The following is a 57,671-nucleotide window of genomic DNA, read 5'->3' as shown; positions in this document are numbered from 1 at the left end:
GATATCGTTGAGAAGTATGGAAAAGCCAGTTCTGGGAGTGAGGATAATAGCGTGAAGGGCAGTAAATTGATGACACTTTCCTACAATTTGGTAGGAAGAAAAGGAGTTGTTGATATGCACCTTAGGAATGCTTGAGGAGGAATGGAGCTTTCTACAGTATCAGTTACTTTCTTCCAAAATGCTGGGGAATCAATCACGAAGACAGTTGATGATTATCGGTCGCTCATTCCCAAAAGTGATCGAGAAGGGATGGAAGTCAAGCAAGCCATAGAAGAACTGGGAATGCCGAAGAGTATTTATGCTCATAAAACGCTTAAAAAGCAAGTTGATTTTTTTAGTATGAGCTATCCAACTAAGGAAAAGATGTCAGTTTCTTTGTATTTTGACGAAGTGAATGGAACTTACCGCCTCACCAGTATGATGACAAGTACGGTCTGATACCCTAGACTGGAGAGCACGGATTTTTTCTTAAATAGACAAGGAAAGAAGTATGGGAAAAAGAGATTTAGAAAAATTACGAAGGGAACATAAGGGAAAATTTAGTAGAACTAGGGAACCCTTAAAACGAGAGTCTAAGGAAGGAGCTAGTTTGCTAGCTGAAACAAACCTCAAGGAAGGCACAAGACAAGAATCAAAGTCAACTTTTAAGAGAACCGCAAAGTTTAAACACAAATCACCATTTTTCAAGCTAGTGAGTGCTCTAGCCCTGCTAGGCCTTGTTATCGGCCTACTTGTCTTAATCGGGAATTGGAACAATTCTTACAGAAAGAATCCGTTAGTAAGAACAGAAGCAAAATATTCTTCTTCAAATGCCGAAGTTTTAGATTGGGAACCAAGGGATTTTATAAAGTATAAGATTGAAGAGGACGAGGATAAAAATATGACAGTGTCCGATTTTGTTCGCCAACATGGTTTAGCTAAAAGCAGCGATGAAACGGTGATTGGCAAGAAGGATAGATTATTATCACTGATCTATGATTTGAAGGGAGGAGGCTTTGCCGTCATTCAATTCTGGGATTTTGGTTCAGGTCTACATCTTACCAGCATAGCTTATAATATTTATCAAAATGAGGATTTGACGGGGGAACGGCTTTCCTTCCTTAAGGGAATGACGTCAGATGAAGAAAATGGCATCACTGATCTAGAAGTGATAGAACATTTGGGACTTCCCAACAACTACTACAAAGCAGTGGTGAAAGGATATTACAGTATGTCTATGGGCTATAGGGCAGAGGATAAAACCTTCTTCCATTTAAACTTTGTAAAGGGCAAGGACGGACAATTTCATCTGAATAAAGTTCAAGAGTCTAAATAGCTACTAGCTGCTAATAAAGTCACAACTGCATAGCCGAATTGTGTTATAATAGAGAAATAAAAGGGATAGGAGAGGGACTATCCTCTCCCAACAAAGAATAGAAAGAACAAAGAGGTGACGCCATGTCTGCTACTAAAATGAACGCTCAAGAAATTATCAAATTTATCGCTGATGCCAAGAAAAAAACTCCTGTCAAGGTAACCTTTGATGGAGAATTGCATGGACCGATTCCTTGGTCTGTTGTGAAGTTAGGCAATGTTCTTTTTGGAGACTGGGAAGAAATTAAGCCACTTCTAGTGAACTTAGAGGAAAATAAGACCTATGTCGTAGAGCAGGATGCCCGCAACTCAGCGGTGCCGCTTTTGGATAAGCGTGACATCAATGCCCGCATTGAGCCGGGTGCTATTATTCGCGACCAAGTCGAAATTGGCGACAACGCTGTCATCATGATGGGGGCAGTCATCAATATCGGTGCGGAGATTGGCGCTGGTACTATGATTGATATGGGAGCTATTCTGGGCGGCCGAGCTATTGTCGGCAAAAACAGTCATGTCGGTGCTGGTGCGGTTCTGGCGGGAGTTATTGAGCCTGCTAGTGCTGAGCCAGTTCGGGTTGGAGACAATGTGCTGATCGGTGCCAACGCGGTTGTAATTGAAGGTGTACAAATTGGCAGTGGTTCCGTTGTTGCGGCTGGTGCGATTGTGACCCAAGATGTTCCAGAGAACGTAGTGGTTGCTGGCGTTCCGGCACGAGTTATCAAGAAAATTGATGAAAAGACTCAGCAGAAGACGGCTCTGGAAGACGCTCTGCGTACTCTTTAATATTGGTTAAAAGATAGCCACCCTTGAACTTCATCGGGGCGGTTTGACTCTTTGTTTGTACTGACAAGATTTTAAAGGAAAGAAAAATGCTTGATTATCTGAACATTCGCCGTGATTTACACCAGATACCAGAAATCGGTCTGGAAGAATACAAGACTCATGCCTACCTGATGCAGGTCATTGATGGACTGACAGCAGGTCTAGACTTTGTGGAAATCCGAACTTGGCGGACTGGTATTTTGGTCTTTATCAAGGGAAGTTCACCCGATAAGACGATTGGCTGGCGGACAGATATTGATGGTTTGCCGATTGTGGAGGATACAGGTCTGGACTTTGCCAGCACTCATGAGGGTCGCATGCATGCCTGTGGACACGATATGCACATGACGGTGGCTCTAGGCCTGCTGGAGCAAGCTGTGAGGGCTCAGCCTACCCACAATTTACTCTTTCTCTTTCAGCCTGCTGAGGAAAATGAAGCTGGCGGTATGCTCATGTACGAAGACGGTGCCTTTGGCGACTGGTTGCCGGATGAATTTTACGGCCTCCATGTGCGGCCAGATCTCAAAGTTGGCGATATTGCTACTAATAGAGGAACGCTTTTTGCTGGCACCTGCGAAGTCAAGCTGACCTTTAAGGGGAAGGGAGGCCATGCGGCTTTTCCTCATGAGGCCAATGATGCTTTGGTGGCAGCTAGCTACTTTATCACCCAGGTGCAGACCATTGTCAGCCGCAATGTCGATCCGATCGAGGGAGCGGTTGTGACCTTTGGCTCGCTCCATGCTGGCACGACCAACAATGTCATCGCAGAAACGGCCTTTCTGCACGGCACCATTCGGACTCTGACTCAGGAAATGAACCTCTTGACTCAGAAGCGCTTACGGGAAATAGCAGAGGGCATAGCCCAAAGTTTCGATCTGGAATTGGATTTGGAGCTTAAACAAGGTGGCTACCTACCTGTAGAAAATCATCCTGGCCTGGCAGACGAATTGATGGGCTTTTTCCAGAAGGAAGAAGGGGTTCAGCTGATTGATATTGCGCCGGCTATGACAGGCGAGGACTTTGGTTATCTGCTCAGCAAGGTCAAGGGCGTCATGTTCTGGCTGGGAGTGGACAGTCCCTATGCCCTCCATCATCCCAAGATGATACCGGACGAGGCAGCACTGCCCTTTGCTATTGAAAAGATTGGGAAATTCCTAGATTATAAAATCAACGAAAGATAAAAAAGGTGGGGTGAGCTGCATGAAAAAAGAACTACGACAAACTGTACTAAAGCAAATGAAGAAACTGTCGGGAAAAGAAAAAGAGCAGGCGGATAGCTGGCTGACCCAGCACTTGCTCAGTTCAGGAGCTTATCAAGAAGCTCAGGTTATCGCTACCTATCTTTCCATGCCGCATGAAGTCTCAACTGCATCCTTTATCAAGCAGGCTCAGTTGGATGGTAAGCGGGTTTTGGTGCCTAAGACCTATGGCCAGGGTCGGATGATATTTGTGGACTATGATGAAAGCCGCCTGCAAAAGAGCTCTTTTGGTCTTATGGAGCCAACGAGCGAAGAGGCTGTAGATAAGACAGAAATTGATCTGATTCATGTGCCGGGTGTGGTCTTCAGTTCTCAAGGCTTTCGGATCGGTTACGGAGGCGGCTACTATGACCGCTATCTGGCTGATTTTGCAGGAGCATCCATCAGCACTATTTATGCTGTCCAACAGGCAGAATTTTTACCAGCTCAACATGATGTTGCGGTAAAGGAGTTACTTATTTATGAAGCAAATCTTTGATAGAGACTATCCTGTGACAAGCATCCTGCTTATCCTAACGAGCCTTGTTTTTGCCTTGATGTTTCTTTCCTACGGTTTTCAATACAGCAGTTCCGAAGCCTTGTATCACTTTGGAGCCGTGCACGGTTATACGATTCAAGCGCTGCCGGAGCAGTTTTGGCGGGTTTTTGCTGCTATTTTTATCCATATTGGCTTGGAGCATTTTGTGGTCAATATGCTGACCCTCTACTTCCTTGGTCGGCAGATTGAAGCTATCTTTGGCTCATGGAAATTTTTGATCCTCTACCTGATGTCAGGCATGATGGGGAATTTATTTGTGGTCTATTTTTCACCCAATAGCCTGGCAGCCGGGGCGTCTACTGCTCTTTTCGGCCTTTTTGCTTCCGTTGTTGTGCTTCGTTATGCTACGCGAAACTACTATCTGCAGCAGCTGGGTCAGTCCTATATGAGCCTACTGGCTGTCAATCTGGTCATGAGTTTTTTACCGGGAATTAGTCTTGCAGGCCACTTGGGTGGTCTAGTCGGTGGAGCTTTAGGAGCTGTGATCTTACCAGTTTCAGGAGAGCGCTACGCTTTTAGCAAGTCTCAACGCTTTTTAGCACTGGCAGCCTACCTTGGATTAGCAGCTATTTTGATTTTTCTGACTTTTCAACGACCAATTTTTTGAGAAATGAACTCAATACCGCTTTTTAAAGTGGTATTCCAAAATGTTGCCAACCTCTGTCAGCAATTTTTCTATTGCTGATAGAGGTTGATTACCATATAGTGAAAACTCTTAGAGATGTCGATGTGATATTATTTTTAAGAGTTTTTTTACTTTATCCAGCAAAAGAAAAAGATTGAAGAAATTGTCCAAAATGGACTTTTTCTTCAATCTAACACCTAGTAAATCTAGGTGTTTTTTCTGTATAGTGTTAAAAGCTGATGCATCAGCTAATCTATTGCTTGTGCACTTCTATTATTTCTTCGTTTTCTTATCTAATTTTTTGCCTAAATCGATAATGTATTGCTTCAAATCATCCTTAACCTGAGGGTGTTTGAGGGCGTAATCGATAGAAGTTTTCATGAAGCCAAACTTGTCGCCGACATCATAGCGGTCGCCTTTGAATTCACGGGCAAAGACGCGCTGAGTTTTGTTGAGGGTATCGATGGCATCAGTCAGTTGAATTTCATTGCCCGCACCAGGAGTTTGTTTCTCCAAGATTTCAAAAATTTCTGGTGTTAGCAGGTAGCGTCCGATAATCGCCAAATCACTTGGCGCATCCTCTGGTGCTGGTTTTTCAACAAATTTTTCAACGCTGTAGAGGCCATTGACGCCTTCGCCTTGAGGTGCAATAACGCCATAAGCAGAGACTTCTTCGTGAGGAACCTGCATAACTGCAATGGTAGATGCGTGGGTTGCTGCGTAGTCATCCATGAGTTGTTTGGTGAGTGGCACTGCCTTGTCATTGGTAATGTCCATCAAATCATCACCTAGCATGACCACAAAAGGTTCATTTCCGACGAAGGCCTTGGCTTGAAGTACGGCGTCCCCGAGTCCACGTGGGTGACTCTGACGGATGAAATGCAAGCCAATACCAGTGGTCTCATCCACCAACTTGAGCAAGTCGTTCTTGCCCTTTTCCTTGAGGTTGTATTCTAGTTCAAAGTTGGAGTCAAAGTGGTCCTCGATGGAGCGTTTTGACTTCCCTGTGACAACCAAAATGTCTTTGATTCCAGATTTAAGAGCTTCTTCGACGATAAACTGAATAGTTGGTTTGTCAACGATTGGCAGCATTTCCTTGGCCAGTGCCTTAGTGGCTGGCAAGAAGCGGGTTCCGAGACCGGCTGCAGGGATGATTGCTTTTCTGACTTTTGACATAAAATTCTCCTTTAAAAAAATATTGTAAATTAAGACCACTCATTTTCAGCTTTGAATTCATTATTCATCATATCATGAATGGCATCTTTGATATCATGGCCGTCGTAGATGACCTTGTAAATGGCTTGGGTAATTGGCATATAGACACCGAGCTCCTGAGCCAGTTCGTAGGCTGCCTTGGTGGTAGAGATTCCTTCGATAACCATACCCATATTGGCTTCAATATCAGCCAGTTTTTCGCCGCGACCCAGTGCATCGCCGGCCCGCCAGTTGCGAGAGTGGACAGAAGTTCCTGTGACAATCAAGTCGCCGACACCAGAAAGACCGCTGTAAGTCAGAGGGCTGGCTCCAAGTTTGACACCCAGTCGGGTAATTTCAGCCAGTCCGCGTGTGATGATGGCAGCTTTGGCATTGTCACCATAACCCAGTCCATGGAGAGCTCCAGCTCCGACTGCGATGATGTTTTTCAGAGCACCTGCTGTCTCCACTCCAACGACATCAGTATTGGTGTAGAGGCGGAAATAGTGGTTGCTGAAGAGTTCCTGCACATACTTAGCGGTTTCGAGGTCCTTAGATGCTGCGGTAATCAGGGTAATGTCGCGAACGATAGTTTCTTCAGCATGGCTAGGTCCTGAAACAACGACAATCTCGCTACGCAAGTCTGCAGGGATTTCTTCTTCCAGAATAGTCGAAATCCGTTTGTGGCTGTTAGGCTCTAATCCCTTGGATGCGTGCATGATTTTTACCTTGTGATCCAAGGTTTGCGCAACTTGTTTGGCTACCAGACGAGTCACCTTGGTCGGTACGACAAAAAGCACAGCATCGACGTTTTCTAGAGCATAGTTCAAGTCATGATAAGCCTTAATTTCCTCGCTTAGAACCACATCTTTGAAATAGCGTTTGTTTGTATGTTGGTGATTGATTTCGTCAATCTGCTCTGCAATATTGCCCCAAATTCGGACTTCATGGCCATTATCATTGAGGACTTGCGACAGAGCCGTTCCCCACGAACCAGGACCAATCACAGCAATTCGTTGTTTATCCATCTTTTCTCCTTGTACGAGACCCACAAAAGGACTCACTTGCTTTTAGAGTTATTTATTATATTGTACCATATAATAACTGAAATTTCTTACTTGACATTGTTTTTATCTATGATATAGTAAGGAAGCTAAACAAAGTTAAAAATCTACGAGGAGGAATTATGTTCAGAAAAGCTTTATCAGCCTATAAATTATTTATCTTTCTATCTCTTCTTATGACATCGCTGATGCTAGCTAGCTCGCTGTTGCAGCCCCTGTATCTCAAAGATGTCTTGAATGCTCTTTTGTCAGGAAACCGGGAAGAAATCTATCGTTTGGGGGCTTGGTTGCTGGGTTTTGGTCTGGTTGGCCTGCTTGCTGGCGGGGCAAATGTGACCCTGGCAGCCTATATTGCGCAAGGTGTGTCGTCGGATTTACGGGAAAAAACCTTTCGGAAAATCCAGACCTTCTCTTATGCCAATATTGAACAGTTCAATGCGGGGAATCTCGTCGTCCGCATGACCAATGACATCAACCAAGTACAAAATTTGGTCATGATGATGTTTCAGATTTTATTCCGCCTACCTATTTTATTTTTAGGTTCCTTTATTTTGGCGGTGGTGACCATTCCTTCCTTGTGGTGGGTCATTGTCTTGATGGTCTTTTTGGTCTTCTTTTTGACAGGAGTGATGATGGGCTTGATGGGTCCACGCTTTGCCAAATTCCAAGTTCTCTTAGAAAAGATCAATTCGATTGCCAAAGAAAATCTGCGTGGCGTCCGTGTCGTCAAATCTTTCGTGCAGGAGAGAGAGCAGTATCAGAAGTTTACGCAAGTTTCAGATGAACTTCTAGAGCAAAATCTCTTTATTGGCTATGCCTTTTCGATCGTTCAACCAATGATGATGATCGTCGGCTATGGGGCTGTCTATCTGACCATGTGGCTCTTGTCTAGCATGATACAGATGGATCCAGGCTTGGTTAGCTCGATTGTTTCTTTCATTTCTTACTTGAATCAAATAATGTTTACTATTATCATGGTTGGCTTTTTGGGCAATACCGTTACACGTGCTATGGTATCGATTCGGCGGATCAAGGAGGTCTTGGATACAGAGCCAGCGATGACCTTCAAGAATGAAGCTGAAGAAGATTTGGAAGGTAGTCTGGTCTTTGACCATGTGACCTTTACCTACCCGACAGATACAGAGCCTATGCTCAAGGATATTAGCTTTGAAGTCAAATCGGGAGAGATGATTGGTGTTGTCGGAGCGACGGGAGCAGGGAAATCAACTCTGGCCCAGCTCATTCCACGTCTTTTTGATCCTCAGGAAGGCTCCATCAAAATTGGTGGCAAAGACCTGCGAGATATTAGTGAAGCTTCGCTGAGAAAAAATGTCTCCATCGTTCTGCAAAAAGCTATTTTATTTAAGGGGACGATTGCGGACAATCTGCGTCAAGGAAAGCAAAATGCTAGCTTGCCAGAATTAGAACAGGCGGCGCGCATTGCTCAGGCAAGCGAGTTTATCAATCGCATGGAAGACACCTACAACAGCCAAGTCGAAGAACGGGGAAATAATTTCTCTGGCGGACAAAAGCAAAGAATGTCCATCGCGCGTGGTGTTGTCAGCAATCCTAATATTCTTATCCTAGATGACTCGACTTCAGCTCTGGATGCCAAGTCCGAAAAACTGGTTCAGGAGGCGCTGAACAAGGATTTGAAGGGAACCACAACTATTATTATTGCCCAGAAGATTAGCTCCGTTGTTCATGCGGACAAGATTTTGGTGCTAGATCAAGGACGCTTGATTGGGCAGGGTAGACACGCAGACTTGGTTGCTACAAATGATGTCTACCGAGAAATTTATGAGACACAAAAAGGAAAGGAGGACTAATATGAAGACAGCAAAATTTTTCTGGCAATATTTCAAGCAGTATAAACTGGCCTTTTTGGTCGTCATGATTATGATTGTCATCTCGACGGTTTTACAGGTTCTCTTTCCGATTTTTACAGGTCTCGCCATCAGTGAGCTGGTGGAGTTGGGGAGTGCTTTTGCGAGTGGCAAGCTTGCTTCAGGTGATGTTTCAGCCTTTGCTGCTTTTCAAGGAATCATGTGGAATTTAGCGTTGGCTTTCATCTTCCTTTCGCTATCGAGCTTGATTTACATGCTGCTGATGAGTCGGATCATTTCCTATTCAACCAATGAAATGCGCAAGGGGCTCTTTGGAAAATTAGCTCGCTTGACCGTTTCCTTCTTTGACCGCCATCAAGATGGAGATATCTTGTCGCGTTTTACCAGCGATTTGGATAATATCTTGCAGGCTTTCAACGAGAGCCTAGTCCAAGTGATGAGCAATATTGCTCTCTACATCGGTCTGATTATCATCATGTTTATGCGGCATGCGACCTTGGCTTGGGTGACGATTGCCAGTACGCCAGTAGCCATCATTGTCTTGGTGTCTATCGTCAAGCTGGCTCGCAAGTACACAGACTTGCAGCAAAAAGAAGTTGGTCAGCTCAATGCTTATATGGATGAGACGATTTCCGGCCAGAAGGCAGTTATTGTGCAGGGAATGCAGGAAGAAGTCATCAAAGGCTTTGTCCAGCAAAATGATAAGGTTCGGTCAGCTACTTTCAAAGGACGTGCCTTTTCTGGCTTGCTCTTTCCTGTCATGAACGGAATGAGCCTGATCAATACGGCTATCGTGATTTTTGTGGGCTCGGCCATTATGCTCAATGATCCTAATGTGAAGACCTCAGTAGCCATTGGTCTGATTTCAACCTTTACACAGTTTTCTCAGCAGTACTATCAGCCTATCATTCAGGTTGCGGCAAGCTGGGGAAGTCTGCAGCTGGCTTTCACTGGTGCGGATCGGATTCAGGAAATGTTTGATGCGCCTGAGGAAGTGCGTCCTCAGAATGCACCAGCCTTTACCGAGCTGAGAGAAGGCGTCGAGATAAAGCATATAGATTTCTCTTATGTCGAAGGTAAGCCGATTTTGAAGGATGTTTCTATCTCAGCGCCAAAAGGTAAGATGATTGCCGTTGTAGGACCGACAGGATCAGGGAAGACGACCATCATGAACCTGATCAATCGTTTTTACGATGTGGATAAGGGCAGTATCGAATTTGACGGGCGCGATATCCGAGACTATGACTTGGATAGTTTGCGCAGTCATGTAGGTATCGTTTTGCAAGATTCTGTCTTGTTCAGCGGAACCATTCGAGACAATATCCGATTTGGAGTGCCGGATGCCAGTCAGGAGATGGTTGAAATTGCTGCGCGTGCTACCCATATTCACGAGTATATTGAAAGCTTGCCTGATAAATACGACACAATCGTAGATGATGATCAAAACATCTTTTCAACAGGTCAAAAGCAATTGATTTCGATTGCTCGAACCCTTTTGACCGATCCTCAAGTGCTGATCTTGGATGAGGCCACCTCCAACGTTGATACGGTAACCGAGAGCAAGATCCAGAGCGCGATGGAGGCCATTGTGGCAGGACGGACCAGCTTTGTCATCGCTCACCGCTTAAAGACCATATTGAATGCGGACCAGATTATTGTCTTAAAAGATGGGGAAGTCATTGAAAGAGGCGATCATCATGAATTGCTGCATCTAGGTGGCTTCTATTCTGAGCTCTACCACAATCAATTTGTATTTGAATAAATGTTTACAGAAACGGAGGTATCCATGAGGATATCTTCGTTTGTTGAAAGGAAGTAATCAGTTTTGTCCTGATCTATCTCTTTCATCGAACTAATCTGCTTCTGTTCATCGTAGGAGTCATCTTAGCTGTTTTGGGAATTCTTGTCATGCTGGTCTTTGGCTATGGCATCTACAAGGGTAGACTAAATTTGCAAAAGGTTATTGATGATTTTGAAGAGAAACTGAAGTTAGCTCAATAAGGTTTCCATTTAACTTTCCCCCAAAAACTTTGTCATTCGGCAAAGTTTTTTCTTGACTATTTCTGACCAAGTGATACAATATTAACTATAGATTAGCACTCGATGTCATAGAGTGCTAAAATTCAATCTTTGGAGGAATAAAGATGTTAAAACCATTAGGTGACCGTGTGGTCTTAAAAGTAGAAGAAAAAGAACAGAAAGTTGGAGGCTTTGTCATTGCTGGTGCAGGACAAGACGCGACAAAAGAAGCAAAAGTCATCGCAGTTGGCCAAGGAATCCGTACGCTCAACGGAGAGCTGGTCGCGCCAAGTGTCAAGCTAGGTGATAAGGTTTTAGTTGAAAGCCATGCTGGCGTTGAAGTCAAAGATCAGGATGAGAAATTCTTGGTTGTTGGAGAAGCAAGCATTCTTGCAATTGTGGAGTAAAAATCTAAGAAAGAGGTTTAAAAATGGCAAAAGATATTAAATTTTCATCAGATGCACGTAGTGCAATGGTTCGTGGTGTGGATATTCTAGCAGATACTGTCAAGGTGACTTTGGGCCCTAAAGGTCGCAATGTCGTTTTGGAAAAATCTTTTGGTTCACCCCTTATCACCAATGACGGTGTGACCATTGCCAAGGAAATCGAGCTGGAAGACCATTTTGAAAATATGGGCGCTAAGCTGGTGTCAGAAGTTGCTTCGAAGACCAACGATATCGCTGGTGACGGAACAACGACTGCTACTGTATTGACGCAAGCTATCGTCCGCGAAGGGATTAAAAATGTTACAGCTGGTGCTAACCCAATCGGTATCCGCCGCGGGATTGAAGCAGCAGTTGCGACTGCTGTCAGCGCGCTGAAAGAAACTGCGATTCCAGTTTCTAACAAAGAAGCAATTGCTCAGGTTGCTGCCGTGTCTTCTCGTAGCGAAAAAGTCGGCGAGTACATTTCTGAAGCTATGGAAAAAGTTGGCAACGATGGCGTTATCACTATCGAAGAGTCCAAGGGTATGGAAACAGAGCTGGATGTCGTAGAAGGAATGCAGTTTGACCGTGGCTACCTGTCTCAATACATGGTGACAGATAGTGAAAAAATGGTGGCTGATCTGGACAACCCTTATATCTTGATTACAGACAAGAAAATTTCTAACATTCAAGAGATTCTGCCATTGTTGGAAAGTATTTTGAAAACCAACCGTCCGCTTTTGATCATTGCAGATGATGTGGATGGTGAAGCTCTGCCAACATTGGTTCTTAACAAGATTCGTGGTACCTTTAATGTAGTGGCTGTTAAAGCGCCAGGTTTCGGTGACCGTCGAAAGGCTATGTTGGAAGACATTGCAATCTTGACTGGTGGTACAGTGATTACAGAAGACCTTGGTCTGGAGCTCAAAGATGCGACCATTGAAGCGCTTGGACAAGCTTCTAAAGTAACTGTTGACAAGGATAGCACTGTGATTGTGGAAGGCTCTGGTAATCCAGAAGCTATTGCCAATCGTGTGGCCGTTATCAAATCTCAAATCGAAAGTACAACTTCTGAGTTTGATAAAGAAAAGCTACAAGAACGTCTGGCTAAATTGTCCGGTGGTGTGGCGGTGATTAAGGTCGGTGCGGCAACCGAAACCGAACTTAAAGAAATGAAACTCCGCATCGAAGATGCCCTTAACGCGACTCGTGCCGCAGTAGAAGAAGGAATCGTGTCAGGTGGTGGTACAGCCTTTGTTAGCGTATTGGATGCAGTAGCTGCTCTCGAATTAACAGGTGATGAAGCAACAGGTCGTAACATCGTCCTCCGTGCCTTGGAAGAGCCTGTCCGTCAAATCGCTTTGAATGCAGGATTTGAAGGCTCTATCATCATTGACCGCCTGAAAAACTCTGAAGCAGGTACAGGCTTTAATGCTGCGACTGGCGAATGGGTGAACATGATTGAAGCTGGAATCATTGACCCAGTTAAGGTAACGCGCTCAGCCCTGCAAAATGCCGCTTCAGTTGCTAGCTTGATTTTGACAACAGAAGCTGTTGTGGCTAATAAGCCAGAACCTGCGCCAGCAGCACCAGCTATGGACCCAAGTATGATGGGCGGCATGATGTAAGGCACATCAAAGAAAGTACAACTTTTTTGAAATCAATAAAGTAAAAAAGACTTCAAACTATTGATCAAAAACAATGGTTTGAAGCCTTTTTATTGTGCTATTAATGAGACAAAAACTTGTAAAATAATGAAAAAGCCTTAGATTCCAAGGCTTTTTAGTCATACTTTCTATGCCCCCTGCATGAATTTGTAAGAACTTTTCATATTGAAAATAAACAAAAATGTTGAAATATAGCTGATTTTAGGGAAATACTTTTAGGTATTTTCAATGTCAGGATTTAAAAATGGGGCAAAAGTGGGGCAAAAACAAATTAACGAAAAAAATATCGAGTTCGTGCATCAAGTAAATGATAAATTGCAAGAATAAGTGCAACATTTACTCGAACTCATCCTCTAGAGCTTCACTAGCAGTTCTGTAAGCTAAACATTTTCGTGGTCGGTGATTGATATCATATAAAGCCTTGGTTCCCAAAGCTTTTTAATGTTATAAACTCATTAAAATAACCCCCAGTTAGATTTGGAATATTTTTTATTCTGTGTCACATAAAAATAAATAAAATGAATGGCTATAGCTAGAGCTAAAATGGTTGTTATACTCACTACTATTATAGGATTAGAAGCAAAGATTAAAGAGAGAATCAAGGCAGCCAGATAGAGTGTCGCTTGGACACAGTAGTAACTTTTCGAATAGCGAAGATAGTGTTTGTTACAGGGCCCATTTACTAGGACAGCAACTTGGAAGAGGCCAAATCCGATATAAGAGAAGATGGTTGCAAAGAGACGATTAGCTTCAGGATTCTGAAGAAAACTCATCGATACAGTCATCATAATAAGTCCAATGAAAATAGGATAGTGACTGTAAATTAGAAATAGTCCCTTTTGATTAGATTTTTCATCAATAGCATGGTCAAATTCACCAAAATAAAATAGGAACAGAGAAAGCATAATAATGAAATAAAGAACCGAATAAATCGAGAAATTCTCGATTGTAAAGAAGTTAGCTAGCTCCATAATCATCTCTCCAAACGTAATAATGACAAGAAGGGAGATGCGCTCGATTAAATGGGGGAGATTTACCTGGTAATGCTTATCTTTACTAAGCAAGATAATTGGCATAATAAATGTTAGCAGAATACTAGCAAAGAAGATATAGACTCTAACGTAATAGGAAGAGGAAGAAGAGCTGCTAGATAGACTCCTAAACTTCCTAGACCTGTTATCCATAGAAAACCTTTGATACTTTTCCGTTCAACATTATCGGTTGATTTTCTAAAAAATTCAACCAAATATTGTAAAAATAAGGTAAAGGTTAATGTACCAACAGCCCAACAAAGATAATGAAAATATTGTTGCCAATCAGGTCCAATCATATTGGCTATAAAGAGTAAAAGTCCCATTTTGATAAACATGATTACCATGTTAAATAAAGAGTTCTTTCCATAGCGATTGGTATAAACGGTTTGAATCATCCATGAATCAGTGAGAACCAAAACAGCCATGAAAAAATCAAGGAAAGAATTCCAAGTCAAAATACCGTTATGAAGATGCTCAATTAAAGTAGTTGCTTTTGAAATTGCAAAAACAAAAACTAGGTCATAAAAAAGTTCTGAAAATTCTACACGTTTATGTTTAATAAGAGTTGTCATCTTAAGTCCTTTCTATTCTAGAAGTACAATTTATTATAACAGAAAATGGTAATGAGAGAAAAGGAGATGCTTAAATAACTTCATGTGACGCGAATTGTCAAAACCTTGGAGCACATTTACCTCATGTACCAACTCACAGGCAGAGTGTTTGATGATTGATAATGAAGAATAAGATTTTACAATAGAAAAGCGAGGATATCCTCGCTTTTTTTATTTAATCTAATAGCTCCTTATTTTCAATTAAGAGCTCTAGTGGAGATTTATCTCTTGCTTCAATAAAACCAGGTTCATATTGGGTATGAAGTGTTCTTTTCTGAGAAGTTGGATCAATATACAACTCTTTTCCATCTTCTGTGTATAGTTGGTTGCCTCTTGTTAGGTAAAGTAAATCCTCTAAGTACTGTCCATCAGTATGTAGGAAATGCTCGATGTATTTGACAGCTTTTAAGATTTCACTTACTTTATCAGAGTATTCATTAGATTCAAGAACACTCTTTTCTAACTCAATCTCTTTACTCGTTCCAAAGAGTTGGGTTGGAGTTGCATTAAAATATTCTGCTATCTTATCCAAATTTGCAAAGGTAGGATAGCTTTTTTGTTTTTCGTAATCAGAGATGGACTGTTTACCGATTCCTAATTACCTCAGTCTCTTCAGTCTGTTAATTTTTTTTCGAAAATTTCTCTCATTAGTTAAATTAAATGGTTCTTTTCAATTAAGTTTTAACTTCTATCTGGTAAGTAAAAGGAAAAATAATACCCGTGGTGCTAGTTAAACTCAAAATACAAGAAAAGCCTAAAAGGACTATACTGTAAGTGACAAAACAAAACAGGAGGATAGTCCAAATGAGCCACTTACATTAGTCCTGTGAAATACAGAACTAAATCCTTCACTTAAATTACTTGTCTAACTTTTTGGGGTCAGTACAAACAGTGCTTTTTTTGTTGAAATCGCAAAGAATCTAAGCTTTCTTTTTGCAGATAACATTCGCTCTTTTATTTTCGGTATGATTGAGTCGATGCCCCGTTCTCGACCGGTTATTATTGCAACTTATCGAATGCTAGAGCACTATGCCATCACTTTTTGGAAGAATACTTGGAGCAATTCTACGCAGAATGGAATGCGAAAAAGTGATAATTAAAGAGACAAAAAAGCTGAGAATATGATTTCCCAGCTTTTTTGAATGCGATAGAAATAGCAACTAGACTATTTACGAAAGACCTCAATAATGTAGGTGAAGCCAGTAACTAAAAATGAAAAGGCAATGACATAAACGACAAAGACACCTGTAGCCACTGGATTGAACAGAATCACTAGACCTAGTAAAAATTCAAGCAAGGCTACCCACATGATATTGCTACCAATAATAGGGAAAATCAATCCTAGACGATTGCCTTTAAAGAAAGCAATAATGGCTTCTACAATTAACCAAATTCCTACAATGGTCGGAATGACGACCGGCAGGGTCACAAAGCCATAAGCAACGAGGTAAAGAGCTAAGAGAAGACTAACAAATCCTTGGAAAAGATAAACAGGTGAGCGAAGCTCTTTTGGTGCAGAGAAATAGCCTAAAATAGCTGCTATAGAAGAAACCAGTAAACCAAATGAAATCCACCAGCTGTAAGCAACAAGATTAGCTACTGGGTTTGTAAATAGGAAAAGTCCTAAAAGGACAAAAACAACTCCTGCAAGGAATAGCAGTAAACGATTAGAAAATTTCATTTCAATACCCCCTATATAGTATAGTTTTCTAATAAAACTATTGTACTTATTTTTATAGAAAATGTCAATAAAATAAATAAACAATTTGGAAGTTTCAGTCTGACTTACAAAAAGAAAATCGCCCTCATACAGCAAATTATTTTCATCCAAAGAACAACAGATGACAGAAGAGAAATATTTACATACAGAAAAGGACTATCTGGATTTACTTTTAGCAGTAAAGAGAAAATTTGATTACCAACGTTCAATTGTTCCTTATATTGTCTATTTTCTATTAAAAACAGGCATGAGGTTTGGAGAGTTAATAGCGTTAACTTGGAATGAAGTTGACTTTGACAGAGGACTGCTAAAAACATATAGGAGGTTTAATACCCTTTCTCATAAATTTGTCCCTCCAAAAAATAAAACGTCTATTCGGATGGTACCGATAGACGAAGAATGTATTAAGATATTACAAGTCCTAAAAATTGAACAGGAGAAGGCTAATAAAGAGCTAGGAATCAAGAATAGGTATAAAATGATTTTTCAGCATTATGGATATATTCACTTGGTACCAGATATTGCAAGTGTCAATAAAGCTTTGAGTGTTCTTTTAAATGAATTAGATATTTATCCAATTATCACGACAAAAGGAGCACGTCATACCTATGGAAGCTACCTCTGGCACAAAGGATTTGACCTTGGAGTTATTGCAAAAATTCTAGGGCATAGAGATATTTCAATGTTAGTAGAAGTATATGGACACACTTTAGAAGAGAAAATTTTTGAAGAATTTAATCAAATTAGAGATGTTTGGAAAGATTGCTCATAAAAAAATGTGGGGCAGAAAGTGGGGCAAAATGATTTCAGAGCAAGCAAAAAAGCCTACAGAGTAGGCTTTCTTAGTCATACTTTCTATGCCCCCTGCAGGGCTCGAACCTGCGACCCATAGATTAAGAGTCTACTGCTCTACCAACTGAGCTAAGGAGGCAAGAGAAAAAGCTGTATTGGTGCCGGACCTTCACGATTTGTATTGAACCCGCGCAATTAAGCAGGTGGGCAACTCGCTCTAACTGAAGCTGCTTCCGCGTGACACGGCTTGCACGCTGTTAGAAGTCTTTTGTTTCCCTAATAATACAAAAAATAGTCGGTCAACACTTAAGTGTGAAGTCGTACACCACAGCGTTTCTATAATTATAATACCATAAATTTTGAAAAATTCAAGAGAAAAATGTGATTTTTTGCAAACGATGCCATCATTTTTTTAAGTCATCGATCTTATTCTTGGTCAATCCCAGGGCTCGCTCGTATTTGCCATTTTCATTGGGAGTGAAATAATTGGCGTCTTTTATCTTGTCAGGTAGATAGTCTTGCTTGACCCAATTTCCAGGATAGGAGTGAGGGTAGAGATAGTCCTGTGCGTTGCCCAATTCTTTGCTTCCTGCGTAGTGGCCGTCTCGTAAGTGGCGTGGGATGGGCAGATTTCCATTCTTTCTGAGGTCGGCTAAAGCCTTGTCCATAGCCACATAGGCTGAGTTGGACTTGGGCGACAGAGCCAGATCAATAACAATATTGGCAATGAGGATACGGGCTTCAGGAAAGCCGATCCGCTGGGCTGCTTCCAGGGCTGTAACGGTATGGACTTGGGCGTCAGGATTTGCTAGGCCAATATCTTCGTAAGCGATAACGGTCAAGCGTCGAGCTAGGCTAGGCAAGTCTCCTGCCTCAACGAGGCGAGCTGCGTAGTGGAGGCTGGCATTGACATCGGAGCCACGGATGGACTTCTGCAGGGCAGAGAGGACATCGTAATGGCCGTCCCCGTCCTTATCCATGGTGATATAGCTCTTTTGCAGGCTGTTTTCCATGACATCGAGCGTGATGTGACGGATGCCCTTGCTATCTTCTGGGGTAGAGAGTACGGCTAGGTCCAGCGAGTTATAGGCGGAGCGCAGGTCTCCGTTGGTAGAGATAGCGATGAAGTCCAGAGCTTCCTTGTCTAGCTCCACTGGAAAATCAAATCCTCGTTCCTTATCTGTCAAGGCTAACTGAATAGCTGTCCGAATGTCGTCGTTGCTGAGGGGCTCAAGTTCAAATATCTGAACCCGGCTGCGAATAGCGGGTGTCACTGAGAAGAAAGGATTTTCCGTCGTCGCCCCAATCATAATGACCAGCCCGCTTTCTAATAGTGGCAGCAGAAAGTCTTGCTTGGTCTTGTCCAGACGGTGAATCTCGTCTAGCAGGAGCACCAGTCCGCCGGAAAATTTCGCTTCTTCAGCGATCTCTTGCAGGCGTTTCTTGCTATCTACGGTGGCGTTAAAGGTCCGAAAGGCAAACTTGGTTGTGCCGGCAATAGCCGAGGCGATGGAGGTTTTGCCGATGCCGGGTGGTCCATATAGAATCATCGAGGACAGGCGGTTGGCTTCAACCATGCGGCGGATGATTTTCCCGGGTCCGACCAGATGTTGCTGGCCGATGATCTGATCAATGCTGGTTGGCCGCATGCGCAGGGCGAGGTTTTCTGGCATAAGATTTCCTTTCTGCAAGTGTTTTTCTTGGCTTTTTGTGTTACTATTATAGATAGTAATATTTTATCACAATGAAAAGAGGAAATCATGGCTAAGTACGGTTTTTTAGAGATATTGGACGAGGAAATGGGGAAGAGCTTTCCTTTTGACTATGAGATAAACTGGGACAAGAAGAATCACGCAGTGGAAGTGGCCTTCCTCCTTGAGGTGCAAAATCCCGGCGGTATTGAGACGGTTGATGCTGAGGGTAATGCCTCGGCAGAGGATATTTACTTTGAGGAAGCTGTGCTTTTCTATAATCCGGTCAAGTCTCGTTTTGAGGCCGAGGACTATCTGGCTGCCCTGCCCTATGAGCCGAAGAAGGGGCTGTCAAGGGAGTTTCTGGCTTATTTCGTGGATTTCCTAACCCAAACGGCTGAGTCTGGCCTTGATGCACTCATGGACTTTTTAGCAGATCCAGAGGCAGCAGAGTTTGAGATGGCTTGGAATGCTGAGGCATTTGAAAATGGCAGAGCTGACTTGACTGAGACAGACTTTTATCCCTATCCGAGGTACTAGGAGGCGCTGATGGCGGATGCAGAAGGACTAGATTTGCTGCACACACAGATGGAATTTTCTGGCTGCAAGATTGCCTTGCTCAGTGATGACAAGCTGCTGACTATCTTGCGAGACAATATTTCATCCATCCCTTGGCCCAATATGTGGGAGCTGCCAGGCGGTGGCCGCGAGGACGAGGAGACACCTTTTGAATGCGTCCAAAGAGAAGTTTTCGAAGAGCTTGGTTTGAAGCTTGAAGAAGCGGATATTCTCTGGGCTAGGGAATATCAAGGAATGCTTGATCCAGATAAAACCTCTATTTTTATAGTGGGAACCATCACTCAGGAAGATTTTGCCAGTATCGCCTTTGGCGATGAGGGGCAGGCTTATCAGATGATGGATGTGAGCCAGTTTTTAGCAGATGAAAAGGTTATTCCGCAGCTGCAGGACAGGTTGAGCGATTATTTGGAGGTGCGAGTATGATTTATATTGAACGGGCAGGCGCTGAGGATTTAGAGACTATTATTGCCATTCAGCGAGCGAGTTTTAAGGCCGTTTATGAGAAATATCAGGATCAATATGATCCTTATCTGGAGGAGCGAGAGCGAATTCGCTGGAAGCTGGTTGAGCGGCCCAATAGTTTTTATTATTTTGTCAAAGACGACGAGAAGATTCTGGGCTTTATTCGCTTGAATACAAATGACGAACAGACAGCAGGCTGGATTGGGACAGTGGCGATTTTGCCAGAGTACCAGAATAAAGGATATGGCTCTGAGGGGCTTGGTCTGATTGAGGAGAAATTCTCCACCGTTATGAAATGGGATTTGTGTACGGTTTTCCAGGATAAAGGCATGGTAGCTTTTTATGAGAAAAACGGCTATCATCAGACTCATACGGAGCCTGAAAAAGAGGGCATGGATATGGTTTACATGACGAAGACAATAAAATAAACAAAGAAAGGATTGTTCAGTTAAATTTCTAAACTGAACCCGCCCTAAACACTGTGCTAAAAAGATAAGATTCTCTTAGACGCAAGCGTCGTCAGAGAATTTCCTATTTTGGCTTTTTGTTTTACGGGCTTGGTATTTTAATAATGGAAACTTGGCAGGAATTAACGATTGAAGTGAAGCGTGAGGCGGAGGAAGCAGCCTCTAATATTCTGATTGAGCTGGGCAGTCAGGGTGTGGCTATTGATGACAGCGCAGATTATCTAGGGCAGGTTGACCAGTATGGCGAGCTTTTTCCAGAAGTGGAGCAGAGCGAGCGGGTCAAGATTACCGGCTACTACCCAGATTCTGTGGATATAGAGGCCATTGCGGCCCAGGCCAATGAGCACCTGGCTGAGCTGGATGGATTTGGCTTGGAGACGGGAGATATTCAGCTGACTCGGCAGGAATTGGCCGAGGAAGACTGGGCGGACAATTGGAAGAAGTACTTTGAGCCGGCTCGGGTCACCCACGACTTGACCATTGTGCCATCATGGACGGAGTATGAGGCGACAGCTGGTGAGAAGATTATTAAACTGGATCCTGGCATGGCCTTTGGTACGGGTACTCACCCGACGACCAAGATGAGCCTCTTTGCTCTGGAGCAGGTTTTGCGGGGCGGAGAAACGGTGCTGGATGTAGGCACGGGCAGCGGAGTTCTCTCTATTGCTAGCTCACTCTTGGGCGCTAAGGATATCTACGCCTATGATTTAGACAAGGTGGCAGTGCGCGTGGCGCAGGAAAATATTGAGCTCAATCCTGGTATGGAGAACATTCATGTGGCGCCAGGGGATCTTCTCCGAGGTGTAGAAATCGAGGCGGACGTCATTGTTGCCAACATTTTGGCCGATATTCTCATCCATCTGACAGAGGATGCCTATCGTCTGGTCAAGGATGAGGGCTATCTGATTATGAGTGGGATTATTTCTGAGAAGTGGGAAATGGTGCGCGAGTCAGCAGAAGCAGCAGGATTTTTCTTAGAAACACATATGATTAAGGGCGAATGGAATGCCTGTGTCTTTAAGAAAACGCAGGACATTTCAGGCGTGATAGGTGGTTAGATGCAGCAGTATTTTATAAAAGGAAATCCTCAGTCTCCTCTGGTAGTCAAGGATAAGGACACGGCCAAACACATGTTTTCAGTCATGCGGCTCAAGGAGGGCGATCAAGTCACACTGGTCTTTGATGATGGCGTGAAACGACTGGCTCATGTGTTGGAACCCAGCCAGCAGAGTTTGGAAATTTTGGAGGAGCTAGCAGACAATACCGAGTTGCCGGTTCAAGTGACCATTGCTTCAGGATTTCCCAAGGGTGATAAGTTGGAATTTATCACTCAAAAGGCAACAGAGCTAGGAGCCAATGCTATCTGGGCCTTTCCAGCTGACTGGTCGGTGGCCAAGTGGGATAGCAAAAAGCTGGCCAAAAAGAGCGAAAAACTAGAGAAAATTGCTCAGGGAGCAGCAGAGCAGAGCAAGCGCAATATGATTCCTGAGGTTCGGCTCTTTGATACAAAGGCAGACTTTCTGGCGGTCTTGGCAGACTTTGACCGCATCGTCGTGGCCTATGAAGAATCGGCCAAAGAAGGAGAAACTGCAGCTCTAGTGCAGGCCGTGAAAGGTTTGGATAAGGGAGACAAACTGCTCTTCATCTTCGGACCAGAAGGTGGTCTATCGCCAGATGAAATAGTAGCCTTTGGCCAAGCAGGTGCTGTCTCCGCTGGTCTAGGTCCACGTATCCTGCGGGCTGAAACTGCTCCGCTTTATGCCTTGACGGCAGTCAGCGTCATGCTTGAATTAGAAAAATGAAATCAGCGGACTTCTGCTGATTTTTTCTTGTCTGTCGCTACTATATCTATTTTTGTGGCAAACTGTTCTTGACATAAAAAATTTTTATGGACAGCTTTAAAAAATACTATTGGACGGCGGAGAGGTGGAATGGTAAGATATTCTATATCAAGTTAAGGAGGGATCATCTATGTGCAGAACAATTGTTGGAGTGTCGGCTAATCTTTGTCCAGTGGATCAGGCGGGCAAAAACATTCATTCATCTGTATCTTGCAAATTTGCCGAAAGCATCAAGCTAGTCGGCGGTCTGCCTATGGTGATTCCTGTCGGGGATAAGAGTCTGGTCAAGGACTATATAGAAACCATTGATAAGCTGATTCTATCAGGTGGTCAAAATGTTCATCCGCAGTTTTATGGGGAAGAAAAGGCCATCGATAGCGATGATTACAATCTGGCTCGCGATGAGTTTGAGTTGGCACTCTTAAAGGAGGCTATTCGTCAGGGTAAGCCCGTCTTGGCTATCTGCCGTGGTCTGCAGCTGGTCAATGTCGCTTTTGGTGGCACGCTTAATCAGCAAATTGACAATCATTGGCAGGGGCAACCATTTGGAACTTCGCACTCCATTCGCACAGAGAAAGGCAGTGTTGTGGAGCGGTTATTTGGTCAAGCCAGCCAGATCAATTCTGTCCATCGCCAAAGCATCAAGGACTTGGCGCCTAATTTCCGAGCAACTGCCTTTGACCCAAGGGATAATACTATCGAAGCGATTGAGGCTGTGGATGGCAGTCGTATCATCGGCCTTCAGTGGCATCCAGAGTTTTTGATCAACGAAGAAAAGGGCAATTTAGAGCTATTTCAATATCTTTTGCAAGAATTATAAAATCTAAAATTATTTTTAGCTAATTTTAAGATAGGCTTTATATAATATAACCATCAAATGAAGACCTCCTAACTTTATTTGATGAAATCCTAAAACTTTTCTTTTTCATAATAATCTCCCTATAAGAACCGCCCAATCGGCGGTTTTTTTGCTGGAAGGGCTGAGAAATCTGGATTTTCATCAATTTGATGCCTTTTATGTTATAATGAATCACAGCAGGCCGAGCGAATCGGTCGGTAGATGGAGGAGCAGAAATGTCAAGAGCAGAGCGAGTTATTTTAACAAATATGTGTATGGTTTACGATGGGGACCGCATTTTAGTGCAAAATAAAGTAAATGATGATTGGACGGGCCTCTGCTTTCCAGGTGGTCATGTTGAGCATCGTGAGTCCTTTGTCAAATCAGTGATACGGGAAATCAAGGAAGAAACGGGTCTGACCATCTATGAGCCTCGCTTGTGTGGTGTCAAGCAGTTTTACACTGAAAAAGATGAGCGCTATATCGTTTTTCTTTACAAGACCAATCGTTTTGAGGGAGAACTGCTCTCATCCGAAGAAGGCGAGGTATTCTGGATTGACCGCAAAGACCTTGACCGCTACTCGCTGGCCGTGAGCTTTAAGGAAATGTATCAGGTTTTTACGTCAGATTTGACGGAGCAGTTTACCTATCTAGAGGATGGAGAGGCCGTCAAAGATTTATACTAGGGAGAACCGCCCAAACGGCGGTTTTTTTGCTTGTTTTTTGCGAATTTAGTATAATAGGGACAGCAAAAATAGAAAAGAGAAATGTATGAAAATTCGTGGATTTGAGCTAGTTTCCAGCTTTCCAAATGAAGATTTGTTACCTAAGAGAGAGACGGCTCACGCAGCGGGCTATGATTTGAAAGTGGCAGAGCGTACCATCATTGCGCCGGGGGAGATTAAGCTGGTTCCGACGGGTATCAAGGCCTATATGCAGCCGGGTGAGGTGCTTTATCTTTACGACCGCTCGTCCAATCCTCGTAAAAAAGGTCTGGTCTTGATTAACTCCGTTGGGGTCATCGACGGTGACTACTACGGCAATCCTGGAAATGAAGGGCATATCTTTGCTCAGATGCAGAACATCACAGACCAAGAGGTTGTACTGGAAGTGGGTGACCGCATTGTGCAGGCTGTTTTCGCACCATTTTTGATTGCGGATGGGGATGTAGCCGACGGTGTGCGGACAGGCGGATTTGGCTCTACTGGGCATTGAGATGAAAGTGATCTTTGTGCGCCATGGTGAGCCTGATTACCATGAGTTAGAGGAGCGTTCTTATACTGGCTTTGGTCTGGATTTGGCGCCTTTATCTGAGCAGGGAAGACGGCAGGCTCAGGAACTTTGCCAGCATCCTTTACTGCGTTCAGCTGATTTGCTGGTGTCTTCTGCAATGACGCGAGCTTTAGAAACGGCATCTTATGTGGCTTGTGCCACTGGCCTTCCTTTGAGAGTGGAGCCTTTGCTACATGAATAGCAGGTTTATCAAACGGGAAGAGGGAACTTTGAAAAAGCTCGAAGCCTGTTTTTAGAAAATAATGGGGCCTTGCTCCCCAACAGTCCTATTCAGTATGAAACAGCTGAGGAGATGAAGGCCCGTTTTGTAGACTGTATGGCAAAGTATCGAGATTACCAGACAGTAGTCCTTGTAGCCCATCGCATGCTGATCCGTCAGTTTGTGCCAAATGAGCAAATTGATTTTTGCCAAGTGATTGAGTGTGAGATAGAGATATAGAAAGAGGTTTATCATCGCTAAGAAAAAAACGACCTTTGTCTGTCAAAATTGTGAATACCATTCGCCCAAATACCTAGGTCGCTGTCCCAACTGCGGCTCTTGGTCTTCTTTTGTTGAGGAAGTGGAGGCCGCAGAAGTCAAGCATGCCCGTGTTTCCTTGACAGGTGAAAAGACTCGGCCCATGAAGCTGGCTGAGGTCACTTCGATTGATGTCAACCGGACAAAGACAGAAATGGACGAGTTCAATCGTGTGCTGGGTGGTGGCGTGGTGCCTGGTAGTCTGGTTCTAATTGGCGGGGATCCTGGCATCGGGAAGTCTACCCTGCTTCTGCAGGTGTCCACCCAGCTTTCTCATCAGGGCACCGTCCTTTATGTCAGCGGGGAGGAATCAGCTGAGCAGATTAAGCTGCGGGCGGAACGCCTCGGTGATATTGACAGTGAATTTTATCTCTACGCCGAGACCAATATGCAAAATATCCGCACGGAGATTGAGAAAATCAAGCCAGATTTTTTGATTATCGACTCTATACAGACGGTTATGTCACCGGAAATTGCCAGTGTTCAAGGCTCTGTTTCTCAGGTCCGAGAGGTGACAGCCGAGCTCATGCAGCTGGCCAAGACCAATAATATCGCGACCTTTATCGTTGGTCACATGACCAAGGAAGGAACCTTAGCTGGCCCCCGCACGCTAGAGCATATGGTGGACACCGTGCTTTATTTTGAAGGCGAACGTCAGCACACTTTCCGTATCTTGAGAGCAGTCAAGAACCGCTTTGGATCGACCAATGAGATTGGTATCTTCGAAATGCAGTCTGGCGGACTAGTCGAGGTACTCAATCCAAGCCAAGTCTTTCTAGAAGAGCGTCTGGACGGCGCGACAGGCTCATCTATCGTTGTGACCATGGAAGGGACGCGGCCGATTTTGGCAGAGGTACAGGCTTTGGTGACACCGACCATGTTCGGTAATGCCAAGCGAACCACGACTGGACTGGACTTTAACCGAGCCAGCCTCATCATGGCGGTTCTGGAAAAACGGGCGGGGCTCCTCCTGCAAAATCAAGATGCCTACCTCAAGTCAGCTGGTGGTGTCAAGCTAGATGAGCCAGCGATTGATTTGGCAGTAGCGGTAGCCATTGCTTCCAGCTACAAGGATTTGCCGACCAATCCCCAAGAATGCTTTATCGGCGAAATTGGCCTGACCGGTGAAATCCGCCGGGTCAACCGCATCGAGCAGCGCATCAACGAAGCAGCAAAATTGGGCTTCACCAAGATTTATGCTCCCAAAAACTCTCTGAACGGCCTCAAGGTGCCAGACAATATCCAAATCATCGGTGTGACAACAATTGGGGAAGTCTTGAAAAAAGTCTTTGCTGGATGATTTTCTTTGTTTTAGATTGCAAAAATATTTTATTATTGCTATAATTTTCTTAAAAAACAAGGAGGGAACTCTTATGCAATTTTCCATGGATAGCAACATGCAATTTCCACTCGTTGACCTCTACCTCAATCAAGGAGAAACAGTCTTTATCCAGCGTGGCAGTATGGTCTATCACACCCCTAATGTGACCTTGAACACTCAGCTCAATGCTAACGGTTCAGGTTTGGGCCGCTTTGTCAAGGCAGTCGGTCGTTCCATGGTGTCGGGTGAAAGTACCTTCATTACCCAGGCTGTCGCCCAGTCCGATAACGGTTTTCTAGCATTAGCACCAGAAGTTCCCGGTCAAGTTATTCCCCTTTATCTGGGAGAAAAGCAGTACCGGCTCAATGACGGTGCCTTTCTGGCTCTGGATGGTACAGCTTACTATACGATGGAGCGCCAATCTGTTGGCAAGGCGATATTTGGCGGTCAAGGCGGCCTCTTCGTCATGACGACTCAAGGTCAGGGTACTCTCTTGGCCAATGCCTACGGATCGATTAGGAAAATTGAACTAAATAACCAAGAAGTAACCATTGACAATGCCCATGTCGTCGCTTGGAGCCAGTCCTTGGATTATAACATCCATCTAGAAAATGGTTTCTGGCAGTCTATCGGAACGGGAGAGGGAGTTGTAAACACCTTCCGAGGAACTGGGGAAATCTATGTTCAAAGTCTCAATCTTCAAAGCTTTGCGGGCTCGCTCAGTCGCTATATCGCAAAAGGATCATAAAAAGGTGCGGATGAATTTCCGCATTTTTTTAAATTTTTCTTTCATTTTTTCATAAAAAGCGGACATTTTTGCTTTATATAGGGTTAAAAACTGACAAAATAGGTAAAAGATGATAAGATGGTAGGAAATAATTTGACCATCAAACAAATTCTAGTAAGGGGAAAGAATGTCCTATTTTGAAAACTTTATGAAGGCCAATCAAGCCTATGTGGACCTGCATGGAACCTCCCACCTTCCGATTAAGCCCAAGACCAAGGTAGCGATTGTGACTTGTATGGACTCCAGACTCCACGTGGCTCAGGCTCTGGGGCTGGCGCTGGGAGATGCTCATATCTTGCGCAACGCTGGCGGTCGGGTGACAGATGACATGATTCGCTCGCTGGTTATTTCACAGCAGCAGATGGGAACGCGGGAAATTGTAGTCTTGCACCATACGGATTGTGGCGCACAGACTTTCAAAAATGAAGAATTTACTGCTTTTCTCAATCAAGAGCTAGGCGTTGATGTCAGCGGTCAGGATTTTCTTCCATTTACAGATGTGGAGGAAAGTGTGCGGGAAGACGTGGAGCTTCTCCGCCAATCCCCCCTAATCCCAGATGATGTAGAGATCTCAGGAGCAGTGTATGACGTTGCTACAGGGCGAATGACCGTCGTTCAGTAATTAGCTAGGAAAGCCAATTTATCTGTCGGTATTTCGGCATTGAAATTGGCTGCTTTTTTGTGTTAAAATAGAATACGATTTTAATTTAGTTAGGACAATAAGATGATTCTTTCCATTATTTCACAAGGTCTGGTCTGGGCCATTTTGGGTCTGGGGATTTTCATGACTTTTCGGATTTTGAATTTTCCAGATATGACGACGGAAGGTTCCTTTCCTCTAGGTGGGGCGGTAGCTGTCACCTTGATTACCAAGGGAGTGAACCCTTTCTTGGCAACGGCAGCTGCGGTATTGGCGGGCTGTCTGGCAGGTTTGGCGACAGGCCTTCTCTATACCAAGGGCAAGATTCCGACCCTGCTGTCAGGAATTTTGGTCATGACCTCTTGCCATTCCATCATGCTCATGATCATGGGGCGGGCTAATCTAGGTCTGCTGGGAACTCGTCAGATTCAGGACTTTTTGCCCTTCTCTGGGGGAATCAATAATCTCTTGACAGGCTTGATTTTTGTCAGTCTGGTCATTGCAGCTCTGCTCTTTTTCCTAGATACCAAGCTGGGACAGGCCTACATCGCGACTGGAGACAATCCAGACATGGCGCGTAGTTTCGGTATCAATACTGGCCGCATGGAATTGATGGGCATGATTTTGTCTAATGGCGTTATTGCCTTGTCTGGTGCTCTAATTGCCCAACAGGAAGGCTATGCTGATGTGTCCCGCGGGATTGGGGTTATCGTTGTCGGCTTGGCCAGTCTGATTATCGGAGAAGTTCTCTTTAAGAGCCTGACCTTAGCTGAGCGCCTGATTACCATTGTAGTTGGTGCTATTGCCTATCAGTTTCTGATTTGGAGCGTCATCGCTCTTGGCTTCAACACCAGCTATCTCCGCCTCTACAGTGCGGTTATCTTGGCGGTCTGCCTCATGATTCCGACCTTGAAAAATAAATTCTTTAAAGGAGCTAAGTTAAGCAAATGACAGCGATTGTAGAATTAAAAAATGCCAGCAAGCGGGTCAATAACGGCTTTAATGAAGAAAAGGTCATCCTAAACGATGTGTCGCTGGAGATTCATGAGCATGATTTTATCACGATTTTGGGCGGCAATGGAGCAGGGAAGTCAACTCTTTTTAATGTGATTGCCGGGACGCTCTCTCTGAGCAGCGGTAGCATTTACATCTTGGGTGAAAATGTGACCAACTTTTCTCCTGAAAAGAGAGCTAAATATCTGTCGCGTGTCTTCCAAGATCCCAAGATGGGAACGGCCCCTCGGATGACAGTGGCGGAAAACCTGCTGATTGCCAAGTTTCGTGGTGAATCGCGCGGTCTAGTCCCTCGTCGGCTGAATAGTTATCGGCAGGAGTTTCAGGAGACGATTGATAAGATTGGCAATGGCCTGGAAAAACATCTGGATACGCCGATTGAGTTTCTCTCTGGTGGTCAGAGACAGGCTTTGAGTTTGCTCATGGCGACCCTCAAACGTCCAGAGCTACTTCTTTTGGACGAGCATACAGCAGCGCTGGATCCCAAGACCAGTGTGGCTCTTATGGAGCTAACTGACGACTTTGTCCGCAGAGACCAGCTGACGGCCCTCATGATTACCCATCACATGGAGGATGCTCTCAAATACGGCAACCGTCTGATTGTCATGAAGGAAGGTCAGATCATCCAAGACCTCAAGCAAGAAGAAAAAGCCAAGATGACCATAGCGGACTATTATGGCTTGTTTGAATAAAGTGAAGAGCTGATGTTTTCGGCTCTTTTTCGTTATAAAATCATGCAAAAAACTTTTATATTTTTGATTGTAAACGCTTGCAATCTTTTGGTAGAAGGAGTATAATACAAGTGAAGATAGGGAAAGGAAAAACTTAATTTCGCATTCGATTTGCTTTGCTGATATATTTATTTGTAACATATAAGTCGTTGCTTTACTGGACTATTGGTTAGATCATTGGGTAGGCCTGCTTAGCCTATCTGATTATGACAGTGGGATAGAAAGTAGAAGCTTTTAGATGGTTTTCAGTCTTCGAGATGTTAACCGATAGTTGCTTTGTGATTAATATTTCTAATGCTAAGATAAAAGAAAATCATTAGCGCTTAAAGGAATTAAAAATTTAATAATCAACAATCATTGTTAGTCAGTTCCGAATGGAATAAACTGATTGCTCCCATATCAGCAAGGTGAATCAGACCTCTAGCCGAGTCACGCTAGAGGTCATTTTGATGGATTCAGCAGCTATTGCTGGAGTATGGCCTCAGCTAGTGAGGACTAAGAAAGCGGCTTTAAAAAGTGATGGGTAGGGCTTGCTGGGAAAGAAAATTGTCACGCAACTCTTTTACCTTCCCTTAGGCTAGGTCTCTGAAAAGTGATATAATATAGTTAGCAAAACACAAGGAGGAAAGCAATGAAATCTGCAGTTTATCTTAAGGCTGGTCAAGTTGGACTAGTAGAAATGGATCATCCGCAAATTCTAGATCCCGATGATGCCATTATCCGCATTGTTCGGACCTGTGTCTGTGGCTCTGATCTATGGCGCTATCGCAGTCCAGATATCGAAAAGGGACATCCAAATAGCGGTCACGAGGCGATCGGTATTGTCGAGGAAGTCGGTGAAGCAGTAACGACTGTGAAAGCAGGTGATTTTGTCATTGCTCCCTTTACTCATGGATGTGGGGATTGTGATGCCTGCCGAGCAGGATATGACGGGACTTGTGACCGTCATATTGGCAACAATTGGTCAGATGGGGTGCAAGCAGAATATATGCGCTTCAAGTATGCCAACTGGGCTTTGGTGAAAATTCCGGGTCAGCCGTCAGATTATTCAGAAGGGATGCTTAAGTCCTTCTTGTCGCTGGCCGATGTCATGCCGACAGGCTACCATGCAGCGCGTGTGGCAGATGTTAAACCAGGCGACAAGGTAGTTGTTATCGGGGATGGGGCTGTTGGGCAAAGCGCTGTTATCGCGGCTAAAATGCGGGGAGCTTCCCAAATCGTCCTCATGAGCCGTCACGAAGACCGGCAAAAGATGGCGCTTGAATCAGGAGCGACAGCTGTGGTTGCTGAACGTGGCGAAGAAGGCATTGCCAAGGTGCGCGAAATCCTCGGTGGTGGAGCTGATGCTGCACTCGAATGTGTCGGAACAGAAGCAGCTGTTGAACAAGCGCTTGGAGTCCTTCACAACGGCGGCCGATTAGGCTTTGTTGGTGTTCCCCACTATAATAATCGTGCCCTTGGTTCCACCTTTGCACAAAACATCATAGTGGCGGGTGGCGCAGCTTCTGTCACAACCTACGACAAACAACTCTTATTGAAAGCAGTTCTTGATGGGGACATTAATCCAGGTCGTGTCTTTACTTCCAGTTATAAACTTGAAGATATTGATCAAGCCTATAAAGACATGGATGAACGTAAGACCATTAAAGCCATGATTGTGATTGACTAAGGTTTGTCAAGATTATTATGTTAGGGGATGTTAAAGGCACTCAAAGGAATTTGAAATTCTGAGAGATCAGTAAAAGGATTTGCAAGGACTAGGTCAGGATTTTCAGTCTTCCACAAATTATAGAAGAAAGAGTGGCTTTTTAGGAAGTCAGAAAGGAGACGTTGTTAGCGTCTTCTTTTTTTGTTATAGTGGAGCTAGAGAAGAGATTGACTAGGAAGAAATGAGGAATAGCGAGACATATGAAAAAATTGGAAGAGATTGCGGATTTTGGTCCCTTGCCTTCGGCGGCTCAGTTGGCTTATCATCGAGATGAATTGGCAGCTTTTATCCATTTTGGCATCAATACCTTTTACGAGCAGGAATGGGGAAATGGTCAAGAAGATCCCAAGCGTTTCAATCCGACTAAACTGGATACAGACCAGTGGATCAGGGTTCTGAAAGAAACAGGCTTTAAACGGGTTATTGTCGTGGTAAAGCATCATGATGGCTTTGTTCTTTATCCGAGCCGCTATACAGACTATACGGTGGCTGCCAGTCCGTGGAGAGATGGCAAGGGTGACCTCTTGGCTGAGATTTCCCGCTCAGCCAGTCACTATGATATGGATTTGGGGCTCTATCTTTCACCTTGGGACGCCCACAGCCCGCTCTATCACGTAGATACTCAAGAAGCCTACAATGAATATTATCAGCAGCAATTAGAAGAAATCTTGAGCAATCCGCTTTATGGTAATAAAGGAAAATTTATCGAAATCTGGATGGATGGGGCTCGTGGAGAAGGTGCGCAAAAGCTTTCCTATGAGTTTGACGCTTGGTTTGAAACCATTCGTCGCTATCAAAAGGATGCTGTCATTTTTTCAACCGAGGCGACTGAATTGCGTTGGATTGGCAATGAAAGTGGCCGAGCTGGCGATCACTTGTGGCAGAAGATTCGGCCGGAAAAGCTGAGTGAGCAGACACCGCTTCTGCTCAATGTGCCTCCGACCAAGGAGGGCTTGTTGGCGGAAGTTGACATCCAGCGCCTGCAGGAATTTCATCAGGTTATTTCTGGACTCTATGATGAAGACTTGGCTATGGAGGCCAAAGTCACAAGTAGCAGTGAAAGGGCAGGCTATCCAGCAAGCAATCTGACGGATGGTAAAAGGGATAGCTTCTGGGCTCCGAATGCGGAGGAGACTTCCTATGTCTTGGAGATCGACCTAGGTCGCAGCTGCACTTTTAATCTGCTAGAAATCAGAGAACCGATTGCCAAAGGGCAACGGATCGCAGGTTTTATCCTAGAGGTTAAGAAAGAGGATGGCTGGGCTGTCTTTGCCCGTGGTCATACGATTGGCTATAAGCGTCTACTTTTGGGTGAAATGGTCGAGGCTCGTTACTTGCGTTTGATTCTGACGAATTTTCAAGCCTTGCCACTGTTGAGTAAGCTGGCCGTGTATAGGACACCAGCGATTATGGAGGAAGAGAAGAGGCCTTCTGGTTTGGTGCTTTCACAAGCAGTGGACACAGTAATCGGGGGGCAATCAAGCCAGATTAGTCTGCGTCGATTAGATGGACTGGAGCAGGCGGAGCAGATTCGACTGGTTACGGAGCCTGGCACAGGAACGCACGGAACGGCTTATGAGGATCAAATCTGGGATGTGAGCTTTGCTCCAGGTGAGACCAGAAAAGAGCTGACCTTATCAACCTTGGCTTTCACAGGTCAGCAAGAATTGAATTTTTACCTTTGCGCCAGCCGAGAGGACGGCCGTCAAAGCAGACTCAAGATTGAGGTCAAGGGGAGTTAGAATGAGAAAAGAGAGTGGGACAGAAATCGGTAATTCGTTAGAATTCGATTTCGTTGTCCCACCTCCGCACAGTTGAGTAGGGCTGTAAAAGCTGATGAAATCAGCGTAGTAGAGCCCGCTCAACCACTGCGTCTTGCTCGATAATCCAAAGACAATTGAGAGGCTAGGACTTTTGTCCCAGCCTATTTTGCTGTTTTTATGATTGTGTAGAAGATGAATTTGGCAGCCAAGATAGGTAGAAATCCAGCCTGTCAGAAGTCAGTAAGTCCTCATGGGAAATTCGCTGCTGGCTTTGTCCGTCTAATTCTACCTTTTTCACAAACTGGAAGTGGGGATAGTTATCATGGGCGTAAATATCAAGCCATTTTTGACTTTGAGTTAGGTAGAGGCGCAGATGGTTAAAGAGCGGAATGCCTAAGTCATACTGAGGCTTGCCGGGGCAAGTCGGATAGAGGCCCAAGACGCTCCAGATATACCAAGCAGAAAGACTACCATTGTCTTCGTCACCAGGGAAAGCCTGCCAACTAGCCTGAAAAGCCTCTTCTCTTAAGCTTTTGATTAACAGACTAGTGTATTCTGGCCTGCTACTATAGCGGAAAAGATAAGGGATATGGAAACTAGGCTGATTGGAAATGGCTAGCTGGCCAAAGTGAGCATTTGCCATTTCGCTCATTTCATGAATTTCATAGCCGTAGCCTGTGACATCAAAATAAGGCTGGTCCTGACAGAGCCTAGTCAGATAATCGGTAAAGGCTGGCTCACCGCTCATGAGCTCTTTTAAGCCTTCGATATCATGGAAGACGCTGAGCGTATTTTGAATAGCCGAGCATTCTGCGTAATCTCGTCCCCAGCTGTAAGGAGAAAATTCGGCTCGGAATTGTCCTTGTCGGTCTTTGGCTCGCATATAGCCAGTTTCTGAATCGAAAAGGTTTTGGTAATGAAGCGCCTGCTGGCTATATCGCTGGGCCACTTGCTTCTCTTGGAGTTTGCTGGCTAGGCTGGCAATGCAAAAGTCGCTATAGCTATAGTCCAGCGTGTGGCTGACGCTTTCATGATAATCTGTTGGCAGGTAGCCCAAGGCTTGGTAGTCGCTAGCCCCGTGTCGGCCGTAACGTTTGGAAGGATCTTCTTTCTCCGCTGTGTCTAGCATAGCTTGGAACAATTCCTGTTCTAGGTCAGGAATGAGATCTTTCGCAGCGGCATCCGCAATCACACCGTCAATCAAGGTTCCTGGCATCATGCCCCGTTCATCGGGAGCCAGCCACTTGGGTAGATAGCCCGTTTCTTTGTAGAAATTCAGAAATCCTTCTAGAAAGTCGTGATAGGTGTCGGGTGCGATAAGAGCTAGCAGCGGAAAATTGGTGCGAAAACCATCCCAAAATCCAATATTAGTAAAGAATTTACCAGGCTGGACAGTTTGATGGGTAAAGTCCCAATGAATTTCTTTTCCTTCAGGAGTGATTTCATAAAAGGTCTGAGGAAAGAGGAAAAGGCGGTAAAGAGTCTGGTCGAACATGCGGCGGTCAACCTTCCCCTGCTCTACAACATCAAATCGGTGGAGGTAACTTTCCCAGACTTGCTTGGTCTGCTCTTTCACCGCATCAAAGTCAGCTTGGGGCAGATTTGTCACAGCTTGCTCTTCCGAGATAAAGGAAGTAGCTAGAGCGAATTGCAGTTGTCCCTGCTCAAAGTTTAGCACCAAGTCCTCTCCAAGTCCACGACTGGCCTGAATGGGCTGGTCAAAGCGCAGGCAAATATGCATGGTCAGAGCTTGTTTGGCCGGATTGGTTTCTTCTTTCAAACTGCCTATAAGCGTGTAGGCGTCCAGCATTCGAAAATAAGTCTGAGCCCCACTGTGCAGGATAAGACTGATAGGCTGTGCCCCTTGGCTTGTGAGGCGGAAGCAGGCTCCGTAAGTAGTCGGAGTCAGTTCCGTGTTGACTTGATAACGATTGGAGTGAACTTTCAAATAATGTGGCTGAAAAATGCTCTCGTCCGGTCGATACGACGACTGGCGGTGATAGATATCAGGCTTGCTTATCTTTTCGGTGACAGGCGTGAGCAGGAGCCAAGAGAAGTCCCCAATCCAAGGACTGGGCTGGTGGGTCAGACGAATACCTTGGAAAATGGGTAAGTCTGGTTTAAAGAACCAAGAACCATCTGTATGGCTGCTCTGAGGAACGAAATAATTCATACCGAATGGTGCCCCTGTATAGGGCAGGGTATTGCCGTGGGAAAAGCTATGAGAATTGTCCGTTCCATAGCGGGTATCAATCGTTTCTAGTATTGTTTTCATGGAAAATCTCCTTCGATCCAGCTTGCTTTGTCTTGATTATAACATGAATCGAGAACCAGTGACCAAGGCAAAAATATATGATCGAAAGGCCTTTAGTTTGTGTATATATTTTAAAAACTGTTTAGCCTATACTAGAGAATGTAAACGAGTATGAAAAAGGAGAAGGAATATGGTTTATTCTAAAGAAATTGTTGGGAAATGGTTGGAGTCTATTGCCCAGTTAGCCCAGGATCACCCAGCTTGGGTCTCTGTTTTTGAGCGTTGCTATACGGATACCTTGGACAACACGGTCGAAATCTTAGAAGATGGGTCTACTTTTGTCTTGACAGGCGACATTCCAGCTATGTGGCTACGGGATTCGACGGCTCAGCTCAAGCCCTACCTCTTTGTAGCTAAGCAAGATCCAAAAATCCGTCAAACGATTGCTGGCTTGGTCAAACGCCAGATGACGCTGATTCTCAAAGATCCTTATGCCAATGCCTTTAATATCGCTGACAACTGGAAAGGTCACCATGAGACAGATCATACAGACTTGTCTGGTTGGATTTGGGAGCGCAAGTACGAAGTGGACTCTCTCTGCTATCCTCTGCAGCTGGCTTATCTCTTGTGGAAAGAGACTGGGGAAACGAGTCATCTAGACGCTACCTTTGTTGCTGGCGTCAGAGAAATTCTACGAGTTTGGACGATCGAGCAGGACCACAGCCGATCTTCTTATCGCTTTGTCCGTGATACAGATCGCAAGGAAGATACCTTGGTCAATGATGGCAAAGGTCCTGACTTTGCAGTGACAGGCATGACTTGGTCGGCTTTTCGTCCAAGTGATGATGCTTGTATTTACAGCTATCTAGTACCGTCTAATATGTTTGCAACAGTTGTCTTGGGCTATGTGGCAGAAATCTTTGAAAAATTGAACTTAGAGGGTGCTGAGGAGATCATTCCACATGCGCAACGCTTGCAAAAGGAAATCAAGGAAGGAATTGAAAACCACGCCTACACCCAAAATGCTAAAGGCGAAAAGATTTACGCTTTTGAGGTAGACGGTTTGGGGAATGCCAGCATTATGGACGATCCGAATGTGCCAAGTCTTTTGGCAGCGCCTTATCTAGGCTTTTGCTCAATTGACGACGAAGTCTACCAAGCGACACGCCGCACCATCCTGAGCCCAGAGAATCCTTACTATTACGAGGGTAAATATGCTGCGGGACTTGGTAGCTCACATACCTTCTACCGCTATATCTGGCCGATTGCCCTAGCCATTCAAGGATTAACCACGCACGATAAGGAAGAAAAACGTCGGATTCTGGACTTGCTCGTGGCCTGTGATGGTGGCACAGGTGTCATGCACGAAAGCTTCCATGTGGACGACCCAACCAAGTATTCTCGTGAATGGTTCAGCTGGGCCAACATGATGTTCTGCGAATTAGTATTAGATTATTATGATTTAAAAATTGAGGTATAGAATTAACAAATAGAGGAACAAAAATGGAAAATATTACTGTACATATCATTTCTCATAGCCACTGGGATCGCGAATGGTATCTCCCCTTTGAATCCCACCGCATGCAGCTGGTCGAGCTTTTTGACAATCTCTTTGATTTGTTTGAAAATGATCCAGAATTCAAAACCTTCCACCTAGACGGGCAAACCATTGTTTTGGATGATTATCTGGAAATCCGTCCAGAAAATCGCGATAAACTGCAGCGCTATATTGATGAAGGCAAGCTGAAAATCGGTCCTTTCTATATCTTGCAGGATGACTATTTGATTTCCAGCGAAGCCAATGTCCGCAACACCTTGATCGGTCAGCAGGAGTGCAAGAAATGGGGCAAGTCCACTCAGATTGGTTATTTCCCAGATACTTTTGGGAATATGGGGCAGGCGCCACAGCTTCTGCAGCAATCAGGCATTCATGTAGCAGCTTTCGGCCGAGGAGTGAAGCCAATCGGATTTGACAACCAAGTCTTAGAGGACGAGCAGTTCACTTCTCAGTACTCTGAAATGTACTGGCAAGGTGCCGATGGCAGTAAAGTTCTAGGCATTCTCTTTGCCAACTGGTATAGCAATGGGAATGAAATCCCAGTAGATCCAGAAGAAGCGAGAGTTTTCTGGGAGCAAAAATTGGCTGATGTGGAGAGCTATGCTTCTACCAATCAATGGCTGATGATGAACGGCTGTGACCACCAGCCAGTTCAGCGTGATCTTAGCCAAGCCATCCGAGTAGCCAATGAGCTTTATCCAGAAATCAACTTTGTCCACAGCTCTTTTGATGACTATATGCAAGCTGTGGAAGCTGCTCTGCCTGAGGAATTGTCAACAGTTCAAGGCGAATTGACCAGCCAAGAAACGGATGGTTGGTATACTTTGGCCAATACCTCTTCAGCCCGCATCTATCTGAAGCAAGCCTTCCAAGAAAACAGCAACTTGCTAGAGCAGGTGGTTGAGCCGCTGACTGTTATCACAGGCGGTCACAATCACAAAGACCAGCTGACTTATGCTTGGAAGACTCTTTTGCAAAATGCTCCGCACGATAGCATTTGCGGCTGCAGTGTCGACGAAGTTCACCGCGAAATGGAAATCCGCTTCGCCAAGGTCAATCAAGTGGGCGAATTTGTCAAAGGTAACTTGCTGGGAGAATGGAAGCAAAAGCTGGATAGTCGTCAAGCTGAGAGTGACCTGCTTTTCACTGTTATCAATACTGGCCTCCATGACAAGGTAGATACCGTTTCTGTGGATGTGACCTTTGCGACTTGTGATTTCAAGGAAGCGCATCCGACAGAAGCCTATCGAAGAATGGCAGAATTGACAATTCCAGACTTGATTGTGAAGGATTTGGATGGTCGTTATGTTGAAGCCAAAATCGAAGATTTGGGAGCTAATTTCCAATATGATCTTCCAAAAGACCGCTTCCGTCAGGCTTATATCGCTCGTCAGTTGCGCGTGACGTTACCGATTCATCTAGCACCTCTGGCTTGGAAAACCTTCCAATTGCTTCCTGGTGCAAAAGAAGAGCATGAAGGCCTCTACCGCAATGGCGTAATTGATACTCCATTTGTGACTATCAGCTTTGATGAAAATTTGACTGTCTATGATAAGACGACCCATGAAGCCTATGAAGACTTCCTCCGATTTGAAGATCGAGGCGATATTGGAAATGAGTATATCTACTTCCAGCCAAAAAATACAGAGCCAATCTATGCAAAACTAGCTGGCGTTAAGGTGTTAGAAAACAATGCCCGTTATGCCAAGGTGGAATTAAGCCATGAATTGACCTTGCCAGTAAGCGCAGACGAACTACTGGATCAAGAACAAAAGGGCATCGTAGAGTTTATGAAGCGCTCAGCAGGCCGTTCGTCAGAATTGACAACTATGATCTTGACAACTGAGTTGACAGTCTTTGCGGACAGCCCACAATTGCGCTTTAAGACTCGCTTTACCAATACTGCTAAGGATCACCGCATCCGTGTTCTTTTCAGAACTCACAACAGCAGTAAAACCAACGATTCAGACAGCATTTTCGAAGTGGTTCGCCGCAACAATCAACCGGCTGCTTCATGGGAAAATCCAGAAAATCCACAGCACCAACAAGCCTTCGTCAGTCTTTATGATGACCAAAAAGCAGTCACAGTTGCTAATAAAGGTCTAAATGAATACGAGATTTTAGGTGACGACACGATTGCTGTAACGATTCTGCGGGCAACTGGTGAGCTGGGCGACTGGGGCTACTTCCCAACGCCAGAAGCGCAGTGCTTGCGTGACTTCCAAGTCGAGTACACGGTAGAATGCCACCAACCGCAAGAGCGTTTTGCTGCTTACCGTCGGGCCAAAGCCTTCCAAACACCGTTGACAGCTCTGCAAATTTCCAAACAAGAAGGGACTGTTGCAACGGCTGGACAAGCCTTGGATCACCCTGCTTTGAACCTAGCAGAAATTTGTCCGACAGCCCTTAAAGTGGCGGAAGACGAGTCAGGTATCGTACTTCGTTACTACAATATGACTCAAGAAGAGCAAGAAGTGACAACTGCTTCCCAAACCCTAGTCAACCTTTTGGAAGAAGAGCTTCCAGAAAAGGATGGAATCTTAGGACCACAGGAAATCCGTACAGAGCTTTTGAAAAACGATTAAAAAGAGGAGGCTAGGGTAATGGACTAAATACTTGAACATTTAGTTCCTTGCCCTATTGCCTTTCAAGTTCTAGAAAACAGAGAAAGGAGAAAGAATGCTTATTGCAACAATTGACATAGGTGGCACAGGTATCAAGTTTGCGGCTATATCTAAAGAAGGAGAGATACTGGAAAAGCAAGACATTGCTACGCCAGACAATTTAGATGACTTGCTGGCTTGGCTGGATTCTTGTCTTTCCAAGCGGGATTACCAGGGCATTGCCATGAGTGTGCCCGGGGCGGTTGACCGAGAGACAGGAGCCATTGGTGGAATTAGCGCTGTTCCTTATATTCACGGTTTTTCTTGGTATGATAAGCTGGCTCCTTATGGTTTGCCAGTCCATCTAGAGAATGATGCTAACTGTGTTGGTTTGAGTGAACTTCTGGCCCATCCAGAGCTGGAAAATGCAGCCTGTGTGGTTATTGGCACTGGGATTGGCGGAGCTATAATTATCAATGGCAAGCTTCATCGTGGTCGCCACAGTTTGGGTGGGGAGTTTGGCTATATGACAACCCTAGCGCCTGCTGAAAAACTCAATAACTGGTCGCAACTAGCATCTACAGGTAACATGGTTCAATACGTAATTGAAAAATCAGGGCAGGCAGACTGGGATGGCCGCAAGATTTACCAAGAGGCTGCGTCAGGAAATGCCCTTTGTCAAGAAGCTATCGAGCGGATGAACCGCAATCTTGCACAAGGTTTGCTCAATATCCAGTATCTCATCGATCCAGATGTGATTAGTCTGGGCGGCTCCATCAGCCAAAATCCAGACTTCATCCAAGGTGTCCGCTCAGCGATTGCTTATTATGTTGAACGTTATGAAGAGTATTCGGTGGCACCAGAAATTTTAGCATGTACCTACAAGGGGGAGGCTAATCTTTATGGTGCTTTAGTAAACTGGTTACAGGAGGAAGGCCAATGGCCACATTCTTAGGATTATCAAGCAAGCAAGAAAAGGCTCTTGCTCGTTTAGAAAAATATTTGAACTTGGGTGAGATTGAAGTCAGTCTTGTTCCTAGCTCAGCCGTCTCAATCAAGGTGGAAGGCCATCAGGGACGTTATCAAGTCAGCTATCATAAGCCTCATCAGCTCTATCGTGCTTTAGCCCTCTTATCTGCCGCTCTCAAAGCAGGGCAGGATGAGGTGCAGATTGAGGAAAGAGCGGCCTATGAGGACTTGGCCTATATGGCCGACTGCTCTCGCAACGCCGTCTTGAATCTGAACTCGGCTAAGAAAATGATTGAAGTCTTGGCCTTGATGGGGTATTCCACTTTTGAACTTTACATGGAAGATACCTATGAGATAGAAGACCAGCCCTATTTTGGCTATTTTAGAGGCCGGTACACTGTTGCAGAATTGCAAGAGATTGAAGCCTATGCCGCAGATTTTGATTTGACCTTCGTGCCTTGTATTCAGACCTTGGCCCATCTGTCAGCCTTTGTCAAATGGGGTGTCAAGGAAGTGCAGGAGCTTCGAGATGTTGAGGATATTTTACTGATTGGGGAAGAAAAGGTCTACGACCTTATCGAAGGCATGTTTAAGACTATGTCCCAGCTTCGCACACGTAAGATAAATATCGGGATGGACGAAGCCCACTTGGTTGGTCTCGGACGTTATTTGATTCAGCATGGTTTCCAAAACCGCAGTCTCCTCATGTGCCAACATCTTGAGCGCGTGCTGGATATCGCTGATAAGTACGGTTTCCACTGTCAGATGTGGAGCGATATGTTCTTCAAGCTCATGTCAGCAGATGGCCAGTATGACCGTGATGTGGAAATCCCAGAGGAAACTCGAGTTTATCTAGAGCGGCTCAAAGACCGTGTGACCTTGGTTTACTGGGATTACTATCAAGATAGCGAGGAAAAATACAACCGTAACTTCCAAAATCATCACAAAATCAGTCAGGACATTGCTTTTGCTGGCGGTGCTTGGAAGTGGATTGGCTATACACCTCACAATCATTTCAGTCGCTTGGTAGCTCTCGAAGCCAATAAGGCTTGCCGGAAGAATCATGTCAAGGAAGTGATTGTGACTGGCTGGGGAGATAATGGAGGAGAAACCTCACAGTTCTCTATCCTGCCTGCCCTGCAGATTTGGGCAGAACTAGCCTATCGAAATGATTTAGATAAATTAGCCGAGCATTTCTTAGTTAGCACAGGCCTTGCCTTTGATGATTTTATGAAAGTAGACCTAGCCAATCTCTTGCCAGGCTTGCCAGAAAACCTCAGCGGTATCAATCCAAATCGTTATATCCTTTATCAAGATATTCTCTGTCCTTTGCTGGAACGCCATGTCCGACCTGAAGAAGACAAGCAGCATTTTGAAGCTGCCGCTCAGTCCTTGAAAGAAATCTGCTTCAAAGCTGGTGAATATAGTTATCTCTTTGAGACTCAGGCTCAGTTGAATGCGCTCTTGGCCTTGAAGATTGCCGTCACATCTGGCATTCAAGAAGCCTATCGTGCAGGAGACAAGGATCGCTTGGCAGAACTAGCTGAGAAAGATTTACCTTTGCTCTATCAAAAAGTGGAAGACTTTGCTGAGCAATTCAGTCGCCAATGGCAGCTAGAAAACAAGATTTTCGGTTTAGATACTATTGATATCCGTTTTGGAGGCTTGCTCAAGCGGATCAAACGGGCGCAGGAACGCCTACAGCAATACACGACTGGTCAGCTTGATTCTGTAGAAGAATTAGAGCAAGAAATCTTGCCTTTCAATGACTTTTATAAGGAGCAAGGTCTAACAGCGACGACAGCCAACCAATGGCATACTATCGCTACAGCGTCAACGATTTACACAACGTAATTATTTTGTTTGATCAAAATTTTCATGTCCCTATTCTACTTTTTATCTGTATATTAGATAAATAATTTGTATAGTTTTTTCTATAATTAGGAGTTTAAATGAGAATAGAAAAAGGCATATAATAGAGACATGAAAACGATATCAAAACAATAGAAAGGGAGATTTGAATGAATAAGGTTATCAAAACACTGAAAGAAAACTTTATTTTCTTGCTCATGGTCTTACCAGGAGTTGTTTGGTTTGTTTTGTTCTTCTATATACCAGTTTTAGGAAACGTCGTTGCATTTAAGAATTTTAAACTAAGTGGTGAAGGATTCATCCATAGCCTTATGAGCAGTGAATGGGTGGGATTCAATAACTTCAAGTTCTTATTTAATTCCAAGGATGCCTATACGATTACACGAAATACCATTCTTTATAATGGTGGTTTCATCATTTTAGGATTGATTTTCTCTGTCGGAATTGCCATTATCTTTAGCGAACTTCGTTCGAAAAAGATGGTAAAGATTTATCAGACAACCATGTTGTTTCCGTATTTCCTTTCTTGGGTTATCATTAGTTTCTTCGTAGATGCTTTCTTGAACCCTGGCAAGGGCTTGCTGAACAATTTATTGCACAATCCGAATATCAACTTTTACACAGTGGTCTCTTTCTGGCCAGCCTTCATCCTTTTCATTGGTATCTGGAAGGGCTTAGGATATAGTAGTATTCTTTACTATGCAAGTATCATGGGAATTGATCCGACTTACTATGAGGCAGCAACGGTAGACGGTGCTACAAAATGGCAGCGCATCCGGAACATCACATTGCCATCTTTGGCTTCTCTTATCACAGTATTGACCATTCTAGCAGTCGGAAACATCTTCCGCGCGGACTTCGGCTTGTTCTATACTGTTCCGCATAATTCAGGATCACTCTTTAGCGTAACCAATGTCTTGGATACCTATGTCTATCGTGGATTGACCGGTACAGGTGATATCGGGATGGCTTCAGCTGCGGGTCTCTATCAATCAGTTGTGGGCTGTATCCTCGTTATCGTCAGCAACCTGATTGTCCGCAGAATTGATAAAGAATCTGCTCTCTTTTAGAAGGAGGAACTTATGAAATCCCCAAAAATTCAAAAAGAAAAAGTCGATAATGTGGGAATTCACTCCTTTAGCAAAAAAGCCGATTTTTTCTTTAACATCTTGATTGCCATCTTCTCGCTTTCCTGTGTGCTACCTTTCTTCTTTGTCATTATTATCTCTCTGACGGATGAGAGCAGTTTGGTTCATAATGGTTTTGCCTTTTGGCCGTCACAGTTTAGTCTAGCGGGCTATGAGTTCTTATTTGGCTTGAAAGATCAGCTCTTGCAGTCACTCTTTGTGACAGTAGTGATTACGGTAGTAGGTACTAGTTTGAATGTTTTCTTCACAACAACTTATGCCTACGCTATCTCACGTCGCAGCTTTAAATTCAAACGTTTCTTTACCTTGTTTGCAATGGCAAGTATGCTCTTTCAAGCAGGGATGATTCCAACCTACATCGTTATGACCAACTTGCTTGGTTTAGGAGATACAGTGTGGGCTTTGATTTTGCCGCTACTGCTTAGTCCTTTCAATATTATTCTGATGAGAACTTTCTTCAAGAGAACGATCCCAGAAGCGATTATTGAATCCGCTAAGATTGATGGTGCCAGCGAGACTCGGATTTTCTTCCAGATCTGCTTGCCACTATCTCTTCCAGGTATCGCTACAATCACACTCTTCACTGCCCTCGCTTATTGGAACGATTGGTTTAACGCGCTGCTCTACATTCGCAGTGACAACTTAGTTCCCCTTCAATATTTGCTGATGAAGATTCAGCAAAATATGGACTACTTGTCTAAGAGTGCGGGAGCGAGTGCTCAGCTTGCAGGCTTGACAGGATCTCTACCTAAAGAGTCTGGTCGTATGGCCATGGTCGTAATTGCAACCTTGCCAATCGCTTGCGTCTATCCATTCTTCCAACGTTACTTTGTTAAAGGATTGACTATCGGAGGCGTCAAAGAATAGCTTGCCCCTTTAGTCTCAGAGTTTTTACCACTAAAAACTCACATCATTAAATTTGTATATAAAAAATTAAAAGGAGATTTTTCTATGAAAAATTGGAAAAAATATGCTCTAGCTTCTGCTAGCTTCTTGGCTTTCTCAGCCCTCCTAGCAGGCTGCGGTAGTCTTACTGGTAACAACCAAAAGTCATCTAAAACGGATGATGGTAAGACGGTTATCAAAATGTACCAAATCGGTGACAAACCAGATAATTTGGACAAATTGCTCGAAAATGCTAACAAGATTATCGGCAAAGAAATCGATGCTAAGTTGGATATCGAATACATCGGTTGGGGTGACTACGAACAAAAAATGAACGTTATCACTTCATCAGGTGAAAACTACGACATCGCCTTCGCTCAAAACTATGTCATCAATGCCCAAAAAGGTGCTTACGCTGACTTGACTGAGCTCTACAAAAAAGAAGGTAAAAAACTTTACGATTCTCTAGACCCAGCTTACATCAAAGGTAACACTGTTAACGGTAAAATCTATGCTGTTCCAGTTAATGCCAATGTGACTTCTTCACAAAACTTTGCCTTCAACGGACCACTTCTTGAAAAATATGGTATCAGCGATATTTCAAATATCCATTCTTACCAAGATTTGGAACCAGTTTTGAAAGCTGCTAAAGAAAAAGATCCAAAAGTTGTTCCTTTCGCTATCGGTAAGAACTTCATTCCATCTGATAACTTTGATTATCCTGTAACTAACGGACTTCCTTTCGTTATTGACTTGGAAGGCGATACAACTAAGATTGTAAACCGTTATGAAGTTCCTCGTTTCTTGGATAGCCTCAGAACCATCCATAAATATTATCAAGCTGGCTATATTCCAAAAGACGTAGCAACTAGCGATACAGCTTATCAATTGTCTGAAGATTCTTGGTTCGTTCGCGAAGAAACAGTAGGACCTGCTGACTACGGTAACAGCTTGCTTTCTCGTGTAGCTAATCGTAAGATCGAAATCAGCCAACTGACTAAGAACTACAAGAAGAGCCAAACTACTCAAGTAGCGAACTTCGTTATCTCAAACAACTCTAAGAACAAAGAAAAATCAATGGAATTGTTGACTTTGCTTAACACAAATCCTGAATTGCTGAACGGCCTTGTATATGGTCCAGAAGGCGAAAACTGGGAAAAAGTTGAAGGTAAAGAAAACCGCGTTCGTACTTTGAAAGCCTACAATGGTAATACCCACATGTCTGGCTGGAACACAGGTAACAACTGGATTCTTTACATCAATGAAAACGTAACAGATCAACAAATCGAAGATTCTAAGAAGATTCTTGCAGAAGCACAAGAGTCACCTGCTCTTGGATTTAACTTCAATGTAGACCCAGTTAAAGCAGAAGTATCTAGCATTACGAACACAATGAAAGAATACGACACTGCTATCAACACTGGTACAGTTGATCCTGATGTTGAAATTCCTAAGATGATGGACAAACTGAAATCTGAAGGAGCATACGATAAAGTATTGAAAGAAATGCAAAAACAATACGACGAATTCCTTGCTTCTAAGAAATAAGCAACATGATGAATCCTCCTCGTCTCGTTTTGGGGAGGATTTTTCTTTTTTGGAGTGATAGGAATTTTTGTAAACGGTTAAAATGTGTTATAATTTTACAATGTATGGAATTTGACCAGCAGAAAGGAAGAACGATGGGAAAATTAGTTGAGTGGATTTTTCAACGAGTTTATATGGCTATGCTTGCATCCGCAATTTTTTGGGTATTGGCTCTGTGTGGAGGTCTTGTTTTTGGACTTGCTCCAGCCGGTTGTGTGCTCATGACTTTGTTTCAGCAATATCGCTATGACTATAAAAAATATCACTGGAAAGAAGCATGGGATCTGTTTAAAGAAAATTTCCTTGCTACAAACAAAGTATTTTTCACTTTGCTTGTAGTGCAGGCTCTTTTATCTTATGGGATTTATCTCCTTATCCAGCTTCCTCACCAAACTATTTTCTACCTTTTATTGACGATAGCAAATCTACTCTTTTTGCTTTTGGCACCAGCAGTATACGCAGTCTATCTGAAATTGCAGGTCTTTTTTGAGTTTTCTTATCAAAATAGCTTGAAATTATCTTTGATTGGCGTCTTTCTCAATATTTCAGCCATGTTGAAACTCTTATTAGGAACAATCTTGCTATTGATTGCCAGCTACTTCATGCCGGCCTTACTCTTCTTTGCTTTTATTGGGCTTTGGCACTTTTTTGTTAGTGATGTTCTAGACCCAATTTACCAAACCATTCAGTCTAAGTTGATAACAGAAAAACCATGAAGAAATTTTGGCTCCATTCGTTACTAAAAGTTTATGCTGTCATTATGGTGGCTATTGTGGGATGTTTGGGTCTCATTTTGTCTTATTCTGATTGGCACAGTCGTTATAAGGAAACTGAGCAGATTGCGCAGCAAGCAGTGACTCGATTGGCTGACGAAGTGGATTATTATAACCGCCGAGCGAATCAACTGGCTCAAAGTCTGGTTGAAAATCGAGCAAAATTGGACGGGGTTTATAACTACTTTATCATGAGTCCCTCTGAGTACGCTAGTTGGCGCTTATCGGCAGATGTACCGACTTATGTTCAAGTATCCCTCCACCAAAATATCAATGATATTTATGTTGAAAATGAATTTGTTACAGGCATTGATATTGCTTTAAATGATTACAAAACTGTTTTTGTCTCCACAAGGCAAGCGAGAGGTGGCAAACAGCTTCCTGCTGAGGAATTTAGACCTGCGCGCGATGCCTTTCCCATCGCGATTTATGATAAGGCAGTTGATCAAGTCATCGGAACGATTTACATTCGGATTGATGGGGAAGTCTTCAACAAGGTTGTCGATAATACGCGGGGCGATGTTCCACTCGCTCTCAGTGTCATTTCGCCTTACAAAAAAGAAATTCTGCATTTTGGTGATACAAAAGGAATTGGCCAAAATGATTGGATCAAAAAAGAAACTATCTACAATTACACTGTCCAGACAGCAGTGCCTGCGCATTATGTGATAGAGAAGACGGTTTTCAGCACGGGTTTGATCATTTTTTCTGGTCTGATTTTGGTTGGAGTTTTATATGCTGCTTTGCAGAGGATTTTTCTCAATTACCAAAGGCAGGTTGTTGATATTGTGGATACGCTCCATCTCATCACAGATGGTGATAATCAGAAACGTATTGCGACAGAGACTAAGGAGCAGGAGCTGCTTCTGATTGCGACAACGACCAATACCATGTTGGATAGTCTGGACAAGAGTATTCGGGATATCTATCGCTTGGAGATCAGTCAAAAAGATGCCAACATGAGGGCTCTGCAGGCGCAGATCAATCCTCATTTTATGTACAATACCTTGGAATTTATCAGGATGTATGCGGTCATGCAGAGGCAGGAAGAATTAGCGGATATTATCTATGAATTTAGCAGTCTTCTGAGAAATAATATCTCAGATGAATCCAGAAGTAGTTTGAAAAATGAATTGGAATTCTGCCGGAAATATAGCTATCTTTGCATGGTTCGGCATCCCAAATCAGTGGCCTATGGTTTCAAAATTGAAGAAGGCTTAGAAGGAATGATGATTCCCAAGTTCAGTATTCAGCCGCTGATTGAAAATTACTTTGCCCATGGCATCGACTACCGCAGGCAGGATAATGTCATCAGTGTCAAGGCTCAAAAGATAGACGGCGCTGTAAGGCTGATGATCCAAGACAACGGTCGAGGCATACCAGCTGAACGTTTAGCTGAGATTCAAGCGATTCTAGCCAGCCGAGAGCTTATGGATGCTCAGAACCGAGAGCAGCGGACATCCATTGGTATTCGGAATATTCATGAACGCTTCTTGCTCTTTTTTGGTGACCGCTACAGTATCCAACTGAAATCTCAAACGGATCAGGGAGTAACCTATATTATAGAAATTAAGGATGAATAGAAAAAAGATGTACAGAGTATTACTAGTCGATGATGAATACATGATCACAGAAGGCTTGAAAGTGCTGATTCCTTTTGAAAAGTGGAAGATGCAGGTCGTAGCTACGGCAAATGATGCAGAGACGGCCCTCGCCTATATTAAGGATAATCCTGTTGATTTGGTCATCACCGATGTCAATATGCCAGGGATGAATGGCTTGCAGATGATTGAGCAGATGAAGACTTCCCTGCCTAATGCAGCTTTTATCATCCTTTCAGGCTATCAGGAATTTGAATATGTCAAAACCGCTCTCAATTTGCAGGTGGCAGATTATCTGGTAAAGCCAGTCGATAAGGTCGAACTGGCAGCAATCCTAGAAAAATTGGAAAAGGAATTTGACCGTTCTTCCAATAATCAACTAGAGCTGATTTTTAAAGAAGAGACAAGCGAAGATGAGATAGCTACCTATCTCAAATCCTTCGATAATGTCTGGCTGGGAGCAGCTGCTCAAGAAAAAGGACTAGTTTCGGTTCCTTATAGTATTTTAGGACAGACAGGCTATTTGTTTTTGTCTTCGCAAAAGGAAGAAGCGCTTTATCTGGAAGAATTCACAGTTCCTTATAAACAAGAACTGCAGGCTTTCAAGCTCAATCTAGAAAAAAGTCTGTTTTATGGAACGGTTAGCTTGCAAGAAACCAATCCGCTCTTTAGCTACTATGAGCCCATGTATCGCGTGATTATCCAAGGAAATATTGGTCAGATTTTGGACGAATTGGACCTGCTCAAGGATATCGTGCTGCAAAATACGCCTGAAGTTTCAATTACCAAGCAGTTGTTCATTCAGTTTATCATGGATGTTTACCATCTGTTTCAGCATTTGAAACCAGACGATATGACAAGCATTATCAAAAAGATTGAAAGTACGAATACCTTTGAAGACTTGTTGGATTATCTGAAGGCTCAGCTCTCAGATTTGTTCGCCCAGTATCGAATGAATGAGAATGTTGCTAACGTCTTGGAAGTGATTGGTCGTGATTATCAAAAAGATTTATCCCTAAAAGATATTAGCAAGGAACTCTATATCAATCCAGTTTATTTAGGGCAGCTGATCAAGCGTGAAACGAATTCTACTTTTGCAGAGTTGCTAAATAAGCAGCGCATCAAGGCTGCCCAGCAGCTTCTGCTCGCAAAAAATGACAGTATAGAAGATGTTTGTTATGCAGTTGGATATAGCAATGTTGGTTATTTCTATAAAGTATTTCGGAAGTTATGTGGCAAATCTCCTAAGGCCTATCGAAAGCAAGTCGACTGATGAAAATCGCTGAGACGACTGCCTCTCCATTTCTTTTTTATCGAATGCTAAAAAAAGTAGAAAAAAAGATATAGAAGAGTCAGTGTGAGGGCCTGCTATTCGTGATATAATCAAGCAGAAAGAACTTACAATATGGTAAAGGAGTTAGGAGAAGCTTATGGTTGAATTAAATCTGAAAAATATTTATAAGAAGTATCCAAATAGTGAGCACTATTCTGTTGAAGACTTTAATTTAGACATTAAGGACAAGGAATTTATCGTTTTCGTCGGTCCGTCAGGATGCGGGAAATCCACAACGCTGCGTATGATTGCAGGTCTTGAGGATATCACAGAAGGAACAGCGTCGATTGATGGTAAAGTGGTCAATGACGTGGCGCCGAAAGACCGCGATATCGCCATGGTCTTCCAGAACTATGCCCTCTATCCACACATGACAGTCTACGACAACATGGCTTTCGGGCTTAAACTTCGCAAGTACAGCAAGGAAGATATTGACAAGCGGGTGCAAGAAGCAGCTGAAATCCTTGGTTTGAAAGAATTCTTGGATCGCAAGCCAGCGGACTTGTCAGGTGGTCAACGTCAGCGTGTTGCCATGGGTCGTGCTATCGTGCGTGATGCAAAGGTTTTCCTGATGGACGAGCCTTTGTCAAACTTGGATGCGAAGCTGCGGGTGTCCATGCGTGCTGAGATTGCCAAAATCCACCGCCGTATCGGAGCAACAACCATTTACGTTACCCATGACCAGACAGAAGCGATGACGCTTGCAGACCGGATTGTTATCATGTCAGCAACCAAGAATCCTGCTGGCACTGGAACCATTGGTCGAGTGGAACAAATCGGTAGTCCACAAGAAGTTTATAGAAATCCAGTTAACAAGTTTGTGGCAGGCTTCATCGGTAGCCCGGCGATGAACTTTATCACTGTGACACTCGAGGGAAATGAAATCGTTGCTTCTGGATTACGTTTGACAGTGCCAGAAGGAACACTGAAGGTGCTACGTGAGAAGGGCTATGACGGCAAGAAATTAATCTTTGGTATTCGTCCAGAAGACATTAATACAGAACCTGCCTTCTTAGAGACTTTCCCAGATTCTGTGGTTCATGCGACCATCTCTGTATCTGAGCTTTTGGGTGCTGAGTCTCACCTTTACTGCCAAGTTGGCGACAGCGAGTTCATCGCGCGTGTAGATGCTCGTGACCACTTGGAGACAGGTGCTGGAATTGACCTTGGCTTTGACCTGAACAAGGCACATTTCTTTGATTTCGAAACAGAGAAAACAGTTTATTGATCAGTAAAAATGATAAAGAGGCTGGGACAAAAGTCCTAGCCTCTCAATTGTCTTTGGATTGTTGAGCAAGATGCAGTGGTTGAGTGGGCTCTACTAGGCTGATTTCATCAGCTTTTACAGCCCTACTCAACTGTGCGGAGGTGGGACGACCAAATCGAATTCTAACGAATTACCGATTTCTGTCCCACTCTCTTTTTGAATGAACTTTTACTTCTCGCAATCACAAATGTCTTTAATCAGTGGAAAAATTTGAATAGACTGTTGCTTTCTTTTTGCAGAGGGTCTTTATATAATGAGGTATAAAGATAAATCGAGAGGTAAATAAAATATGATTCAATTTCCAAAAGGTTTCGTCTGGGGATCTTCTACATCGGGTCCGCAAACAGAAGGTCGAATTTCAGGAGATGGAAAGGGAGACAATCTTTGGGACTATTGGTTTAGCCAAGAAGCCCATCGTTTCTATAACGAAATTGGCCCTGCCAAGGCATCCACTTTTTATGAAAATTGGGAGCAGGACATCGACCTTTTAGTCGAAACAGGTCACACGGCCTTTCGGACTTCTATCCAATGGTCACGGATTTTTCCAGATGGTCGTGGTCCAGTTAATCAAGTTGGTGTTGACTTCTATCGCAAGGTCTTTGAAAAAATCAAATCCAAGGGCATTCGCTTGATTGTCAATCTGTATCATTTTGACCTACCCTTTGCCTTGCAGGAAGCACAAGAAGGCTGGGAAAGCTTGGATACAGTCCATGCTTATGTAGACTATGCCCGTTTCTGCTTTGAAAGCTATGGTGATTTGGTGGACCAATGGGTGACCTTTAACGAGCCTATTGTACCAGTTGAATTTGGCTATTTCTACGATGGACATTATCCTAATAAAGTGGACGCTCAGGCTGCAGTCAAGGTGGCTTATCATACCCAGCTAGCTAGCTCTTTAGCGGTGAAGGCCTGCCATGAGGTTGGAGCAGACTACAAAATCGGCATTATCCTAAATCTGACACCTGCTTATCCACGTAGTCAGCATTCAGCGGACTTGAAGGCAGCACGTATTGCCGAGCTTTTCCAAGCCAAGTCTTTCTTGGATCCATCTGTTTTGGGATATTATCCAGCAGAGCTGGTCGATCTTTTGCGCGAGCACGATCTTTTGCCGACGACGACTGAGGAGCAGTTGCAGGCTATTCGGGAAAATACGGTCGACTTTTTGGGTGTCAATTATTATCAGCCTCTACGAGTTGCGGCGCCTAAGTATTTGAAACATCCAGAGTCACCGCTTCTGCCAGATCATTTCTATGAGCCTTATGTCATGCTTGGTCGCAAGATTAATCCTCACCGTGGCTGGGAAATCTATGAACAAGGAATCTACGATATTGCTCAGAACATCAAGGAAAACTATGGCAATATTGAGTGGATGCTGACGGAAAATGGTATGGGGGTCGAAGGTGAAGAGAAATTCCGTGAAAATGGCATGATCCAAGATGATTATCGGATTGACTTTGTTAAAGGCCATCTGCGCCAGCTTCATCGTGCCATCCAAGACGGGGCCAACTGTACAGGTTACCTCATGTGGACCTTTATCGATTGTTGGTCTTGGCTCAATAGCTATAAGAACCGCTATGGCTTGATCGAACTCAATCTAGAAACCCAAGAACGAACTATCAAAAAATCAGGACACTGGTTCAAAGAATTAAGCCAAAACAATGGCTTTGAATAAGCTTGTCTACCAATTCAGCCTATATAAGATAGGGCAGTTCTCTAACTAACTTTCTAATTTATTTTTGGAAATCGGTATAGGGAATCCCGCTCGAATAGTAGAATCTAGTCTCAGACTAGGTTCTATTATTTTTTATCTTGTGAGTAGAACTAGCTTCTAAAATGAAACGGGGAGGGGCTTTCTTCGCATGTTACATCAGAAAGAAAGAAGTGGCCAGAAACTTGCTGTATCAAATACCTATTCTGAGATTTCTAGCTTGCTCTATGAGTTTCCTTTGTTTTGAAAAAAGCGTGAAAAAATGCTATAATGACTAAGATGTGCAAACTCTGTTTGCAAAACTGTAATTCGACTTGGCTTGCCAAGGACCGTTAGTAATAAAATCAAGGAATCTTTGATAAAGGAGATTCTAAAATCGATAGGAGTAAAAATGAGTAAAAGCACGATTAAGCTGATTACTTTGGGCGGCGTTCGCGAGAATGGGAAAAATCTCTATGTCGCCGAAGTGGATGATTCCATTTTTGTATTGGATGCTGGGCTCAAGTACCCAGAAAATGAGCAGTTGGGAGTAGATGTAGTCATTCCCAACATGGATTATTTGTTTGAAAATAAAGACCGAATTGCGGGTGTCTTTCTGACTCACGGTCATGCGGATGCCATCGGTGCACTGCCCTATCTTTTGGCAGAAGCTAAGGTACCAGTCTTTGGTTCGGAATTGACGATTGAGCTAGCCAAGCTCTTTGTTAAAAGCAATGACGCTGTGAAGAAATTCAATGATTTTCATGTTATCGATGAAAATACAGAGATTGAATTTGGCGAAACGGTTGTCTCTTTTTTCCGGACGACCCACTCGATTCCAGAGAGCTTGGGAATTGTTGTTAAGACGCGTGAAGGCAATATTGTTTATACAGGAGATTTCAAGTTTGACCAATCTGCCAGCGAGTCTTATGCGACAGATTTCGGTCGTTTGGCTGAGATCGGCCGTGAGGGCGTTTTAGCTTTGCTGAGTGATTCAGCCAACGCTGACAGCACTGTGCAAGTGGCTAGTGAGAGCGAGGTTGGCCGTGAGATTACGGACACGATTTCTGATTGGGATGGGCGTGTCATCGTAGCAGCTGTTGCCAGCAACCTGTCTCGGATCCAACAGGTTTTTGAAGCTGCGGCAGAAACAGGTCGTCGTGTCGTTTTGACAGGCTTTGATATTGAAAATATCGTCCGTACGGCTATCCGCCTCAAGAAATTATCCTTGGCGGATGAACGCCTTTTGATCAAGCCTAAGGAAATGTCTAAGTTTGAGGACCATGAGCTGATTATCTTGGAGACTGGCCGGATGGGTGAGCCCATTAATGGTCTACGCAAGATGTCCATCGGTCGTCACCGTTATGTAGAAATCAAAGACGGAGACTTGGTTTATATCGTTACAACGCCATCTATTGCCAAGGAAGCAGTCGTAGCGCGTGTGGAAAATATGATTTACCAAGCTGGTGGCGTGGTTAAGCTGATTACTCAAAACTTGCGTGTATCTGGCCATGCCAATGCGCGTGACTTGCAGCTCATGCTCAACTTATTGCAACCCAAGTACCTCTTCCCGATTCAGGGAGAATACCGTGGGCTGGATGCCCATGCTAAGGCAGCCATGGAAGTCGGGATTTTACCAGAAAATATCTTGATACCGAAGCGTGGTAGCGTCATGTCCTACGAAAATGGCGACTTTGTGCCAGCTGGAGCAGTGTCAGCAGGCGATGTCATGATTGATGGAAATGCCATCGGTGATGTGGGCAATATCGTCCTGCGTGATCGTAAGGTTCTCTCTGAAGACGGTATCTTTATCGTGGCACTTACAGTCAATCGCAAGGAAAAGAAAATCATTTCCAAAGCCAAGGTTCATACTCGTGGATTTGTCTATGTTAAGAAGAGCCATGATATCTTGCGGGAGAGCACTGACTTGATCAATAAGACAGTGGAAGACTATCTGGCTCAGGATAACTTTGACTGGGGTGAGCTTAAGGGAACCGTCCGTGATAGTTTGGCCAAGTTCCTCTTCGAGCAAACCAAACGCCGGCCGGCTATTCTTCCGGTTGTCATGGAAGTTCGCTAGATTATTCGTGGGAACAGCTTTCCCAGTATTTTGCAGAGAGAAAGTCGAATATCGGCTTTTTCTTATCTTTTGGCGGTCGCAGAACAGGATTTGATTTCAGAGAGTGGCTAGCGGTGACGCCTAGCTAAGAACAGTAGTTTTTACAAGAGGAGAAAAAAGATGGCAGTGATGCAGATAGAATATTATTCAGAAGCCTTGGAGATGGAGTGGGGAGTCAATGTCCTTTATCCAGATGCGTCGCGCGTGGACGAACCAGATGATCCGGATATTCCTGTCTTGTATCTGCTTCATGGTATGAACGGTAATCACAATAGCTGGCTCAAGCGCTCAAATATCGAACGTCTGGTTCGCTCTACTAACTTGATTGTTGTGATGCCAAATACCAACAATGGCTGGTACACCGATACCCAGTATGGCTATCCTTACTATGAAGCTATCGCTGAGGAGCTGCCACGGGTGCTCAAACGCTTTTTCCCCAATATGTCTGATAAGCGGGAGAAAAACTTTATTGCTGGCTTGTCCATGGGTGGCTATGGATCTTTTATGCTGGCGCTTAAGACTAATCGTTTTTCTTATGCAGCTAGTTTGTCTGGGGCACTCAGCTTTCACAATCAGCATCCAGATGATACTGACCTAGCCAAGCCGGCATACTGGCGTGGTATTTTTGGTGATTTGGAGGACTGGACCAGCAGCCCTTATTCGCTGGAAACTTTGGCCAAGCAGTCGGATGGAAAAACCAAGTTTTGGGCTTGGTGCGGCGAGGAGGATTTCCTCTATGCGGCCAATAACCATGCCGTGGAAAATTTGAAAAAACTAGGACTGGATATTAGCTACAGCCACAGTCCTGGTAAGCACGAATGGTACTACTGGGAAAAGCAATTGGAGAAGGTTTTAGCTTGGCTGCCGATTGATTTTGTCCTCGAAGAAAGACTGTCTTAAAAAATCATACGATTCAGCAGATTCTGGGTCGAGAATGTGATATAATAATAACGTTTGAATACGAAAGCAGGGGCAAGACACTCCTGCTATTCCCAAATAGGAGATCGAAAATTGACAAAAGATATTCGAGTGCGTTATGCACCAAGTCCAACAGGACTTTTACACATCGGAAATGCGCGTACGGCGCTCTTTAACTACCTTTACGCACGCCATCATGGTGGAACTTTTATCATCCGTATTGAAGATACAGACCGCAAACGCCATGTCGAAGATGGGGAGCGTTCACAGCTTGAAAACCTTCGTTGGTTGGGTATGGACTGGGATGAAAGTCCAGAAACTCATGAAAACTACCGCCAATCAGAGCGTTTGGAATTGTATCAGAAATACATCGACCAACTACTAGCTAAAGGCAAGGCTTACAAATCTTACGTTACAGAAGAAGAATTGGCTGCTGAGCGCGAGCGCCAAGAAGCGGCTGGTGAAACACCTCGCTACATCAACGAATACCTTGGCATGAGCGAAGATGAAAAAGCAGCTTACATCGCAGAACGCGAAGCAGCAGGCATCATTCCAACGGTTCGTCTGGCTGTCAATGAAGCTGGTATCTACAAGTGGACGGACATGGTCAAGGGCGACATCGAGTTTGAAGGTGGCAATATTGGTGGTGACTGGGTGATCCAAAAGAAAGATGGTTACCCAACTTACAACTTTGCCGTTGTCATCGATGATCACGACATGCAAATTTCCCATGTTATTCGTGGAGACGACCACATTGCCAACACTCCAAAACAGCTTATGGTTTATGAAGCGCTTGGTTGGGAAGCGCCAGAGTTCGGTCACATGACCCTGATTATCAACTCTGAAACGGGTAAAAAGTTGTCTAAACGCGACACTAACACTCTCCAGTTTATCGAGGATTACCGCAAGAAAGGCTACCTGCCAGAAGCAGTCTTTAACTTTATCGCTCTTCTCGGTTGGAATCCTGGTGGGGAAGACGAAATCTTCTCTCGTGAAGAACTCATCAAACTCTTTGATGAAAATCGCCTCAGCAAATCTCCAGCGGCCTTTGACCAGAAAAAAATGGACTGGATGAGCAATGAGTACATCAAGAATGCGGATTTTGAGACAATCTTTGAAATGGCAAAACCATTCTTGGAGGAAGCAGGACGCTTGACCGACAAGGCTGAAAAAATGGTAGAACTCTACAAACCACAAATGAAGTCAGTAGATGAGATTGTGCCATTGACAGACCTCTTCTTCTCAGACTTCCCAGAGTTGACGGAAGCTGAGAAAGAAGTGATGGCTGGTGAAACTGTTCCTGTGGTGTTGGAAGCTTTCAAAGCAAAACTGGAAGCAATGACAGATGAAGAATTTGTGACAGAAAACATCTTCCCACAAATCAAAGCAGTCCAAAAAGAAACAGGTATCAAGGGCAAGAATCTCTTCATGCCAATTCGTATCGCTGTTTCAGGTGAAATGCACGGTCCAGAATTGCCAGATACCATCTATCTATTAGGCCGTGAAAAATCCATCCAGCATATCGACAATATGTTGAAAAAAATTCAATAAGATAAACCAGCTTTCGAGCTGGTTTTTGCTTTCTAAAAAGCTGTATTTATGTTACAATAATGTTACAAGAATAGAAAAATATTGCGAGGTGCTAAAGATGAAAAAATGGATGATTCTCTTGGCTGGAACTCTGGTGGCATCGTCTGTGTTAGTGGCTTGTGGTCAAAAGAAAGACCAGCCGACTTCACCTTCTAGCAGTTCCAAAGTTAGCTCGACCTCGACCAGCTCAGCCTCTTCCAAAAAGTCTGAGACGAGCAAAAGTTCGACAGAGCTGTCTACTGAAACAACTAGTTCAGACACTTCTATCTCTAGCAGTCAGGAGCCTTCGGAGCCAGCAACTAAGGAGTCTTCTGCTAAGTCAGAAAGCAAGGGAAATAAAGAACCTGCCGCTACCTCTAGTTTAGATATGCAGGCCATTGCTTCTGGGGACTTTTCTAGCATGGCTGGTACTTGGCAGGATGCCAATGGCGTCACTTATACATTTGATGCCAAGGGACTGGTATCAGATGTTGCCAAGTTGGAGCTGGTTTACGCTGGTCTGGATGAAAATGGAATTTATCGCACAAATATTCGTTGGCATAATCTTACAGGTGCTGCCCTGTCTATTATTCCAGCAGGGAAAAAGCTGCCAGCAGGAGAGACTGTTAGCGGGCAGGATCCGACTGACAGCAGTCGAGATCGCTTCATCATTGCCCAAGGTATCTCAGAGCACCCAGACGTTTTTTACCGTGTAAAATGAGAGTGGGGCACGTTAGAATTTGATTTCGTCGTCCCACCTCCGCACAGTTGAGTAGGGCTATAAAAGCTGATGTAATAAGCTTAGTAGAGTCCACTCAACCACTGCGTCTTGCTCGACAATCCAAATACAATTGAGAGGCTAGGACTTTTGTCCCAGACTCTTTTTTGGAGCTGAGCGACCGGTTT

Annotated in this window: 48 protein-coding genes, 1 tRNA gene, 1 other RNA gene and 4 pseudogenes (1 of these 54 only partly in view); 45 read left to right on the top strand and 9 right to left on the bottom strand. The window is 44.0% G+C overall.

The genetic code is table 11. The features are described 5' to 3' along the window. The 7 genes from O3651_RS03470 to O3651_RS03440 form a co-directional block, all read left to right on the top strand. Window positions 1-135, top strand: partial view of a hypothetical protein gene (locus O3651_RS03470; protein WP_371609580.1) — the end only. The gene continues 480 nt to the left of window position 1, outside the view; the window shows 135 of its 615 coding nt (coding positions 481-615); the start codon falls outside the window, past its left edge; its stop codon occupies window positions 133-135. Window positions 136-141: 6 nt separating this feature from the next. Then, a complete protein-coding gene (locus O3651_RS03465; RefSeq protein ID WP_371609579.1) occupies window positions 142-438 on the top strand; it encodes a hypothetical protein in 297 nt (98 codons plus the stop codon). 52 nt (window positions 439-490) lie between these two features. Beyond that, window positions 491-1,315, top strand: coding sequence for a hypothetical protein (locus tag O3651_RS03460; protein WP_371609578.1), 825 nt, complete (start codon window positions 491-493; stop codon window positions 1,313-1,315). Between the two features lie 122 nt (window positions 1,316-1,437). Next, window positions 1,438-2,136, top strand: coding sequence for a 2,3,4,5-tetrahydropyridine-2,6-dicarboxylate N-acetyltransferase (dapD, locus tag O3651_RS03455; protein WP_371609577.1), 699 nt, complete (start codon window positions 1,438-1,440; stop codon window positions 2,134-2,136). A gap of 86 nt (window positions 2,137-2,222) precedes the next feature. Further along, window positions 2,223-3,356, top strand: coding sequence for an N-acetyldiaminopimelate deacetylase (locus O3651_RS03450; RefSeq protein WP_371609576.1), 1,134 nt, complete (start codon window positions 2,223-2,225; stop codon window positions 3,354-3,356). Window positions 3,357-3,375: 19 nt separating this feature from the next. After that, entirely contained in the window at window positions 3,376-3,912 is a 537-nt protein-coding gene (locus O3651_RS03445; RefSeq protein WP_371609575.1) for a 5-formyltetrahydrofolate cyclo-ligase, read from the top strand. Continuing rightward, entirely contained in the window at window positions 3,896-4,579 is a 684-nt protein-coding gene (locus tag O3651_RS03440) for a rhomboid family intramembrane serine protease (protein WP_371609574.1), read from the top strand. Before O3651_RS03445 ends, O3651_RS03440 begins: the two co-directional genes overlap by 17 nt. Window positions 4,580-4,870: 291 nt before the next feature. On the opposite strand, the gene galU is transcribed toward O3651_RS03440, so the two are convergent. Beyond that, entirely contained in the window at window positions 4,871-5,773 is a 903-nt protein-coding gene (gene galU, locus O3651_RS03435) for a UTP--glucose-1-phosphate uridylyltransferase GalU (protein WP_125387238.1), read from the bottom strand. Between the two features lie 29 nt (window positions 5,774-5,802). Continuing rightward, entirely contained in the window at window positions 5,803-6,819 is a 1,017-nt protein-coding gene (locus O3651_RS03430) for an NAD(P)H-dependent glycerol-3-phosphate dehydrogenase (protein ID WP_371609573.1), read from the bottom strand. 158 nt (window positions 6,820-6,977) lie between these two features. Between O3651_RS03430 and O3651_RS03425 the strand changes: the two genes are divergently transcribed. The 5 genes and pseudogenes from O3651_RS03425 to groL all read left to right on the top strand — a co-directional run bounded on the left by O3651_RS03425 (window position 6,978) and on the right by groL (window position 12,774). Continuing rightward, a complete protein-coding gene (locus O3651_RS03425; protein ID WP_371609572.1) occupies window positions 6,978-8,684 on the top strand; it encodes an ABC transporter ATP-binding protein in 1,707 nt (568 codons plus the stop codon). Between the two features lies 1 nt (window position 8,685). Next, a complete protein-coding gene (locus tag O3651_RS03420; RefSeq protein WP_371609571.1) occupies window positions 8,686-10,464 on the top strand; it encodes an ABC transporter ATP-binding protein in 1,779 nt (592 codons plus the stop codon). Between the two features lie 56 nt (window positions 10,465-10,520). Next, window positions 10,521-10,703: pseudogene (locus tag O3651_RS03415) on the top strand (DUF202 domain-containing protein); the annotation flags it as partial. Window positions 10,704-10,846: 143 nt separating this feature from the next. Further along, window positions 10,847-11,128, top strand: coding sequence for a co-chaperone GroES (groES, locus tag O3651_RS03410; protein ID WP_371609570.1), 282 nt, complete (start codon window positions 10,847-10,849; stop codon window positions 11,126-11,128). A 23-nt stretch (window positions 11,129-11,151) separates the two neighbouring features. Further along, window positions 11,152-12,774: a chaperonin GroEL gene (gene groL, locus O3651_RS03405; RefSeq protein ID WP_005591590.1), complete on the top strand. Its 1,623-nt coding sequence runs from the start codon at window positions 11,152-11,154 to the stop codon at window positions 12,772-12,774. A gap of 494 nt (window positions 12,775-13,268) precedes the next feature. Here groL and O3651_RS03400 read toward each other — a convergent pair. The 3 genes and pseudogenes from O3651_RS03400 to O3651_RS03390 form a co-directional block, all read right to left on the bottom strand. Continuing rightward, window positions 13,269-14,419: pseudogene (locus tag O3651_RS03400) on the bottom strand (low temperature requirement protein A). Window positions 14,420-14,633: 214 nt separating this feature from the next. Then, complete coding sequence (locus O3651_RS03395; protein ID WP_071788307.1) at window positions 14,634-15,050, bottom strand: helix-turn-helix domain-containing protein; 417 nt, start codon at window positions 15,048-15,050, stop codon at window positions 14,634-14,636. 573 nt (window positions 15,051-15,623) lie between these two features. Further along, the gene (locus O3651_RS03390; RefSeq protein ID WP_106387979.1) at window positions 15,624-16,139 is read right to left on the bottom strand and encodes a DUF308 domain-containing protein; all 516 of its coding nucleotides are present in this window, start codon (window positions 16,137-16,139) and stop codon (window positions 15,624-15,626) included. A 133-nt stretch (window positions 16,140-16,272) separates the two neighbouring features. On the opposite strand from O3651_RS03390, the pseudogene O3651_RS03385 reads away from it, so the two are divergent. After that, a pseudogene (locus tag O3651_RS03385) lies at window positions 16,273-16,950 on the top strand (site-specific integrase); the annotation flags it as partial. 86 nt (window positions 16,951-17,036) lie between these two features. Here O3651_RS03385 and O3651_RS03380 read toward each other — a convergent pair. The 3 genes from O3651_RS03380 to O3651_RS03370 form a co-directional block, all read right to left on the bottom strand. Next, window positions 17,037-17,109 (bottom strand) — tRNA-Lys (locus O3651_RS03380). 4 nt (window positions 17,110-17,113) lie between these two features. After that, window positions 17,114-17,307, bottom strand: a non-coding RNA gene (gene ssrS / locus O3651_RS03375) — 6S RNA. A 67-nt stretch (window positions 17,308-17,374) separates the two neighbouring features. Further along, window positions 17,375-18,643: a replication-associated recombination protein A gene (locus O3651_RS03370; protein ID WP_371609569.1), complete on the bottom strand. Its 1,269-nt coding sequence runs from the start codon at window positions 18,641-18,643 to the stop codon at window positions 17,375-17,377. A gap of 87 nt (window positions 18,644-18,730) precedes the next feature. Here O3651_RS03370 and O3651_RS03365 point away from each other — a divergent pair, with 87 nt between their 5' ends. The 16 genes and pseudogenes from O3651_RS03365 to O3651_RS03290 all read left to right on the top strand — a co-directional run bounded on the left by O3651_RS03365 (window position 18,731) and on the right by O3651_RS03290 (window position 32,601). Further along, window positions 18,731-19,201: a DUF3013 family protein gene (locus tag O3651_RS03365; RefSeq protein WP_002910801.1), complete on the top strand. Its 471-nt coding sequence runs from the start codon at window positions 18,731-18,733 to the stop codon at window positions 19,199-19,201. A 9-nt stretch (window positions 19,202-19,210) separates the two neighbouring features. Next, the gene (locus tag O3651_RS03360) at window positions 19,211-19,663 is read left to right on the top strand and encodes an NUDIX hydrolase (protein WP_371609568.1); all 453 of its coding nucleotides are present in this window, start codon (window positions 19,211-19,213) and stop codon (window positions 19,661-19,663) included. After that, on the top strand, window positions 19,660-20,130 hold the full coding sequence (locus O3651_RS03355) for a GNAT family N-acetyltransferase (protein ID WP_371609567.1): 471 nt from the start codon (window positions 19,660-19,662) through the stop codon (window positions 20,128-20,130). Before O3651_RS03360 ends, O3651_RS03355 begins: the two co-directional genes overlap by 4 nt. A gap of 143 nt (window positions 20,131-20,273) precedes the next feature. After that, window positions 20,274-21,227, top strand: a complete 954-nt coding sequence (gene prmA, locus O3651_RS03350; RefSeq protein WP_371609566.1) for a 50S ribosomal protein L11 methyltransferase — start codon at window positions 20,274-20,276, stop codon at window positions 21,225-21,227. Continuing rightward, window positions 21,228-21,971, top strand: a complete 744-nt coding sequence (locus O3651_RS03345; RefSeq protein WP_005591600.1) for a 16S rRNA (uracil(1498)-N(3))-methyltransferase — start codon at window positions 21,228-21,230, stop codon at window positions 21,969-21,971. Between the two features lie 169 nt (window positions 21,972-22,140). Beyond that, window positions 22,141-22,830, top strand: coding sequence for a gamma-glutamyl-gamma-aminobutyrate hydrolase family protein (locus O3651_RS03340; RefSeq protein WP_005591601.1), 690 nt, complete (start codon window positions 22,141-22,143; stop codon window positions 22,828-22,830). Window positions 22,831-23,084: 254 nt separating this feature from the next. Next, window positions 23,085-23,534, top strand: coding sequence for an 8-oxo-dGTP diphosphatase (locus tag O3651_RS03335; protein WP_371609565.1), 450 nt, complete (start codon window positions 23,085-23,087; stop codon window positions 23,532-23,534). A gap of 85 nt (window positions 23,535-23,619) precedes the next feature. Beyond that, the gene (locus tag O3651_RS03330; RefSeq protein ID WP_371609564.1) at window positions 23,620-24,063 is read left to right on the top strand and encodes a dUTP diphosphatase; all 444 of its coding nucleotides are present in this window, start codon (window positions 23,620-23,622) and stop codon (window positions 24,061-24,063) included. 1 nt (window position 24,064) lies between these two features. Beyond that, a pseudogene (locus O3651_RS03325) lies at window positions 24,065-24,580 on the top strand (histidine phosphatase family protein). Window positions 24,581-24,590: 10 nt separating this feature from the next. Further along, window positions 24,591-25,958 carry a DNA repair protein RadA gene (gene radA / locus O3651_RS03320; RefSeq protein ID WP_371609590.1) on the top strand — a complete coding sequence of 456 codons (1,368 nt, stop codon included), beginning with the start codon at window positions 24,591-24,593 and terminating at the stop codon, window positions 25,956-25,958. Window positions 25,959-26,031: 73 nt separating this feature from the next. Beyond that, window positions 26,032-26,727: a TIGR00266 family protein gene (locus O3651_RS03315; RefSeq protein WP_005591607.1), complete on the top strand. Its 696-nt coding sequence runs from the start codon at window positions 26,032-26,034 to the stop codon at window positions 26,725-26,727. A gap of 166 nt (window positions 26,728-26,893) precedes the next feature. Continuing rightward, window positions 26,894-27,388: a beta-class carbonic anhydrase gene (locus O3651_RS03310; RefSeq protein ID WP_371609563.1), complete on the top strand. Its 495-nt coding sequence runs from the start codon at window positions 26,894-26,896 to the stop codon at window positions 27,386-27,388. A 102-nt stretch (window positions 27,389-27,490) separates the two neighbouring features. Next, window positions 27,491-28,357, top strand: coding sequence for an ABC transporter permease (locus O3651_RS03305; protein WP_371609562.1), 867 nt, complete (start codon window positions 27,491-27,493; stop codon window positions 28,355-28,357). Next, window positions 28,354-29,112 carry an ABC transporter ATP-binding protein gene (locus tag O3651_RS03300; protein ID WP_371609561.1) on the top strand — a complete coding sequence of 253 codons (759 nt, stop codon included), beginning with the start codon at window positions 28,354-28,356 and terminating at the stop codon, window positions 29,110-29,112. The genes O3651_RS03305 and O3651_RS03300 overlap by 4 nt, the downstream gene beginning before the upstream one ends. A gap of 670 nt (window positions 29,113-29,782) precedes the next feature. After that, window positions 29,783-30,820 carry an alcohol dehydrogenase catalytic domain-containing protein gene (locus O3651_RS03295; RefSeq protein WP_371609560.1) on the top strand — a complete coding sequence of 346 codons (1,038 nt, stop codon included), beginning with the start codon at window positions 29,783-29,785 and terminating at the stop codon, window positions 30,818-30,820. 239 nt (window positions 30,821-31,059) lie between these two features. Beyond that, window positions 31,060-32,601, top strand: a complete 1,542-nt coding sequence (locus O3651_RS03290; RefSeq protein ID WP_371609559.1) for an alpha-L-fucosidase — start codon at window positions 31,060-31,062, stop codon at window positions 32,599-32,601. 196 nt (window positions 32,602-32,797) lie between these two features. On the opposite strand, the gene O3651_RS03285 is transcribed toward O3651_RS03290, so the two are convergent. Next, window positions 32,798-34,897, bottom strand: a complete 2,100-nt coding sequence (locus O3651_RS03285) for a GH92 family glycosyl hydrolase (RefSeq protein WP_371609558.1) — start codon at window positions 34,895-34,897, stop codon at window positions 32,798-32,800. Window positions 34,898-35,066: 169 nt separating this feature from the next. On the opposite strand from O3651_RS03285, the gene O3651_RS03280 reads away from it, so the two are divergent. The 16 genes from O3651_RS03280 (at window position 35,067) to O3651_RS03205 (ending at window position 57,486) form a co-directional block, all read left to right on the top strand. Next, window positions 35,067-36,356, top strand: a complete 1,290-nt coding sequence (locus O3651_RS03280; protein ID WP_371609557.1) for a glycoside hydrolase family 125 protein — start codon at window positions 35,067-35,069, stop codon at window positions 36,354-36,356. A gap of 23 nt (window positions 36,357-36,379) precedes the next feature. After that, window positions 36,380-39,019: an alpha-mannosidase gene (locus O3651_RS03275; RefSeq protein ID WP_371609556.1), complete on the top strand. Its 2,640-nt coding sequence runs from the start codon at window positions 36,380-36,382 to the stop codon at window positions 39,017-39,019. A 94-nt stretch (window positions 39,020-39,113) separates the two neighbouring features. Beyond that, the gene (locus O3651_RS03270) at window positions 39,114-39,992 is read left to right on the top strand and encodes an ROK family protein (protein ID WP_371609555.1); all 879 of its coding nucleotides are present in this window, start codon (window positions 39,114-39,116) and stop codon (window positions 39,990-39,992) included. Continuing rightward, window positions 39,977-41,860 carry a beta-N-acetylhexosaminidase gene (locus O3651_RS03265; protein ID WP_371609554.1) on the top strand — a complete coding sequence of 628 codons (1,884 nt, stop codon included), beginning with the start codon at window positions 39,977-39,979 and terminating at the stop codon, window positions 41,858-41,860. The genes O3651_RS03270 and O3651_RS03265 overlap by 16 nt, the downstream gene beginning before the upstream one ends. A gap of 167 nt (window positions 41,861-42,027) precedes the next feature. After that, window positions 42,028-42,948 carry a sugar ABC transporter permease gene (locus tag O3651_RS03260; protein WP_045500458.1) on the top strand — a complete coding sequence of 307 codons (921 nt, stop codon included), beginning with the start codon at window positions 42,028-42,030 and terminating at the stop codon, window positions 42,946-42,948. A 12-nt stretch (window positions 42,949-42,960) separates the two neighbouring features. Continuing rightward, entirely contained in the window at window positions 42,961-43,893 is a 933-nt protein-coding gene (locus O3651_RS03255) for a carbohydrate ABC transporter permease (protein WP_048766413.1), read from the top strand. Between the two features lie 84 nt (window positions 43,894-43,977). Beyond that, entirely contained in the window at window positions 43,978-45,459 is a 1,482-nt protein-coding gene (locus O3651_RS03250; RefSeq protein WP_313962910.1) for an ABC transporter substrate-binding protein, read from the top strand. Window positions 45,460-45,593: 134 nt separating this feature from the next. Continuing rightward, window positions 45,594-46,214 carry a DUF624 domain-containing protein gene (locus tag O3651_RS03245; protein ID WP_371609553.1) on the top strand — a complete coding sequence of 207 codons (621 nt, stop codon included), beginning with the start codon at window positions 45,594-45,596 and terminating at the stop codon, window positions 46,212-46,214. Beyond that, entirely contained in the window at window positions 46,211-47,854 is a 1,644-nt protein-coding gene (locus O3651_RS03240; RefSeq protein WP_371609552.1) for a sensor histidine kinase, read from the top strand. Before O3651_RS03245 ends, O3651_RS03240 begins: the two co-directional genes overlap by 4 nt. Window positions 47,855-47,861: 7 nt before the next feature. After that, a complete protein-coding gene (locus tag O3651_RS03235) occupies window positions 47,862-49,145 on the top strand; it encodes a response regulator (RefSeq protein ID WP_371609551.1) in 1,284 nt (427 codons plus the stop codon). Between the two features lie 157 nt (window positions 49,146-49,302). Next, entirely contained in the window at window positions 49,303-50,433 is a 1,131-nt protein-coding gene (locus tag O3651_RS03230) for an ABC transporter ATP-binding protein (RefSeq protein WP_371609550.1), read from the top strand. Between the two features lie 328 nt (window positions 50,434-50,761). Beyond that, the gene (locus tag O3651_RS03225; RefSeq protein WP_371609549.1) at window positions 50,762-52,144 is read left to right on the top strand and encodes a glycoside hydrolase family 1 protein; all 1,383 of its coding nucleotides are present in this window, start codon (window positions 50,762-50,764) and stop codon (window positions 52,142-52,144) included. A 427-nt stretch (window positions 52,145-52,571) separates the two neighbouring features. Continuing rightward, entirely contained in the window at window positions 52,572-54,239 is a 1,668-nt protein-coding gene (locus O3651_RS03220; RefSeq protein WP_371609548.1) for a ribonuclease J, read from the top strand. Window positions 54,240-54,398: 159 nt separating this feature from the next. After that, window positions 54,399-55,178, top strand: coding sequence for an alpha/beta hydrolase family protein (locus O3651_RS03215; protein ID WP_125379002.1), 780 nt, complete (start codon window positions 54,399-54,401; stop codon window positions 55,176-55,178). Window positions 55,179-55,289: 111 nt separating this feature from the next. Further along, window positions 55,290-56,747: a glutamate--tRNA ligase gene (gene gltX, locus O3651_RS03210; protein ID WP_125379001.1), complete on the top strand. Its 1,458-nt coding sequence runs from the start codon at window positions 55,290-55,292 to the stop codon at window positions 56,745-56,747. 97 nt (window positions 56,748-56,844) lie between these two features. Beyond that, window positions 56,845-57,486: a DUF6287 domain-containing protein gene (locus tag O3651_RS03205; RefSeq protein ID WP_371609547.1), complete on the top strand. Its 642-nt coding sequence runs from the start codon at window positions 56,845-56,847 to the stop codon at window positions 57,484-57,486. Window positions 57,487-57,671: the final 185 nt, after the last annotated feature.

This window comes from Streptococcus sp. 27098_8_73 (assembly GCF_041432495.1).
GTDB lineage: Bacteria > Bacillota > Bacilli > Lactobacillales > Streptococcaceae > Streptococcus.
Note: the sequence above shows the minus strand (reverse complement) of the source record. Positions and strands in the feature narration are given on the sequence as shown.

Coding starts and splice junctions, on each gene's coding strand:
- O3651_RS03465 (WP_371609579.1), top strand. CDS start 142: ATGGAGCTTTCTACAGTATCAGTTACTTTCTTCCAAAATGCTGGGGAA.
- O3651_RS03460 (WP_371609578.1), top strand. CDS start 491: ATGGGAAAAAGAGATTTAGAAAAATTACGAAGGGAACATAAGGGAAAA.
- dapD (WP_371609577.1), top strand. CDS start 1,438: ATGTCTGCTACTAAAATGAACGCTCAAGAAATTATCAAATTTATCGCT.
- O3651_RS03450 (WP_371609576.1), top strand. CDS start 2,223: ATGCTTGATTATCTGAACATTCGCCGTGATTTACACCAGATACCAGAA.
- O3651_RS03445 (WP_371609575.1), top strand. CDS start 3,376: ATGAAAAAAGAACTACGACAAACTGTACTAAAGCAAATGAAGAAACTG.
- O3651_RS03440 (WP_371609574.1), top strand. CDS start 3,896: ATGAAGCAAATCTTTGATAGAGACTATCCTGTGACAAGCATCCTGCTT.
- galU (WP_125387238.1), bottom strand. CDS start 5,773: ATGTCAAAAGTCAGAAAAGCAATCATCCCTGCAGCCGGTCTCGGAACC.
- O3651_RS03430 (WP_371609573.1), bottom strand. CDS start 6,819: ATGGATAAACAACGAATTGCTGTGATTGGTCCTGGTTCGTGGGGAACG.
- O3651_RS03425 (WP_371609572.1), top strand. CDS start 6,978: ATGTTCAGAAAAGCTTTATCAGCCTATAAATTATTTATCTTTCTATCT.
- O3651_RS03420 (WP_371609571.1), top strand. CDS start 8,686: ATGAAGACAGCAAAATTTTTCTGGCAATATTTCAAGCAGTATAAACTG.
- groES (WP_371609570.1), top strand. CDS start 10,847: ATGTTAAAACCATTAGGTGACCGTGTGGTCTTAAAAGTAGAAGAAAAA.
- groL (WP_005591590.1), top strand. CDS start 11,152: ATGGCAAAAGATATTAAATTTTCATCAGATGCACGTAGTGCAATGGTT.
- O3651_RS03390 (WP_106387979.1), bottom strand. CDS start 16,139: ATGAAATTTTCTAATCGTTTACTGCTATTCCTTGCAGGAGTTGTTTTT.
- O3651_RS03370 (WP_371609569.1), bottom strand. CDS start 18,643: ATGCCAGAAAACCTCGCCCTGCGCATGCGGCCAACCAGCATTGATCAG.
- O3651_RS03365 (WP_002910801.1), top strand. CDS start 18,731: ATGGCTAAGTACGGTTTTTTAGAGATATTGGACGAGGAAATGGGGAAG.
- O3651_RS03360 (WP_371609568.1), top strand. CDS start 19,211: ATGGCGGATGCAGAAGGACTAGATTTGCTGCACACACAGATGGAATTT.
- O3651_RS03355 (WP_371609567.1), top strand. CDS start 19,660: ATGATTTATATTGAACGGGCAGGCGCTGAGGATTTAGAGACTATTATT.
- prmA (WP_371609566.1), top strand. CDS start 20,274: ATGGAAACTTGGCAGGAATTAACGATTGAAGTGAAGCGTGAGGCGGAG.
- O3651_RS03345 (WP_005591600.1), top strand. CDS start 21,228: ATGCAGCAGTATTTTATAAAAGGAAATCCTCAGTCTCCTCTGGTAGTC.
- O3651_RS03340 (WP_005591601.1), top strand. CDS start 22,141: ATGTGCAGAACAATTGTTGGAGTGTCGGCTAATCTTTGTCCAGTGGAT.
- O3651_RS03335 (WP_371609565.1), top strand. CDS start 23,085: ATGTCAAGAGCAGAGCGAGTTATTTTAACAAATATGTGTATGGTTTAC.
- O3651_RS03330 (WP_371609564.1), top strand. CDS start 23,620: ATGAAAATTCGTGGATTTGAGCTAGTTTCCAGCTTTCCAAATGAAGAT.
- O3651_RS03315 (WP_005591607.1), top strand. CDS start 26,032: ATGCAATTTTCCATGGATAGCAACATGCAATTTCCACTCGTTGACCTC.
- O3651_RS03310 (WP_371609563.1), top strand. CDS start 26,894: ATGTCCTATTTTGAAAACTTTATGAAGGCCAATCAAGCCTATGTGGAC.
- O3651_RS03305 (WP_371609562.1), top strand. CDS start 27,491: ATGATTCTTTCCATTATTTCACAAGGTCTGGTCTGGGCCATTTTGGGT.
- O3651_RS03300 (WP_371609561.1), top strand. CDS start 28,354: ATGACAGCGATTGTAGAATTAAAAAATGCCAGCAAGCGGGTCAATAAC.
- O3651_RS03295 (WP_371609560.1), top strand. CDS start 29,783: ATGAAATCTGCAGTTTATCTTAAGGCTGGTCAAGTTGGACTAGTAGAA.
- O3651_RS03290 (WP_371609559.1), top strand. CDS start 31,060: ATGAAAAAATTGGAAGAGATTGCGGATTTTGGTCCCTTGCCTTCGGCG.
- O3651_RS03285 (WP_371609558.1), bottom strand. CDS start 34,897: ATGAAAACAATACTAGAAACGATTGATACCCGCTATGGAACGGACAAT.
- O3651_RS03280 (WP_371609557.1), top strand. CDS start 35,067: ATGGTTTATTCTAAAGAAATTGTTGGGAAATGGTTGGAGTCTATTGCC.
- O3651_RS03275 (WP_371609556.1), top strand. CDS start 36,380: ATGGAAAATATTACTGTACATATCATTTCTCATAGCCACTGGGATCGC.
- O3651_RS03270 (WP_371609555.1), top strand. CDS start 39,114: ATGCTTATTGCAACAATTGACATAGGTGGCACAGGTATCAAGTTTGCG.
- O3651_RS03265 (WP_371609554.1), top strand. CDS start 39,977: ATGGCCACATTCTTAGGATTATCAAGCAAGCAAGAAAAGGCTCTTGCT.
- O3651_RS03260 (WP_045500458.1), top strand. CDS start 42,028: ATGAATAAGGTTATCAAAACACTGAAAGAAAACTTTATTTTCTTGCTC.
- O3651_RS03255 (WP_048766413.1), top strand. CDS start 42,961: ATGAAATCCCCAAAAATTCAAAAAGAAAAAGTCGATAATGTGGGAATT.
- O3651_RS03250 (WP_313962910.1), top strand. CDS start 43,978: ATGAAAAATTGGAAAAAATATGCTCTAGCTTCTGCTAGCTTCTTGGCT.
- O3651_RS03245 (WP_371609553.1), top strand. CDS start 45,594: ATGGGAAAATTAGTTGAGTGGATTTTTCAACGAGTTTATATGGCTATG.
- O3651_RS03240 (WP_371609552.1), top strand. CDS start 46,211: ATGAAGAAATTTTGGCTCCATTCGTTACTAAAAGTTTATGCTGTCATT.
- O3651_RS03235 (WP_371609551.1), top strand. CDS start 47,862: ATGTACAGAGTATTACTAGTCGATGATGAATACATGATCACAGAAGGC.
- O3651_RS03230 (WP_371609550.1), top strand. CDS start 49,303: ATGGTTGAATTAAATCTGAAAAATATTTATAAGAAGTATCCAAATAGT.
- O3651_RS03225 (WP_371609549.1), top strand. CDS start 50,762: ATGATTCAATTTCCAAAAGGTTTCGTCTGGGGATCTTCTACATCGGGT.
- O3651_RS03220 (WP_371609548.1), top strand. CDS start 52,572: ATGAGTAAAAGCACGATTAAGCTGATTACTTTGGGCGGCGTTCGCGAG.
- O3651_RS03215 (WP_125379002.1), top strand. CDS start 54,399: ATGGCAGTGATGCAGATAGAATATTATTCAGAAGCCTTGGAGATGGAG.
- O3651_RS03205 (WP_371609547.1), top strand. CDS start 56,845: ATGAAAAAATGGATGATTCTCTTGGCTGGAACTCTGGTGGCATCGTCT.